This window comes from Pseudarthrobacter sp. NPDC055928 (assembly GCF_042270935.1).
Taxonomy (GTDB): Bacteria; Actinomycetota; Actinomycetes; order Actinomycetales; family Micrococcaceae; genus Arthrobacter.
Window position 1 is genome coordinate 56192 of record NZ_JBHJZH010000015.1, and the last position, 56123, is coordinate 112314.

Genomic DNA, 56123 nt, shown 5'->3' on the forward strand with positions numbered 1-56123 from the left:
CCACACCCTTTGCGGTGTCCCAAATCGCCGAGCAGGCAGCAATTGTCTCGCTGCAGAACTACCCCCAGGTTGTAGAAAGGGTACAAAGCATCGTGGATGAGCGGGACCGGGTTACGGCTAAACTGCGCGAACTGGGCTGGTTCGTCCCCGAGGCACAGGGCAATTTCGTCTGGCTTGACCTGGGTGCCAACAGTACGGAATTTGCCGAACTGGCGGGGGCTCAGGCCCTCTCGGTCCGGGCTTTCGGCACCGAGGGTGTCCGGGTGAGTATCGGCGAGGTGGAAGCCAACACCCGTTTCCTGCGGTTGTGTGCAGACTATACAAAGCCGCCACGCCGTTCCTAGCGCTTAACATGTAGCCCGCGCGCTACCTACTGAAGATAAAGTTAGGATCAGTAAGCCAATATATATGCCCGCTGCGGAATGCATTCCTCCAGCGGCATATATCCCAGCGACATTGCAACGCATCCGCATGCGGCAAGCAAGGAGACGGTATGGGCGCCACACATTTGCCCTCCACCGAGTTCGACGGAACAGCGGTAGACGACCAGCTTGAGGCTGATGCCGAGGCTGCCATGGGCGAGCCCCCGGCGCCGATGGTCCAGTTGCTGGGACCAGACGGAAAGCTTGGCACTGATCCCGTCTATGGCCAGTACGCCGAGAAGCTCGATCCCGAGAAGCTGCGCGGGCTGTACGCCGACATGGCCGCAATCCGCCGCTTTGACGTGGAGGCCACGGCCCTGCAGCGCCAAGGTCAGCTTGCCCTCTGGGTTCCGTTGACCGGCCAGGAAGCTGCGCAGATTGGCTCCGGCCGTGCCAGCCAGCCCCAGGACTACATCTTCCCCACTTACCGCGAGCACGGCGTTGCCCTCACCCGCGACGTCGACCTCGCCGAACTGCTGCGCCAGTTCCGGGGGGTGTCCAACGGCGGGTGGGACCCCAAGGACACCAACTTCCACCTCTACACTCTGGTCCTGGCCGCCCAGACGCTCCACGCCGTGGGTTACGCCATGGGCATCCAGCGGGACCAGAAGTCCGCTGCCGCTTCGGACCCCGTGGGTACGGAACCGCAGGCCGCGGTCATGGCCTACTTCGGCGACGGCGCCAGCTCCGAGGGCGACGTCCACGAATCCATGGTGTTCGCCGCGTCCTACAACGCTCCGGTGGTCTTCTTCTGCCAAAACAATCACTGGGCCATTTCCGTGCCCAGCACTGTGCAGACCCGCATTCCGCTCTCCCACCGGGCCAAGGGCTACGGGTTCCCCGGCATCCGCGTGGATGGCAACGACGTCATTGCCGTGCACGCGGTCACCGAGTGGGCCCTTGACCATGCGCGCCAAGGCAAGGGGCCGGTGCTGATCGAGGCTTTCACCTACCGCGTCGGTGCCCACACCACTGCTGATGACCCCACCAAGTACCGGCTGTCGGCGGAGGAAGATGCGTGGCGGGCCAAGGATCCCCTGCTCCGGCTGGAAAAGTACCTGCGGGCTGAGGGCATGGCAGACGACGCCTTCTTTGCCAAGGTGAAGGCTGACGGCGACGACCTTGCGGCCTACGTCCGGCGAACTACCCACGACCTTGAGACCCCTGACATCCGTACGGCCTTCGCGAACACCTACGTCGAAGCCCACCCCCTGGTTGCGGAGGAGCTTGCCTGGTTCGAGGAGTACAGCGCAGGGTTTGCCGGCGAGGAACCCGCCGGACAGGCAGAAACAGAGGCAGGCCACTGATGACCACCATGACAATCGCCAAGGCCATCAACGAAGGCCTGCGCTCAGCCCTGACCAACAACCCCAAGTCCCTGCTGATGGGTGAGGACATCGGTCCCCTCGGCGGCGTCTACCGCGTTACCGACGGGCTGATCGCGGAGTTCGGCCCCGACCGCGTGGTGGATACACCGCTGGCGGAATCCGGCATCATCGGTACGGCAATTGGCCTTGCCCTGCGGGGCTACAGCCCCATCTGCGAGATCCAGTTCGACGGGTTTGTGTTCCCAGGCTTTAACCAGATCACCACCCAGCTGGCCAAGATGCATGCCCGCAGCAACGGCAACCTTACGGTGCCCGTAGTCATCCGCATCCCGTACGGCGGCGGTATCGGTTCGGTAGAGCACCACTCCGAGTCCCCCGAGGCCTTGTTCGCGCACACCGCCGGGCTGCGCATCATCACCCCGTCCAACCCGCATGACGCGTACTGGATGATCCAGCAGGCGGTCGAATGCCAGGATCCCGTCATCGTCTTTGAGCCCAAGCGCCGCTACTGGCTCAAGGGCGAGGTGGACACTGAGGCCGCCGGCGAAGCGGAGGATCCCTTCAAGGCACACGTACTCCGGGAGGGGACGGATGCCACCATCGTGGCGTACGGCCCCTTGGTGCCCGTCGCACTGGCCGCTGCGAACGCTGCGGCCGAGGACGGGCGCAGCGTGGAAGTTATCGACCTCCGCTCCATCTCACCGATCGATTTCGACACGGTGGAGGCGTCGGTGAAGAAGACCGGACGCCTGGTGGTTGCCCACGAGGCACCCACCTTCGGCGGCATCGGCGGCGAAATCGCGGCCAGGATCAGCGAACGCGCCTTCCTGTCCCTCGAAGCCCCCGTCATCCGTGTTGGCGGGTTCCACATGCCGTACCCGGTCGCCAAGGTCGAGGAAGACTACCTTCCGGACATCGACAGGATCCTTGAGGCGCTGGACCGGGCCCTGGCCTACTAGCCCGGTCCGCCTATCCCCACTCAGACTTGCCGCCCCGTCTACTGGCCCGGAGCGCGGACTTGAGCTTTTCGAAACCGAGGACATCATGACTGTGAACAAGTTCAACCTTCCCGACGTGGGCGAAGGCCTCACCGAGGCGGAAATCGTCTCCTGGAAGGTCAAGCCGGGCGACACCGTCGCCATCAATGACGTCCTGTGCGAGATTGAAACGGCCAAGTCCTTGGTGGAGTTGCCGTCACCTTTCGCCGGGACAGTCACCGAGCTGCTGGTCCCTGAGGGGATCACCATCGATGTCGGAACCGCCATCATCAGTGTCACTGACGCTGTATCCGGCGACCCCACTCCGGCCGATGTCCCAGCTCCGGCCACTCCGGTCCAGCCCCTTTACGGTAAGCTCCCAGCGTCCGACGCCGGCACAACGGACAGTGCCCTGGCCGGCGGTCCGCTGGTGGGATCCGGTCCCAAGGCCGACGCCGTCAAGCGCCGCGCGCGCAAAACCGCGCCTGCCGTGGCTGCCGGGTCAGCCCCGGTCCCGGAGGTTGCGCCTGTTGCCGCCCGGGTCCCGGCGGCCAAGCCTGTCGAGACCCCGGCTGTGGATGACCGGCCCACTCTGGGTGACACGATCACCGGCCTGGTGAACCGGGTCCTGGCCAAGCCTCCCGTGCGCAAGATTGCCCGCGACCTGGGAATCGACCTGGCGGACGTTGTGGCGACGGGCTCCCGCGGCGAGGTCACCCGCGAGGACCTGGTGAGCTACCAGGCCCAGCGCGACGCCGAATTGGACAAGGCCGACGGATTCTGGGGCAAGGCCAATAAGCCGCAGGACCAGCGGATTGAGCGTGTTCCCGTCAAGGGCGTCCGGAAGGCGACGGCGAAGGCCATGGTGGAGTCCGCCTTTGCCGCACCCCACGTCAGCATCTTCGTGGACGTGGATGCCAGCCGCACCATGGAGTTCGTGAAGCGGCTGAAGGCCTCGCGTGACTTCGAAGGAATCAAGGTCTCGCCGCTGCTGATCCTGGCCAAGGCCGTCATCTGGGCGGCAGCCCGGAACCCGAGCGTCAACGCCACGTGGGTGGACAATGCCGATGGCACCGACTCCGCCGAGATCCACGTTAAGCACTACATGAACCTGGGCATTGCAGCAGCCACGCCCCGGGGCCTGATGGTGCCCAACATCAAGGATGCCCAGGATCTCTCACTGAAGGAACTTGCCCTGGCGCTGAACAACCTGGCCACGACGGCCCGCGCTGGCAAGACCCGACCCGCCGAAATGCAGGGCGGCACGCTCACCATCACTAATATCGGCGCGCTGGGAATCGATACCGGGACGCCCATCATTAACCCCGGAGAGGTGGCGATCGTCGCCTTCGGAACCATCAAGCAGAAGCCTTGGGTCCTGGACGGGGAAGTGATCCCGCGCTGGATCACCACCCTGGGCGGTTCGTTCGACCACCGCGTGGTGGACGGTGACCTGTCTGCCCGCTTTATGGCTGACGTCGCAGCCATCCTTGAGGAGCCGGCACTCCTGCTGGACTAGGTTCACCCCACAGACACAGGCCCCGTAGGCGAACAAGCCCGGAAGATCGGAAGACGAGGCACTTTGACTGATTCAGCCCTCCGCGCCCAAAACCGGTCAGCACGATGGCTGACGGAGGTTTTCCAGCCGCCGGTGGTAGTCACGCTTCAGCTGCTGATCAGCCCCCTCACCGAGCCTGGATTCCCGGGAACCATTGGCTACGGGGCCCTTGCCGCGCTGTTCGTCTGCGTCCTGCCAGTGTTGCTGCTGTTGGGCCTCGTGCGGCTGGGCAAGGTCACGGACCACCATGTCAGCAACCGCGAGCAGAGGGCGCCGGTGTTGCTGATGGCCTTGGCGTCGGTGGTGGCAGGGCTGCTGGTGCTCATTGCTGTCGGCGCGCCGCCAAATGTTGTGGTGATGGTTTTGACCATTGTGGGCGGCATTGTGGTGACTGGAGCGGTGAGTCCCTTCTGGAAGATCAGCGGACACGCCGCGGCCATATCGTCGTCGGCCGTTATCACTGTGATGATGCTGGGTCCGGCCTGGCTGCCGCTGCTGGTGCTGATTCCCGCAGTGGGCTGGTCCCGTGTGGTGCTGCGCGCCCATACGGCGGGCCAGGTGGTGGCCGGGTCGCTCGTTGGCGGGCTGGCGATGTCGGGCTTCTGGTGGCTGCTCCAGGGCTGGCTGGCCTAGCCGACGTTCGGCTGGCATCCTGTCGGCCGAACCGGCAGCACGCCGCCTAGAAGGATGCGTACGTGGACATGATCTGGGTGGCCTCAGCGCCCATTGCCGTGCCTCCAAGTGTCCAGGCAGCTGCCATCATGAGGCCTCCGACGCCGGTTGCAATGGCTAAGAGTCCTGCGAAGAACTTCCAGTCCTCGCGCAGGACACTTTCAAAGGTGTCCGGCAGCTGCAGTCCTGGGGAGATGAGGTTGGGGGCGCTGTCCACGGAACCGTCGTCCAGCAGGGCCACTACCCGGCCGTTGCCGCGGTCCACCCGCATGGAGCAGATGTGGTTGCCATGCCTGGCGAGGAGGATGTCGTGGCCAACGAGCTGACGGCGCTGGAGAGTGATCAAGGGGGCCCCTTATGTGGTGCGGCTGGTTGTTGTCCGCTCCTTCGGGGGCACTCCAATTTTATCGTTGGTCACGTAACGAAAATGGCGTTCTGGGGGTGAGAAGCGACACCACGCACCGCCCCGTACAGGCGGTGCGCAGTGCCGCGATTCAGTGATTGCTGGTCAGTCGGCGTCGTAGGTGTTGGCGATGTAGACATCGCACGTGGCGTTGTGGGCCACGCTGTTGGCCACGCTGCCCAGAACCCGGCCAATGCCGCGCATCCGTCTGTTGCCCACCACGATCATCCGGGCACTGAGACGTTCGGCTTCCTTGATGAGTGCCTCCGCAGGCTTGCCGCGGGCGGCGGAATATGTCACCTTGACCTCGCCGGTGAGGGAATCCGCCACCGTCTTGGCCACGTGCTCCGCCCCATCAGCATCAGAGACGATCCACTGATCGCTGCCGCTGCCGAATACCTCGGTGCGGTCACTGTCGAACGCTGAGACGACATGGAGTGACGCGCCCACGGCGGCCGCCAGGTCCCTCGCGGCCTCGGCGGCCTTCTTGGCCGTTCCGCTGCCGTCTACCCCAACAACAATAATTCCGCTCATCTTTGCTCCTTCGCTTTGGTAAGTGGCCTGATCCAGTGTGGCAAGGCTACAGCCCGGTGATGGCTTCCCGCAGTACAGGGGCCAAACGCCGGACACCTTCGGTGATGGACTCGGGAGGCACGGCGCTAAACGCCAGCCGCAGCTTGTTGGACGGTTCGTCCGACGGGGAGAAGGCAGCGCCGGGGATAAAAACCACACCGGCATCGATGGCCTTCTTCAAGAGGGGATAGGTGTCCACCCCTTCAGGTAGGGTCACCCAGACGAAGAAGCCGCCCTCAGGGCTGGTCCAGCTTGCGCCGACGGGCATGTACTCCTCAAGCGCGGCCAGCATCGCGTGGCACCGCTCAGCGTAGAGTCCGCGGTAGATCTCGATCTGGCCCTTCCAGTCGTAGTCGCGAAGGTAGGCGGACACCAGCATCTGGTTGAGCGTCGGCGGGCACAGGGTGACCGCTTCCGACGCGAGGTAGTAGCGGCGCTGCAAGTGCTCCGGAACAAGGGCCCACCCAATGCGAAGGCCCGGCGCGAAGATCTTGGAGAAGGAGCCCATGTAGATGACGTCGGCCGGGTTAGCCGCGCGCAGGGGGGCCAGGGGTTCCCCATCGAACCGCAGGAGGCCGTATGGATTGTCTTCCAACACCAGAATATTCGCGTTACGGCATATATCGACGATCTGTTGCCTGCGGTCCTGCGCGAGCGTGATACCGGAGGGGTTGTTGAAGTTCGGGATGGTGTAGAGGAACTTGACGTTCTTCCCCGCGGTCTGGAGTGCTGCAATCTTGGCCTCCAGCAGTTCGGGGACCAGCCCGTCGTCGTCCATCTCAACGGTTTCCACCTGGACCTGGTAGGCCTCGAAGGTGTTCAGTGCGCCGACGTACGTGGGATTCTCCACCAACACCACGTCGCCTGGATTGCAGAACACCTTGGTGGCCACGTCCTGGGCAGACTGCGAGCCCGCCGTGATCACCACGTTCTCGGGCACGGCATCGAGAATGCCTTCGGCCGCCATCACCTCACAAATCTGCGCACGCAGCTCTTCCGTTCCTTGGCCGCCGCCATATTGCAGGGCGGTCAGGCCGTCGTCAGCGATGATGGTGGCAGCTGTCTGGGCCAGCCGCTCCAGCGGGAGGGACTGCAGGTAGGGACTTCCTCCGGCGAGCGAGACCAGTCCGGGCCTCATGGAGATGTCAAAAACGTCGCGTACGGCGGATTGCCTGATATTGGCGGCGCGCTCCGAGAACAGGTCCTCGTGGCGGTGTGCGGACGTGGCCGCGCGTTCGATAGCGTCAATGGCTTCTGCTGGCAGCAGCCCTGCTGCGGCATCAAGTGTTTCGTGGGTCACACCCTCAGGATACAACCGACAGTTGCTGATAAGGCAACACTTGTTTATCAGTGAAGCACGTCGGCGTGCCGGCAGCTTTACGTGAAGGGGCGGACGGGCTGGAATAGACCCATGATGACGCCCCCGCAGTCCACGCGGCTAGCCGCAGCATTCAGCTCCCTCCACCGTTCCGGGGCGCCGCTGCTCCTGGTCAATGTCTGGGACGCGGCCTCCGCCCGGCTCGTGGAAGAAGCCGGTGCCACGGCGATTGCCACCTCCAGCTCCGCCATTTCCTGGAGCATGGGTTTCCCGGACGGCAACAGGCTTCCGGCCGGGTTGGCCATGTCCACACTGGCGAGGATCGTTGCGGCCACTTCGCTTCCAGTCACGGCTGACATTGAAACGGGCTATGCCGGCAGTGGCGACGGCTTCGACGATAAGAAGCTGCGCAACACCGTCCTGGCAGTGCTGGAGGCAGGGGCCGTTGGCATCAACTTCGAGGACTCCGGAGACGGCCCCCTCACGGGCACCAGCGAGCAGTGCCGCCGCCTGGACCTGGTCCGGGAGACCGCGTCCGCCGCCGGCGTCGACCTCTTCATCAATGCCCGCACTGACACATACCTGTCCGGGGATTATCCGGAGCTGGCCTTCGAAGAGACCTTGACGAGGGCCGAAGCCTATCTTGCGGCCGGCGCAAGCGGGATTTTTGTGCCGGGGGTAACCGACCTGCACGTGCTCCATGAGCTGTCCCGCCGGATCGACGCGCCGCTGAACGCACTAGCAGGCGTCGGTGCGCCGTCCGTGGGTGAACTGCACGACGCCGGTGTGCAGCGGATCAGCATCGGCGGCAATACCGCCAAGGCGGCGTATGCAACGGTCTCCCGGGTGGCCGAGGAGGTGCTGGGCGACGGCAACTGGTCCGAGCTTGCCGGGGCACGCAGCCACGCCGCCATGGACGCCCTGTTCGGGGATAAGCGGGGCTCTACTTAACGCTCAGGGCCTCGGCGAGTCCTGCGCCATTGACGTAGATCTCGGCCCGGATGGCGCCCACCGCCGATACCGCGGTCTGGGTCAGCTGGGCCTCAATCCGGGGAATGTCGCATACTCCGCCCGTACGTATGGTGCCTGCCAGGTAAACCGTGACGGTGGTGCCGTCAAAGGTGCCGGACAGGAAGTCCAGGGTAGAGCCGGAGAGCGAGTTATAGACATCGGCTATCGGCGGCTCGGATCCGTCCAGCAGGGCGGTGATGGCCGCCGGCAGGGGTTCGGTGGACTCCGTGTGGGAGCGCTTGACGCCCACCAGGCTGTCGTTGCAGCCGAAGCGCACACCGCTGCTGCCGCCGTCGTCCAGGAGGACGTAGTACGCCGTGACGGACTGCGCTCCGGCGGCATTGCCGATAGGCGGCTCGTCGGGACTGCGGGTCTGGGCGGGCTGCGGTTCCGCAGCAGGTGCCGTTCCCGCTACCCCGGTCTGGGCCTGCCCCGGGTTACCGGCGCTGCCAGCTCCTGTGCCGGAGCCGGGAGCTGCGGCTGCTGGTGGTTCGCCTGTCTGGATCGCAGTCCCATCCGCCGGGGCGCTGTCGGGTGTGTCCCCGGAAGGTACCGGACTCGCCACCGGGCTGTCAGCGCCCAAGGACCCGGCGGGTGGTGCGGCCTGGGGCTGGGGAATGGGGGTCAGGGGTTCCGCAGGCGGGAGAGCCTGTTCGCTGGCAGCCGTGCCGGCGGGTATTTCGGCCACGGCAGCGCAGGACCCCAGCCACAGCGGAAGCACCAGGGCCACAGCTGCTGCCGCCGCCCGTTTCGTGGCACTACGCCTGCTCGCCATCCCGCACCGCAATTCCGTCCGGTACATTTCCGTGCATTTAACGTTACGGCCGCCACTCAGGCCAGGGAATGCCGCTCCGGTACCGGTTGGGACAAGAGTTGGTCACGCCCGAGGCCCCTTTGGCCCGGCGACTCACGGAGCCATAACGAATGCCCCGGATACCTTGCGGTAGACGGGGCATTCGGTATCTGTGGGGCTTAGGCTGCGGGGCGTGCAGCGGCGAGGGCATCAAAAACGCCCTTGATCTGCTCGACAACCTCGGCGTCATCCTTCGGGTGCAGTTCTGCGAAGCGGACCATGGAACCGGGGACTGCCAGCTTGACGTCCTCAAGCACCTGTGCGCCGGCGATGCCGACAGCCTTGCGTGCCTCATCCTGGGCCCATACCCCGCCGAACTGGCCAAAGGCGGTACCGACGACGGCGGTGGGCTTGCCTGCCAGGGCACCGGCACCGAACGGGCGGGACAGCCAGTCGATGGCATTCTTGAGCGACGCCGGCACGGTTCCGTTGTGCTCGGGCGTGACCAGCAGGAGGGTGTCGGCTTCGTTGGCGGCGGCGCGCAGGGCTGCAGCTGCGGCGGGAACCTGGCCTTCGACGTCGATGTCCTCGTTGTAGAACGGAATGTTGCCGAGGCTGTCGTGGATGACCACGTCAACCTGCTCGGGCGCGTTCAGCCGGATGGCCTCGGCGAGCTTCTGGTTGGTGGATTCGGCGCGGAGGCTGCCGACGAGGGTAAGGACGGTGCTCTTTGACATGGGGACTCCTGGGTCGGGGCTGCGGCGGGTCCGCAGGCTGGCTGGAAAACTCAGGCTGTTGGGGCCTTCACGATCTAAACGGACTACGGTCCGGATAATATTCCCGGGGTCTAGAATGTGGGATGTGAGCTTCATCCCATTGCGTCCCGGATCGTTGTCCGGACCGGTCACCGAGCGCAGCGATGCTGCCCGGAACCGTGAGCGCCTGCTGGGAGCCGCCCGCGAACTTATCGATGAATGCGGTGCGGACGGACTCACCATGGACAGGCTGGCCGAGCGCGCCGGCGTGGGCAAGGGAACCGTGTTCCGCCGGTTCGGCAGCAGGGCCGGCCTGATGATGACACTTCTCAGTGACGCCGAAGCTGAATTCCAGGCCCGCTTTATGTTCGGGCCGCCGCCCCTGGGTCCCGGCGCTCCCGGCCTGGAGCGGCTCATAGCCTTCGGTTCGGCCCGCATCGCCTATGTGCTGGAATACGGGGAGCTTGCCCGCGCTGCCGATGAATCCGCCTACAACCGCTTCGACGTCCCGGCCGCCGTCCTCTGGCACAGGCACATCGAACTGCTCCTCCGTGAGGAGGGCATGGACGCGGACCCCCGCCTGATGGCCATGGCCCTCAGTGCCACGCTGGACCCGGAGCGGCTGTTGCACGCGGTCCGGGTGCATGGCATTGAGCCCGAGCGGCTCGCCGAGTCCTGGCGTGAGCTCGTCACCCGTGTAGTGCGTGGGGCGTAACCCGCCCGGCCGGCCCGATTGATGCGTCTGTCAAATCAGTTCCACTGAATTATTCATAACGATTCGATACGGCGTGGGGCATTCCCGTCCGTTTGGTCGCTTTTTGACAGGATCTGTGTGGTAATTTCCTGTGGAATGTGACCCGCAACATAGTCCACCAGGACCAAGCCGGCAACGGCTGCGGGAAGCCAGCTACCCGCTGGTGAGGAACCCGGAAGTGGCGGCGCATCCCCTGCCTGGCCGGGGACGACGGAAGGATCAAGCTCGTGATAGCAGTTACGGCCAACGCCCCGGAGCCAGCGCGCTGGAGTTCCCTGATACAACAGGTCGAGCAACCGGTAGCGGCGATACAGAAGTAGCTGGCACATGCTCCGGTACCTCGCCAAGCGCGGAATCACCTATGTTTTTATGATCTTCCTGACCACTTCGGCCGGGTATTTCCTTGCGGTCAGCTCCCTCAAACCTGCGCTGCTGGAGCAGGAAAGAATCCCGCGCCCCACTCCAGAGCAGGTCGCCAACTCCATGCGCCTCAAGGGACTGGACCCGGACCTTAGCCCCTGGGAGCGTTACGTAGAGTGGCTGACGGGTATCGTGACCCGCTGGGACTGGGGCCGCAGTCCCAACGGCGCGTACATCAACGCCGAGTTCGGCGATCGCGTGTGGATCTCCACACGGCTCTTCCTCGCCTCCATCGTCCTGACGCTCGTGATCGGCGTCGCCCTCGGTGTGTACTCGGCGGCCCGCCAATACAAGTTCCAAGATCGCGTCATCACCTCGTACAGCTACCTTGCCTACATCGTGCCGGCGCCCATTGCCTACTTCCTCGTGCAGCTCGGTGCGATCAACATCAATGAAACCGTCGGCGAGCGGATCTTCTTCGTCACCGGCATCTCGACGCCTGGCATGGAACAGGGCTGGGCTCAGTTCGTGGACATGGTGGCCCATTATGCGGTGCCCACCGTCGCCATCACGCTGGTGGGGTGGGGCTCTTACCAGATCGCCCAGCGGCAATACCTGCTGGATAACGTCAACGCCGACTTCGTCCGCACGGCCCGCGCCAAGGGCCTGACCCGCAACCAGGCCATCTCACGGCACGCCCTCCGGGTCTCCTTCATCCCGGTTGCGCAGAGCATTGCCTTCACCATCCCGGCCATCTTCGCGGGCGGCTTCTTCGCCGAGAAAATCTTCGCTTGGCCGGGCGTTGGCTCCTGGAGCATCGACGCCATCTCCCTCCAGGATGTAAACGCCGCCACGGCAACGCTTGCTTATGGCTCAGTCATTTTCGCCCTCGGCGCCATCCTGGCGGACTTCGCCACCACGCTTGTTGACCCGAGAGTGAGGGTGCAGTAGCCGTGACCAACCTCAATGCCGTCGACCCGGCAGCAGTAGCGCAGGACGCTCACCTGGAAAGCGCCGACGCGGTCATCGGCAAATCCACCATTATCTTCCGGCGCTTCATGCGGAACCGGACCGCCGTGGCGGGCCTCATCATTTTCCTTGGCCTCACGCTCTTCTCCTTCGTCGGCGGGTACTTCACACCCTGGGACAAGGAGACCATCGACCCCTTCAACATTGGCATGCCACCCTCCGGGGACCACTTCCTGGGCACTTCCCAGGCCGGAATCGACCTCTACGCCATGACTGTGGAGGGCACCCGGATCTCCATCATGATTGGCTTGATTGTTGGGCTGGTGTCCGTCCTGGTCGCCGCCGTCTACGGCTGCACCATGGCCTACTTCGGCGGAAAAGTGGACAAGGTGATGCTCTTTGTCCTTGAGGCGCTCATCATGATGCCTGCCCTGCTGGTGGTGGCTGTGGCCACGAGCGGCGGAGGGGACGGGTTGAAAAAGAACCTGCCCAGCTGGCTCCTCCTGATCATCGTGCTCCTGGTCTTCAGCTGGATGGGCACCGCCCGGCTTATCCGGTCCCTGTCCATGTCTCTGATGCAGCGGGACTTCGTCAAGGCCGCCCAATACATGGGCGTCCCGCCCCGCAGGATCGTGTGGCGCCACCTGGTTCCCAACATCGGATCCTTGCTGGTCCTGGACATCACCCGCGGTGTCACAGGTGCCATCCTGGCCGAAGTTGCGTTTTCCTTCATCGGCATCGGCATCAAGGTCCCCGATGTAAGCCTGGGAGTATTGATCGGCGGCGCCACGTCCCAAGTCCAGACCTTCCCCTGGATGTTCTGGGTCCCGCTGACGGTGATGTTCCTGCTGACAGGCTCCCTTGCCATGATGAACGACGGCCTGCGGGACGCCTTCGACCCCAGCTCCAGTTCCGTCGGCAAGGCCACGAAGAACAGGACCCCCAAGGACAGCGCGAAGAACAGCGTCAAGGAGCCGGCGAAATGAGCAGCGAAACGTACCTCGAACCGGCCGATCCCACACAATCCGCCGCCGAACGCCTCCAAGTCGCCGGCCTGTATTCGCCGTCGGATGCTGTCCTGTCGGTTCGGGACCTGAGCGTTCGGTTCAACTCCGAGAACGGGGTGGTGCACGCGGTCCGCGGCGTCGACTTCGACCTGATGCCGGGCAAGACCCTGGGGATCGTGGGTGAATCCGGTTCCGGTAAATCCGTCACATCGCTGGCCATCATGGGCCTCCTGCCTCCCACGGCTCAAATCGCTGGGTCCGTGCGGCTGATGGGCAAGGAACTGCTGGGCCTCAGCGACAAGGCGATGTGCGCCTACCGCGGCAATGACATCGCCATGGTGTTCCAGGATCCGCTCTCCTCCCTGACTCCGGTCTTTACGGTGGGCACCCAGATCATCGAGGCCCTCACCATCCACAACCCCACGATGAGCAAACAGGCCAAAGAAGCCCGCGCCGTCGAACTTTTGGCCATGGTGGGGATCCCGAGCCCCAAGGACAGGCTCAAAGCCTTCCCGCACGAGTTCTCCGGCGGCATGCGCCAGCGCGTGATGATCGCCATCGCGATCGCCAACAACCCCCGGGTGCTGATCGCGGATGAGCCGACGACGGCGCTGGACGTCACCATCCAAGCCCAGGTGCTGGAGGTGCTTCATACGGCGCAGGAGGAGACGGGTGCCGCCGTCGTGATGATCACCCACGATCTGGGTGTGGTGGCGGGCATCGCCGACGACATCATGGTGATGTATGCCGGCCGGCCCGTCGAGACCGGACAGGTGGATGATATCTACTACGACCCGAGGATGCCTTACACCATGGGCCTCCTCGGGGCCGTGCCGCGCGTGGACGTGGCCGAGAAGACGTCGCTGGTCCCCATCGAGGGCATCCCGCCCAACCTCATCCACACGCCCACCGGCTGCTCGTTCGCCCCGCGGTGTCCGCTGGTCACAGATGCCTGCAGGGCCGGGGAACCGGAACTACTCCCTGCTGCGGGCCACGCCGGACACAAAGCTGCCTGCATCAAGTCCGATGCCTTGGGTGGGGACACCGACGTCCTGGAAATCTTCTCGGCACCACCGGTGCCCGTGTCCCGCTTCGATGCCATTCCCCGTGCGGAACGGGCAACGGTGCTGGAACTCAAGGACGTGCGCAAGCACTTCCCGCTCACCAAGGGTGCCCTGCTGAAGCGGCGCATCGGCACCGTCAAGGCCGTGGATGGCCTGAGCTTTGATATCCGCGAGGGCGAGTGTTTCTCCATCGTCGGGGAGTCCGGCTCCGGAAAAACCACCACGCTCCTGGAAATCATGGAGTTCCACAAGGACCAGGACGGCGAGGTGGTGATCGGCGGCCTCAGCAATAAGGAAGCCACCACCGGCAAGGCCAAGAGCGCCATGCGCCGCGAACTGCAGATGGTGTTCCAGGATCCAACCGGGGCCCTGGATCCGCGGTTCACGGTCTATGAGGTCCTGGCCGAACCGCTGCAGAACGCGGGCTTGGACAAGCGGGCCATCAAGAAGCGGATCATGGAGCTGATGAAGCTGGTGGGGCTGCAGCCCGACCACGTCAACCGGTTCCCCAACCAGTTTTCCGGCGGCCAGCGGCAGCGTGTGGGCATCGCCCGCGCCCTGGCCGTGAACCCGAAACTTGTGGTCCTCGATGAGCCCGTATCCGCTCTGGACGTGTCCGTCCAGGCCGGCGTCATCAACCTGCTGGACCAGCTGCGCGCCGAGTTGGGCCTCAGCTACCTGATGGTTGCCCACGACCTCTCCGTGGTCCGGCACATCTCCAACCGGGTGGCCGTGATGTACCTGGGCAAGATCGTGGAGATCGGCGAGGTGGACCGCGTCTTTGACAACCCCCGCCATCCGTACACGCGGGCGCTGCTGTCCGCCATACCGGTCCCGGATCCCCAGCTGGAGCGCACCCGGGAGCGCATCATCCTCCAGGGCGACCTCCCCTCGCCCCTCGATGCGCCCAAGGGCTGCAACTTCGCAACCCGTTGCCCCGTCTTCGCGGCGCTTCCTGCGGCGAAGCAGGAGAAATGCCTCACGCTCGAACCGCCGCTTGAAGCTGTTCCGGCTTCGGCCGCAGCACAGGCGCTGGAGGCTGGCTGGCTGCCTCCAGCGGACCAGCAGTTCGCCTGCTTCTTCCCGGACGGTGAGCTGGACGAGGACATGCTGGTGGTCCACGAAACGGCGGAACCCCATGCACCCTAGATTTTTTCGACCCATCACAAGCACCACCACTCGCACCAATGAAGGGAACACCATGAAGAATCTGACCAGGATTGGGGGAGCGGCGGCTGTAGCTGCCGCTCTGGCGCTCACGGCCTGCGGGGGCGGTGGCACACCCACGGGACCGGAAACGGCAAAGGGGCAGGAGGCTGGCAGCGACCTCTCCAAGCTCATCAGCATCAACGAGAAGCCTGCCGCGGATCTTGAGCCGGGCGGTAAGGTCACCTTGCCGCTGGGCAGCATCGGGCCGGACTTCAACGGGTTCTCCAACAACGGCAACAGCTCTGACAATTCCGCCCTGCAGATCCCCATCAACCCGGTGGCCGTGAACAGCGGCGGCATCGGCGGCTGCTGGAAACTGAACTTTGTGGGCAAGGCAACCCCGAACAAGGACTTCTGCGAGTCGGTGGAGAGCGAAGTTGTTGATGGCAAGCAGACTGTCACCATCAAGGTCAACGACAAAGCCACGTACAACGACGGCACGCCGATCGACATCAAGGCCTTCAAGAACACCTGGAACATCCTCAAGAGCCCGGATGCCGGTTACGACATCGTCAGCTCCGGGGCCTACGAATTCATTGAATCCGTCGAAGCCGGCAGCAGCGACAAGGAAATCATCGTCAAGACCAGCCGGCCGGTCTATCCGCTGGACTCGCTGTTCTTCGGCCTGATCCACCCGGCCGTCAACACCCCTGAAATCTTCAACGAAGGCTTCGTTGGCGAAATGCACCCGGAATGGATGGCTGGCCCCTTCAAGCTGGACCAGTACGACGCCGCGGCCAAGACCGTGACTCTCGTTCCGAACGAGAAATGGTGGGGCAACAAGCCGGTCCTGGACAGCGTGGTCTTCCGCCAGCTTGAAACCAGCGCGCAGATCGCCGCCTTCAAGAACGGTGAAATCGACGCCATGTCGGCCAACACGATCGCCCTGTACAAGCAGCTCGAGGGCACCAATAACTCTGAGGTCCGCCGCGGCCAGCGCCTTTTCGCCGGCGGCATGAACATCAACGCCCAGAAGATCACCGACGTCGCCGTCCGCGAAGCCATCTTCGCCGCCGTCGATCGCGAAGCGCTCCGCAAGGTCCGCTTCAACGGCCTGAACTGGGAAGAGCCCAGCTCCGGCTCCATGATGCTCCTGCCGTTCTCCGAGTACTACCAGGACAACTACCCTGTGAAGGAAACCGGCCCGGACGCTGCCAAGAAGGTTCTGACCGACGCCGGCTACGCCCCGAACGCTGCCGGAATCATGGAGAAGGACGGCAAGCCGGCTGCCTTCAAGATCAGCAACTTCGGTGACGATCCCACCACTCTGGCCTTCACGCAGACCCTGCAGAAGCAGCTCCAGGCCGGCGGCATGGATGTTGGCATCGACCAGCGCGCCTCGGCCGACTTCGGCAAGGTCATTGGTGGCCGAGACTTCGATATGAGCGTCTCCGGCTACACGGTTGGCCCGGACGCCACGGACGCCGTCAAGCAGTACTACGACTCCAAGGTCAACGAGAACGGCCTGGGCGACGCTGAACTGGACAAGAAGATCGCCGACCTCGCCTCCATCGAAGACAACGCCGAGCGCAACAAGGCGGCAATGGAGGTTGAGAAGGAGCACATGGCGAAGTACTTCTCCATGGGTGTCGTGATGAACGGCCCGCAGATCTCCTTCGTCCGTAAGGGCTTGGCCAACTACGGCCCGTCCCTGTTCCAGAGCCTGTCGCAGGTCCCGGACTGGACCACGCTGGGCTGGGAAAAGAAGTAACATCCCCTCCAACGCTCTCTCACTTCCGGTCGGTCGCCCGGCTGGAAGTGAGGGAGCGCTTGGGTTTAACACACGGGAAGTGAGAGAGCGTGCGGGTAGCGTAGCCCTATGACCGGAACTGTTGATGAACGCACCATCCGCACCGCCGTCATCGGCTTTGGACTGTCAGGGAGCGTCTTCCACGCGCCGCTGATCGCGGCGGACCGCCGCTACTCGCTGGACATCGCTGCAACATCCGACGCCGGGCGGCAGGCTGCCGCAGCCGAGCGGTATCCAGGCGTCAAAACAGTGCCCGACGGCGACGCTGTGCTTGCGCTGGCCGGGAACCTTGACCTGGTGGTGCTGGGGACGCCTCCCGCCACGCACTTTCCGCTTGCGAAGGCCGCCCTGGAAGCCGGACTCGACGTGGTGGTGGACAAGCCTTTCGCTGTCCGATCGTCCGAAGGGCAGGAACTGATCGCCTTGGCGGAGCGGCTGGGACGGGTTCTCACGGTCTTCCAGAACCGGCGCTGGGACGGGGATTTCCTTACAGTCCGTAAGTTGTTGGCCGGGGAGGCACTTGGAAGCGTGACCCGCTTCGAGTCCAGCTTTGAACGCTGGTCCCCGGACATCTCAAAAGCGTGGAAGGCCAACGCCACAGCAGCCGACGGCGGCGGTGTGCTCTTTGACCTCGGGACGCATCTCATCGACCAGGCCCTCCTGCTGTTGGGGCCGGCCACGGTGGCCCACGCGGAGCTGCATGCGCGGCGGCCCCACGAGAAAGTGGACGATGACGTCTTCCTTGTCCTCAATCACGGATCCGGGGTGACCAGCCACCTGAGGATGAACATGCTTTGCGCGCAGCAGGGCCCACGGTTCCGCATCCTCGGATCCTCGGGAGCGTTCACCAAGCACGGGGTCGACCCGCAGGAACCGTATATCGTGGCCGGCGGCAGCCCGCTGGACGAGGAGTTCGGGCTGGAGGCGCCGGAATGGGCCGGCGTCCTGGGCCGCGACGGACACCTGGAAGCGCTGCCCACCGAACGCGGCGCCTACCCCGAGTTCTACAGGATCCTCGCGGACAAGATCCTCGACGGCGGCACAGCCTCAGCCCGCCCCCTCCCAGTAGACCCCACCGGCCCGGTAGAGGTCCTCAAACTAATAGAAAAGGCACGCGAACTGGCCGCTGCGCAGGCTTAACCACGAACGCTGGACGACAGGCATCCGGCAGCGTGCGTCAGAGCGACGAAGGAGCAGCACGCCGAGGATGTGTGTCGTCCAGCGCAGCGGGACGAACTACAGACTTACGCGGAGACCAGTTCGTGCCAGTCCGCCACGAGGGGCAGGTTGTGGGCTTCTGACACGGAGTGGTGCGCCACGTGGCCGGCGGCGATGTTGAGGCCGGCGGCGAGGGCGGGGTCGCGGTCGAAGGCGGCCTTGACGCCCAGGTTGGCCAGTGCCACGGCGTACCGGAGGGTGACGTTGGTCAGGGCGTAGGTGGACGTGTTCGGGACGGCGCCGGGCATGTTGGCCACGCAGTAGAAGATCGTGTTGTGGACCTTGTACGTGGGTTCCTGGTGCGTGGTGGGGTGGGTGTCCTCGAAGCATCCGCCCTGGTCCACGGCGATGTCCACAAGTACGGAGCCGGGCTTCATCCTGGCGACGAGTTCGTTGCTGACCAGCTTGGGTGCCTTGGCACCGGGGATCAGGACGGATCCGATGACGAGGTCGGCGTCGACCACGGACTTTTCGATCTCGTACTTGTTGGACGCCACGGTCTTCAGGCGGCCCTGGTACTGGGCGTCAAGCTCGCGGAGCCGGTTGATGTTGATGTCCAGGATGGTGACGTCAGCGCCCAGGCCCAAGGCCATGGCTGCTGCGTTGGTGCCAGCAACGCCGGCGCCGAGCACAACCACCTTGGCGGGACGGACACCGGGGACACCGCCCAGGAGCACGCCTTTGCCGCCTGCCGGTGCCATCAGCGACGTGGCGCCCACCTGCACGGAGAGCCGGCCGGCGACCTCGGACATCGGGGCCAGCAGCGGCAGGGTCCGGCCTTCCTGGACGGTTTCGTAGGCGATGGCGGTGACGCCGGAGTTAATCAGCTCCCGGGTCAGTTCGGGCTCTGCGGCGAGGTGGAGGTACGTAAAGAGGATCAGGCCCTTGCGGAAGCGGTGGTATTCCGCGGCGATGGGTTCCTTGACCTTCATGACCATGTCGGCGCGGGCCCAGACGTCGTCGGCGGAGGCTACGATTTCGGCCCCGGCGATGGCGTATTCCTCATCGGTGATGCCGGAGCCAACGCCTGCACCGCGCTCCACCAGCACCGTGTGCCCGTGCGTACGGAATTCGTTGACGCCGGCCGCTGTGATGGCCACGCGGAATTCGTTGTTCTTGATCTCTTTGGGGACACCGATGATCATTGTGGGCTCCATTTTCAGGGCCCGAAGGCCCTTGCATTGCGGGGGAAGTTGTTGATTCCAGAATAAATCCGGTTGTGAGGCAGGTGACACGAATCCGGCGAGACGGCACTGTGGCAGCCGCGCCATCCCGCGGATTTTTGAAAACACCGCTCGACATTTGTCCAGCGTGCAAGCGTCAGGTGTCGCCTCGTGTCCGTTCGCGGCAACACCCGTCCCGGCAGTACTGTTGGCCCATGCAGCAGCAGGATGTCGAACAGCTCGTGGAGCGCATCGCGCAGAAGCTCGGGCGGGGGCTTTCGTTGGAGGACCTGGACGGGCTGCTGCTCGCGTACAGCTCCAACCAGTCCCACGCCGACCGCGTCCGGGTCAACTTCCTGCTGAGCAAACGCGTCCCCGTGGACGTCAGTGCCTGGCAGCTTTCGCACGGTATTTCGACGGCGGTCCGCCCCGTTGTGATCCCCGCCAACCCAGAGCTGGGCATGCTGGGCCGGGTCTGCGTGCCGTTGATGGTGCGCGGTTTCCGGGTGGGCTACTTGTGGGTCCAGCAGGACTCGGAGGATGAAAACCCGACGGCGATCCTCACCCAGCTGCCGGAAGTGAACCACGAAATCGAGATGCTCTCCGGCCTGTTGCTGGATTCGAACACGGCTGAATCCGAGTTCCGCCGCGGCCGCGAACGAGAATTCCTGGCTGCCTGTTCCGGCGAGGCGAACGCTGTGGCGGCTGTTGCGGGATGGAAGGAGATTCAGGGCAAGGGGCCGTGGCAGATGGTCACGGTCCTTGACTCCGACGGCTGGGCCGGAGGGCCGGACCCCATCGCGTCCACCCTGATCCACCGGTCGGCGGCACTTCAGGCCACCATCGGGGTGGACGTGGCCCTGTTCAGCGCGGGCACCGAAACGCATTCCGTGGTGCTGTTCAAGGAGTCCACGGGCCGCGCCAACCATGCCCAGGTACTGGTCCACTATCAGCTGGAACTGGCCAAGCGGTCCGGCCGCCCCGTGCACCGCATCATCCTTGGAATCAGCGAGGGATTCGCCCGGCCGAGGGATTTCGCAGAGGCGTACCGGCAATCCAAGCTGGCCGCGCAGGCAGCAGCGGTGGATCCGCAGCTGGGTGAGCTGGTGGACTGCCGGGCCACCGGGGTCTACCAGCTGCTGGCATCGGCCGGCGGCGGGGCGGGCGCCTGGACGGATTCCGGGTCGGTCTACTTTCGAATGCTGGAGGACCACGACCGAAACGGTGAACTGATCCCTGTCCTGGAGCTGCTGTACGACAACGACGGAGCAGTGCAGGACGTGGCCGATAAACTCCATTTGCACCGCAGCAGCATCTACAACCGGCTGGGCCGTATCCGCGCCCTGCTCGGGGTGGACCCGCTCAAGGGCCTGCCCAGGCTGGAATTGCATGCTGCCCTGAAGATGCGCCGGTGGGCGGCCCGGCCCAGGATTTAGGCGGCGTTACCTTCGTGTTTGGAGGGTTCGTCAGGTGCCATCGATTGGTCCTGGACGGCGCGCTGCGGAATGTCCTGGCGGGTGGCAGGAGCAGCTTCACGGCCGGACTCCAGGGACGTTGCCTGGTCCAGGGAAGCTGCCTGCTGCAGGGTCAGGGTTTCTTGAATTCCCATTGCTGCGCGGCGGCGCTTGGAGATTGCGCTGTCAGCCCACATGGCCACGGCGACGAAAACTACGCAACTGGACATCACCACCGCAGTGTTGTTCAGCCTCATGGCGGATCCCAGCATGGCAGCAACCAGCATGGCGGCAATGCCCGCCACCACGTGCAACCCTCTGAAATTCGCCACAAATCAAGCCTAACCCCGGCAGTCAGCCTCTTTTAAGGCCTCGCCAAGATCGTTGCTTGATCCTTATCACTCCGTCATTCTGGGGCGCGCGGGCCGTCATTTTCGGTGGCCTGCCGCTTCGCCTGGTCCGTCTTCTTCTGTTCTTCCAGCCAGGCTACGATGGCCGCCCGCCGGATCCTGCGGTGCGTGCCCCGGTATTCCACAGGTATTTCGCCGCGATCGGTCATATTGCGCAAATACGTGTGGGAGATGCCGGCCAGTTCCGCCGCCTGGGAGGTGGTAAGCATTTCCTCCACGCTGCTGACGGCCACTGCCTCACCCCGGCTAAAGCGGCTGAGAAGGTCAACGACGGCGTCCCGCGCCTGGGGCGGAAGTCGGTGGACCGTGCCGTCCACAAAGACTGTGATGTCGTGGCTTCCCGCCAGTGCCCGTTGCAGATTCTCAGCGTCCTCGACCGGGAGGCCGGCGGTCATCCGGGGAGCTATCAATGCCATGGGCAACAGCCTAACCCGCTGCTGCGGACCCGGTGGCGGTATGCTCGCCTGATGAAACTAGGTGATGGCCGGGAGGTCACGTCGGGCGGCCTCACCGGACGGCTGTACGCTTCGGCAACGCGACACGCCAGCGGACCCGCCGCCGAAAATGGAAGCGGGAACAGGCCCACCTACGTGCTGCTGCACGGCATCGGTGTTTCCCACCGCTACTTTGCACGTCTACACCATGAGCTGGCCCTGGTGGCTGATGTCTACACCTTGGACCTCCCCGGCTTCGGCGCCGCGCCCAGGCCCGGCCGCCAGGTGCCCGTAGGGGAATACGCTGCGTTTGTCAGCAGTGTGCTGGCTGGAGCCGGGGTCCGGTCCTGCGTGCTGGTAGGGCATTCCATGGGCACGCAATACGCGGTGGAGCTTGCCCTCCAGGACCCCGGACTGGTCGCTGGCCTGGTGCTGATGGGCCCGGTGGTGGACAGCACCAGGAAATCGGTGCCGCTCCAGGCGTTGGCCCTCACACGTGATGCGGTGTTCGGCGAATCCGTGTCCTCGAATGTCATTGTCTTTGGGGACTACTTCCGGACCGGCCTGCGCTGGTACCTCACACAGCTGCCTGTGATGATGGACTATCCGCTCGAATCCAGGATCCAGGGTGTCAGCCAGCCTGTGCTGGTGATGCGCGGAGCGAAAGACCCCGTGGCCCGGCGCGGGTGGTGCGAACGGCTCGCCGCCCAGGCGCCACAAGGCAGCCTGGCGGAGATACCCGGGGTGGGGCACGTCCTTCAGCACACGGCTCCGGGAGCCACGGCCGCCGCGATCAGCAGCTGGGTCCGGGCAGTCGACGGATTCGGTGTTACCGCCTGAGCACTACTCGGCGTCGAGATCCGTTTCCAGGAGCTTGACCAAGGAATCGAGTGCGGCATCCGCCCCGTCACCTTCGGCCCGGAGCACCACGACGTCGCCCTTGGCCGCACCGAGCGTCATCAGCGACAGGATGCTGGAAGCGTCCAGCGCCTCATCCGCCGGCTCACCCTGCATGGCGATGGTGACCTCCACTCCGACGTCGCCGGCGGCCTCGGCAAAGAGAGCGGCCGGACGGGCGTGCAGGCCTGAGCGGCTGGCAATGGTGGCGATGCGTTCGGGCATTTTCATTCCTCCTGGTAGTTGAAAGTTCGCGCGGGCACCGGCGTTAGAGCCCAAGTTCGTCGAGGACGGGCAGCTTTTCGCGGACCCAGGCCCGGGCTTCGGTGGCACTGGGTGCGGACAGCGCGAGCTTGGCGAGCTCCTGGGCCTCGGCGAGGGTCACGGTCTTCAGGACCGCTGCGACGGCGGCCAGGGAGCGCGCAGTCATGGACAGCGTGGCCACACCCAGGCCGGTAAGAACGACGGCGAGGGCGGGGTCGGCTGCGGCCTCACCGCAGACACCCACAGGTTTGTTATTGCCTTCGGCGCGGGAGCCTTCCACCGTCAGCCCCACCAGGCGGAGGACTGCGGGCTGCCAGGGCGTATTCAGGTTGGCGAGCGGGCCCAGCTGGCGGTCCGCGGCCATGGCGTACTGGGTGAGGTCGTTCGTGCCCAGGCTCGCGAAGCCCACCTCGCGCAGGATCGCTTCGGCAGTGAGGGCGGCGGAAGGAACTTCCACCATGACCCCGGGCGTCCGGATGCCGGCGTCGGCGCACATTGAAGCGAAGCGGGCCGCTTCTTCCGCCGTCGAAATCATTGGAGCCATGACCCACACGTCCGCTTCGGACTGCTTCTCAGCCAGGGCAATGGCTTCCAGCTGGCGGTCGAGGACACCGGGCGTGGTGAAGTCCGTGCGATAGCCGCGGACCCCCAGGGCCGGGTTGGGTTCCGTGGAGTCGGTCAGGAACGGGAGGGGCTTGTCAGCGCCGGCGTCGAGCGTACGAAGCACCACCTTCTTCCCCGGGAAGGCATCAAAGACGCTCTTGTAGGCTGCGGCCTGTTCCTCGACGGTGGGCTCGGAGTCGCGTTCCAGGAAGCAGAATTCGGTGCGGAACAGGCCCACGCCCTGGGCGCCGAGCTTGGCGGCCGCCTCGGCGTCCTTGCCGCCGCCCACGTTGGCGAGCAGCGGCACCAGGTGGCCATCCGCCGTCGTGCCCGTGCCGCTGAACTCAGCCAGCAGGGAAGCCGTGGCCGCCCACGCATCCGCCGCGGCACGCAGCGAGTCGTCGGGATCGGCGGTGATGCTGCCTGCGGCGCCGTCAACATAGACTTCCGTGCCATCCGCGAGCTCGTCTACTCCCACAGCAGCCACCACGGCCGGCAGGCCAAGCGAACGGGCAATGATGGCGGTGTGGGACTGCGGTCCGCCGCCTGCTGTCACGAGTGCCAGGACCTTGTTCGGGTCAAGGGTCGCGGTGTCGGCCGGTGCCAGGTCCTCCGCCACGAGCACAAACGGCGTGCTGGAGGTGGGGATGCCGGGCGCAGGAACGCCGCGAAGTTCGGCAACGATCCGGGCGCGGACGTCCAGGACGTCCGTGGCGCGTTCGGCCATGTACCCGCCCAGGTTGTGGAGCATTTCCGAGACCGAGGAACCGGATTCCCAGATGGCGCGTTCGCTCGAGAGGCCGCGGGTAACAAGCTTGGCCGCGCCCTTGATCAGCATGGTGTCCTTGGCCATCAGTGCCGTGGCCTCCAGGACAGCCTTGCCGTCCCCGGTGGCGTGGGCGGCACGGGCCTTGAGTTCGTCGTGGACGGCCTGCGAGGCTGCCTTGAGTGCTGCGGTTGCATCCTCAGGCGTGACACCGGCGGCCAGCTGCTCGCCCGCAGGCGGTTCGCTGATCGGTTTGGGCATCTGCCGGACGATGCCGATGATGCGGCCTGGGCTGACGCCAACTCCTGGGAAGTTCTGCACTGAAGGTCCTCATTCTCTGCCGGTAGCCAGGCCCGCCAAGGTTCCCGGCGCCATGCCGGGGCGCCGTGACTGCTACGTCAGGTGGCGCGAAACGTGCCTGAAAAAATTGTATGTGATTCAGTTCATATAGCAATGCTATAGGTGATAGGGTAGCGGTTATGAGTTTGGATGGCCAGCTTCCCCCCAAAATGCGGCTGCTGCGTGCAGCGGCCGAATTGCTGGCAAAATCCGCGGGGGCACCCGTCTCCACCCGCCAGATCACGCAGCTGGCAGGGGTTACGGCACCTACTCTGTATCACCACTTCGGTGACAAGGAAGGTCTGTTTGACGCCGTCGTCGCCGCGGGATTTGAGGAATATGTCGCGGGGGAAAGGGATTTCGCCCCGTCCGGACACCCGCTGGAGGACATCCGGCGGATGTGGGACAACCACGTCCAGTTCGGGCTCAACCAGCCGGAACTGTACTTGGTGATGTTCGGCAATATCCGTCCTGAAAGCCGTCCCGCCATCGTTGCCGATGCCGAGGCCCTGATGGAGGAGATGCTGAACAAAGCAGCGGTGGCAGGCCAGCTGAACGTCCAGCCGCGGGAAGCAGCCAGATCCATCCTGGCCGCCAACGTAGGGGTGACCCTCATGCTGATTGCGGAGCCTGCCGCTGAACGGAACCTTGAATTGTCCACCATGACGCGGGACGCCATGATTTTTGCGGTGTCCGCGGACCAGTCTGCCGGTGGCAGCCCGGATGACTCCGGGAAGTCCTCGGTAGTGGTGGCAGCGATTGCCCTGAATGCCGCACTTCAGGCCTCGCACTCAGACCAGCTCTCCAGCTCGGAACTCAAACTCTTCCTAGAGTGGCTTCACCGGATCTCGACCAGCAGCTAGCCGGTCCCAAGCCGCACAACAGCACTTTTGCACAGGCAGTACCGTCGTCGAAATATCGGACCATCCTGCGGAGCAGCAGGAATCACGGTTAGGAAATCACATGGCAACAGAGACAGTTGCAAAACCCCGTACCAGCGTGCGCGTTGGCGTCCAAAAGTTCGGGACGTTCCTGTCCGGAATGATCATGCCCAACATCGGGGCGTTCATCGCCTGGGGCCTCATCACCGCCCTCTTTATCGAAAAGGGCTGGATCCCCGTTCCCCAACTGGGCGGCTTTGGTACCAATGCCGAAGGTGTGGCGAATGTTGGCCTGGTCGGCCCCATGATCACCTACCTCCTGCCGCTCCTGATTGCCTACACCGGCGGCCGCATGGTCTACGACGTCCGCGGCGGCGTGGTGGGTGCTATCGGCACCATGGGCGTCATCGTCGGCGCCGGCATCCCGATGTTCATTGGCGCCATGATCATGGGGCCCCTGGGCGGCTGGACCATGAAGAAGATCGACTCGCTCTGGGACGGCAAGATCCGGCCTGGCTTCGAGATGCTGGTGAACAATTTCTCCGCCGGCATCTGGGGCGGCCTGTTGGCCATGCTGGGCTTCTACGGGATCTCCCCACTGGTCACGGCCTTCAGCACGGCCGCCGGCAATGTGGTCCAGTTCCTGGTCAGCAACGGCCTGCTTCCCCTGACCAGCATCTTCATCGAGCCCGCCAAGGTGCTGTTCCTGAATAACGCCATCAACCACGGCGTACTCACCCCGCTGGGCATCCAGCAGTCTCTGGAGCAGGGCAAGTCCATCCTGTTCCTGCTTGAGGCCAACCCGGGTCCCGGCTTCGGCATCCTGCTCGCCTACATGTTCTTCGGCCGCGGTGCAGCGAAGGCCTCCGCCCCGGGCGCTGCCATCATCCACTTCTTCGGCGGCATCCACGAAATCTACTTCCCGTACGTCCTGATGCGCCCGCTGCTGATCCTGGCCGCGATCGCTGGCGGCATGACGGGTATTGCCACCTTGTCCATCACCAACTCGGGCCTCGTGGCGCCGTCCGCTCCCGGCTCCATCCTCGCGGTGCTGGCCCAGACCGCCCGGGACAGCTACCTGGGCGTGATCCTTGCAGTCCTGCTCGCCACGGCTGTTTCCTTCGTCGTCGCCTCGGTGATCCTGAAGACCACCAAGCACAGCGACGAAACGGACCTGACCGAGGCCACCAGCCGCATGGAAGCCATGAAGGGCAAGAAGAGTTCCGTCGCTTCCACGCTGACCGGCGCGGGTGCCGGCGGCGGGGTAGGGACGGCGGTCCTGGCCGGACCGGTCAGGAACATCGTCTTCGCGTGCGACGCCGGCATGGGCTCCAGTGCCATGGGCGCGTCGGTGCTGCGGAACAAGATCAAGGCCGCCGGCTTCCCGGAGGTCAAGGTCACCAACGCGGCCATCGCCAACCTGAGCGACACCTACGATGTGGTGATCACCCACCAGGACCTGACGGAACGGGCCAAGCCTGCAACCTCCAGTGCCGTCCATTACTCCGTGGACAACTTCATGAGCAGCCCGCGCTACGACGAAATTGTTGAGCTGGTCAAGAAGAGCAACGCTCCGGAAACGTCCGACGCCGGTGCTGCCGCCGGCCATGGCGCCCACGCTGCGGATACTCCGGTGGACTCAGCCCCGGGTGGCACGGCTCCCGGTGACGCGGGGACAACCGCACCAGCCGCCGTCGCACCTTCCGAGATTTTAGTAGCGGACAGCGTCATCCTGAACGGCACCGCCACTACCCGCGATGCCGCGATCGACGAAGCTGGCCGGCTCCTGCTGGCCCGCGGTGCCGTGGACGAGGGCTACATCGCTGCGATGCACGAGCGTGAAGAGTCGGTGTCCACGTACATGGGCAGCTACCTGGCCATCCCGCACGGCACCAACGCGGCGAAGGACCACATCAGGAAGTCCGCTGTGTCCGTGATCCGGTATCCGGAGGGCATCGACTGGAACGGCAAGGAGGTCAAGTTCGTCGTGGGCGTGGCCGGCATCAATAACGAACACCTCCACATCCTGTCCTCCATCGCGAAGGTCTTCACCAACAAGGCCCAGGTTGCCCAGCTGGAGGCCGCCACATCGGTGGACGAAGTGCTGGAGCTGTTCGGAAAGGTCAACGCATAGTGAAGGCAGTACATTTCGGGGCGGGAAACATCGGCCGTGGCTTTGTCGGGCTGCTGCTGCACCAGGCCGGGTATGAGGTGGTGTTCGCGGACGTCGCCGAGGACCTCATCGACCAGCTGGCGGCAGCTGACAGCTACAACGTCCACGAGGTGGGGGAGAACCCCACCGTCCGGACGGTCGACAACTTCCGGGCGCTGAACTCCGGCACGCACGATGCGGAGCTGGTGCGGGAAATCGCGACGGCGGACATCGTCACCACCGCCGTCGGTCCGCACATCCTGAAGTTCGTGGCGCCCGCCATCACCCGGGGCATCGCAGCGCGGGAGGCCGGACTGGCGCCCCTGCAGGTCATGGCCTGCGAGAACGCCATCAACGCCACGGACATCCTGCGAGGCGAAGTCGCCGGGCTCTGGGACGAAGCCGCCGGTTCACTTGACTCCGCGGCAGTGTTCGCAAACACAGCAGTGGACCGGATCGTGCCCAACCAGGAGCCCGGGCAGGGGCTGGATGTCACGGTGGAGACGTTCTACGAATGGGTCATCGACCGGACGCCGTTTGGCGGCGTACCGCCGGTGATTCCTGGGGCCACTTTTGTGGACGAGCTCGCACCGTACATCGAACGGAAGCTCTTCACCGTGAACACGGGGCACGCTTCCGCGGCGTACTTCGGTTTTGAGGCCGGGCTGGAGAAGATTTCCGAAGCCATGGCCGACCAGGACGTTGCCGAGGATGTCCGCGCGGTCCTGGAGGAAACCAAGCAGCTCCTGGTTGCCAAGCATGGGTTCAGCAACGACGAGCAGGAGGCCTACGTCCAGAAGATCCTGGTCAGGTTCTCCAACCCGCACCTGCCGGACACCGTGAACCGGGTGGGCCGCGCCCCGCTGCGGAAACTCAGCCGGCACGAGCGGTTCATCGGCCCGGCCGCGGAGCTCGCGGAACGCGGGATCGTGCCCGAAGCGCTCCTGGGTGCGATCGCCGCAGCCCTGCGCTTCAACGACCCCGCCGACGCCGAGGCCACCGAGCTCGCGGAGATCCTGGCTTCCTCATCACCGGCCGACGCCACTGCCCGGATCACCGGGCTGGCGCCGGAGCATCCTTTGTTCGAGGCCGTGTCCACCCTGGTGGAGGAACGCCAGGCGGAAGGTGCCAAGGCTCCGGCCTAGACCCTCTCTCAACACACACGACGCCGGCACCCACCTCGAGTGCCGGCGTCGTTCCTTGTTGTCTCCCGGCCCTGACGCTCTGATCAGGCATGGGCAAAATCCTTCGAGTGGTCCGCCGCATGGGTGATGGCGGTTACAAAATCGGTTTTTCGACCGTACACGCACGCCCGCAGGGCTGTGGAATGCTGGTGAGGTGACCCGGAACCCAGCCGCCCTGCCCCCTTTGTTGACTGCCGACGTCGACGGCGGGACCTTCCGCCTCCGCCATGCCTTGCCCGCCGACCTGCCCGCCATTGTGGCGCTGCTTGCCGATGATTCCCTCGGTGCCGGCCGCGAACGGGCCGAGGACATGGCCCCTTACGAGCAGGCCTTTGAAGCGATCGACGCCGACCGGTCCCACCTTCTGGCTGTTGGTGACCTGTTGCCGCCCGGGTCCGAGGAGGGGCCCGTGGTTGCCACCTTCCAGCTGAGCTTCCTCCCTGGTATTTCGCGGCAGGGGTCCTGGCGCTCACAGATCGAGGGTGTGCGCGTTGCGGGCAGCCTCAGGGGGCAGGGCATCGGCAACCTCATGGTGCAGTGGGCGATCGAGGAGTCCCGGCGCCGTGGCTGTTCGATGATGCAGCTAACTACTCACAAGTCCCGTACGGCCGCCCACCGGTTCTACGAGCGGCTGGGGTTCGACGCCAGCCATGAGGGCATGAAGCTGACCCTCTGAATTCCCCAACTAGGTAGCAGCAGATGCTCTTTTGAGGGCTCAAAACGACATGTGCTGCTACTTAGTTGGGCCACGCGAGGGGTGCTAAGCGGCGGCGCCCTTGCGTACAAACAGTGTCTCGGCCTGTTCCAGGGACATGCCGTTGGTCTCCGGGACCTTGAACATCACAAAGAAGAAGGACGCCGCAGCGAAGAGCGCGTACATGGCATACGTCAGCGGCAGCGAGCCGGCGGCCATGACGGGAAAGCTGAGCGTGATGGCGAAATTGGCCACCCACTGTGCGGCGGCGGCCAGGCCCAGGGCGCGGGCGCGGATCCGGGATGGGAAGATCTCGCCGAGGAGCACCCAGACCAGCGGGCCCCAGGACGCGCCAAAGCTGACCACAAAGATGTTGGCGGCCACCAGGGCTACCGGGCCCCAGGCGCCCGGCAGGGAGATGTCCGAACCTGAGCCCACGGCGGTGGAGAATGCCACGGCCATCGTGCCCAGCGAGACCGCCATGCCGATGGATCCGGCCAGCAGGATGGGGCGTCGGCCGATCCGGTCCACCAGGGCGATGGCGATGAGGGTCACCAGGATATTGGTGACCGAGGTGGCAACGGAGATGGTGAGCGAGTCCTTCTCCTGGAATCCGACAGCCTTCCACAGGGTGGTGGAGTAGTAGAAGATCACGTTGATGCCCACGAACTGCTGCAGGACGGAGAGGATGATGCCAATCCAGGCGACGGCCTGCAGCCCGAAGGTTTTGCCTCGGAGGGAGCCTTTCTGGCCGGCCAGTTTGTCCTCTTCGATCGCGTCCTGGATCTCGCGGATGTGCCGGTCAGTGTCCTCGTCCGGGGCGATGGAGTCGAACACCTTACGGGCTTCGCCTTCCTTGCCCTGGAACACCAGGAACCGCGGGGATTCCGGCAGGGTGTATGCGATCCAGCCGTAGACTACCGCCGGAACGGCTGCGGCAAGGAACATCCAGCGCCACGCCTCGATGCCCAGCCAGTACGCCTGGTCCGCGCCTCCGGCGCTGGTGGCGAAGAGGGCATCCGAAAGGAGTGCGGCGAAGATACCGGTGGTGATGGCCAGCTGCTGCAGCGATGCCAGCCGCCCGCGGACCTGCCGTGGCGAAATCTCCGAAATGTAGGCCGGCGCGATGACCGAGGCCAGGCCGATTCCCAGGCCGCCCACGAGGCGCCAGAAGATCAGGTCCCAGACACCGAACGCAAAGCCGGTGCCGACGGCACTGACCAGGAACAGCAGGGCGCCGAGCTTCATGGCCGGAATGCGGCCGTAGCGGTCGGCCACCTTGCCGGCGAGGAAGGCGCCGGCGGCGCAGCCCAGCAGGGCGATGGCAACGGCGAAGCCGGTGACGGCCTCCGAGAGCGCGAACTCGTCCTTGATGGCATCGACTGCGCCGTTCACCACGGAGGAGTCGAAACCAAACAGGAAGCCACCTACCGCGCCCGCGAGTGCCAGCCAGATCACCCGCTGGGGGATTTTGGCGGTTGTCTGCTCCTTGGCGGTGGGCATGGTGCTCCCTGGGTTTGGGGGTTGGATGGATGCGGTGCGGACGTCGTCGGCTGCGGTACCGGCCCAGACGGCCGGCGCACACGCGCTAAACAGTGTGGCACGTCACCGCCCGCGGTTCCACTTGGGACTATCACCCTCCCAGACAGACAGACGACGACGGCGGGCCCGCGGCGCCGTCGTCGTCATCAGTTTTGCGGCCCGAGGCCGCCTTAGTGAGCCGCCACCGCAACTGCGTCTTCCCGAGGGGCGGCCTTCGGGTCGGTCAGCTTCTTGTTCGGCAGTGCGAAGCTGATGAGGAACGCGATGCCCGTGAGCACCGCGGCGGTGAGCATCACGGTGTCGATCGCGTAGGCGAAGCCCTCCGTGATGGGCCGGGTGAGCACACTGTTGGCGGAATGCAGCCAGCTGGTGTCGTTGAGGGACTCGTTGGACGCGCCGTTCTGGAAGAACTCGTAGAGCTTGGCGTTAGCCGGATCCGCCGCAACGGCCGGGTCCTTGAGAACGGCCTGGAAGTCGGCGCTTTCCATCGCGGATTTCATGCCGTCCGCGATCCGGCCCGCCGCGACGCTGAACAGCATGGAGATGAACACGGCCGTGCCCACCGCGCCGCCCATGGACCGGAAGAAGGCGGCGGAGGACGTGCCCACACCCATGTCCTTCGGCGGCACGGACACCTGCATGGCCAAGGTGAGCGGCTGCATGCAAAAACCCAGCCCCATGCCGAAGAACACGGCAATCACGCCGGGAACCCAGAGGCCTGTGTCCACACCGAGGGACAGTCCCATGACCAGTGCAGCGGCGGTAAGGATGGCGGTGCCCGTAATAGGGAAGATCCGGTACGTGCCAGAGGCCGAGATGGTGCGGCCGGCGGTGATGGAACCGGTCAGGATGCCAAGGGTAAAGGTGATCATCATCAGGCCGGCTTCAGTGGGGGTGAGGCCCTTCACCAGTTGCAGGTACATCGGCAGCATGGCGATGGCACCGAACATGCCAATGCCGATGATGAAGTTCAGCAACGAGGACAAGCCAAACGTGGCGTTCCGGAAGAGCCGCAACGGGATCAGTGCGTAGTCGCCGGCCCGTTTTTCGGCGAGCAGGAACCAAGCGATGCCTACAACACCCAGCCCGTAGCAGAGGAAGGAGTTCATGGACGCCCAGCCCCAGCTGCGGCCCTGTTCCGCTACCAGCAGCAGCGGGACGATTGCCAGGGTGATGGCGGCAGCGCCGAAGTAGTCGATCTTCTGTTTCACGTGCTTGGCCGGCAGGTGCAGGAACAGGAACACCACGGTCAGCGCGGCCAGGCCGATGGGCAGGTTGATGAAGAACACCCAGCGCCAGCCGTCAAAGCCCAGGATGTTGGCTGATCCGGCGAACGCGCCGCCCACCACGGGTCCCAGGACCGAGGAGATGCCGAACACCGACATAAAGTAGCCCTGGTATTTGGCCCGGTCCTTCAGGGACACGATGTCGCCGATGATGGTCAGCGCGAGGGCCAGCAGGCCGCCCGCACCCAGGCCTTGGACACCGCGGGCGATGGCCAATTCTGTCATCGAGTGCACTGAACCGGCATACAACGAGCCGGCCAGGAAGATCACGATGGCGATCAGGTACAGCGGGCGACGGCCAAAGATGTCGCTCAGCTTTCCGTAGAGCGGCGTGCTCACGGTGGAGGTGATGAGGTACGCGGTGGTGGCCCACGCCTGCAGGGAGAGCCCGTCCAGGTCGTTGGCGATGGTGTAGATGGAGGTGGACACAATGGTCTGGTCCAGGGATGCCAGGAACATGCCCAGCATGAGTCCCACCATCACGGTGACGATCTGACGCTGCGTCAGGGTTTCGCCGGCGGCGCGCACAGCGGTTGTTTTGGACATAACTGCTCCAGGGAAGAAAAGGGATCACGCTCGATAGTTGCTTTCGGTAACTATGTTACGTCCCGTTTCATTCCCTGAGCCATGGATTTCTTTTGCGGCCCCCCCGCCGGGCGGGGTCAGCGTTCCACGAGGATGCCGTCCGGATCACACCAGATCATGGCCCCGGTCCGGATGCTCACGCCATCGAGCACAATGTCCACATCAACCTCGCCGGCTCCGTCCTTGGCACTCTTGCGCGGGTTGCTGCCCAGCGCCTTGACGCCCAGGTCCAGCCGGGCGATAGCCTCCCGGTCGCGGATGGCACCGTTAATCACGACGCCGGCCCAACCGTTCGCCACGGCGCTTTCGGCGATCATGTCCCCCATCAGGGCGGTGGCCAGCGAGCCGCCGCCGTCTACCACCAATACATGGCCGTGTCCGGGGGTGGCCAGTGTGGCCTTCACCAGGGCGTTGTCCTGGAAGCAGCGGATGGTCCGCGCCTGGCCGCTGAAATGTGACCGGCCCCCGAGCGACTGGAACTGGAGAGACACCGAGGCAAGCTCCTCCCCTCGTTCATCATAGAGATCGGCCGTGTTGATGGCCTGGATGGAGGGGTTTCCTGCAGCTGATGTCATGTGTTCTCCTGGGGTTTCCGGCAGTCCCTGAAAGGCAGTTGTGCCGTATGACAAGCGGGACGATGATGCCCACGATAGTCTGATTTTCAGAATCACCAACCGTTCCAGGGGGAACCAGCCATGAGCCTGTCCAACACACCCGCACCGCCGGATCCCGGCGCTGCAGCGGACGGCACGACGGCGGCCCTCGCCGAGCCGACTACGAAAGTCACCGCCCGCTGGGTCACCGGGTTGGTGCTGGTCAACGTTGGTATTAATGCCGCCTTCTTTGGGCCGATCAACGTCTTTATCGGACAGCAGGCCATCGGCATCGATGAGGCCAACAAAGAAGCGATTTTGTCGCTCGTGACCGGTTGTGGTGCTGCCGTATCCCTGGTGGCCAATCCTTTGTTTGGGGCGTTGTCAGACCGCACCACCTCGCGCTTCGGCCGCCGGTCGCCCTGGGTCCTGTCGGGCGCGATCCTGGCCACCGCGGCGCTCCTTGCCCTGTCGGGCGCCGTCACAGTGGCCCTGATGGTGCTGTTCTGGTGCCTGGTGCAGTTGGGAGCCAATGCGGCTTACGCTGCCATCACCGCTGCTGTCCCGGACCGGGTTCCCGTGCTTCAGCGTGGCGGCGTGGGCGGGCTGGCTGCCATGGGCCAGACGGTGGGAATCCTGATCGGCGCGGTTTTCGGCGCCGTCGTCAGCGGCAACTACATGCTGGGGTACGCCCTATGCGCCGCAGCGCTGATCGTGTCCATCCTGCCGTACCTGTTCCACCGCAACGACCCGCCCTTGCCAAAAGCGGAGCGCGTTCCGTTCCGGCTCGGTGAGTTCGTCCGAAGCTTCTGGATCAGCCCTGTCCGCCACCCGGACTTCGCCTGGGCATGGCTCACGCGCTTCCTGGTCAACGTCTGCAACCAGATGACCATTGTGTACCTGCTCTTTTTCCTCCGGGACGTCCTCAAGCATGAGGACCCGGCCCTGGGGGTCCTGACCCTGACTGGCATTTACGCGGTAATGGTCATGATCACTGCGGTGGTGGCAGGCCCGTGGAGCGACCGGCTTGGCCGGCGGAAGCCCTTCGTGATCGGCTCCTCCGCCATCATTGCCGCCGCGGGACTAACAATGGCATTCTTCCCGGTCTGGAACGGCGCCCTCGTTGGGGCCGGCATCCTGGGTGTCGGGTTCGGCGCATACCTTGCCGTCGACTTTGCCCTGCTGACGCAGGTCCTTCCCCTTGCCGCGGACAGGGGCAAGGACATGGGCATCATCAATGTCGCGAACTCACTTCCGCAGGTGTTCGCGCCAGCCCTCGCATTCCTCGCCGTGACCTATTTTGGCGGGTACCTTACGTTGTTCATCACGGCCGCCGTGATCGGCCTGCTCGGTGCGGTTTTCGTGGTCAAAATTAAGAGCGTGGACTGATAGGGCCATAAACACGTGCCGTATAGTTGAACCGGACTGCAGGCAGCACGGAATGGGGACGCTCCCTGCTGCTGCACCATAAGAACACAACCCCGGAATCCTGATGCCCCAGACCATTTCAGACCATCCGCCCATGGCCGCGAGGCCTACTGCCCCACGCCAGAAACTGCGTTACGCCAGGATCCTGGAAGCAGCCGGAGGGTTCGCCCGCAAAGGGCTGGACTCGGTGGAACTGTCCGAGGTTGCGGCAAAGGCAGACGTTCCCCTCGGCACGCTCTACCGGTATTTTCCGTCACCCACCCACCTGATGCTCGCCCTGTACCGCCACCAGCTGGATGAACTGCAAACAGGGACCCGCGGCGCTTCGGCCCGCTTCCGCGGGCGTGCCCTGTCCGGAGTGGTGATGGAGATCTTCCACATGCGGGTGATGCAGCCGGCGGTGGAACAGTGCCTCGCCCGTGGCGTGTACCTCAAGGATCGGGACACCACGGTGCTGCTGCGGGAAATCGACACCCTGAGCCAGGACGCCGTCGCTGCCGCCAGTAACGACATCACAGCCAGGGTTGTGTTGCTAACGGTCACTGGTCTGGTCCAGTCTGTCCGGAACCGGCGTTTGTCCCTCTTTGAGGCGGAGGAAGACCTCAAAAAGGCGTGCTCATTGCTGGTTCCGGCCTCCTCTGAGGACTACCCAGTGCATAAATCGGCGTAACCGGTCTAGACCATTAGGCCCTTAAATCAGCCTTATTCGCGTGATCCGGCTCACAAAACGTTCCGAATAATCGATTTTTCAGCCCAAGACGGGCGCCCGGCGGCCTTTTTCACCCATTAAGCCTGTTTACCATTGCAGAACCGGAGTGGCTGGAAACCCGCACCTGCAAGGACTTCACCCCGGGCCCGCCACCCCTGGGCCCGCGAAGCGCCGAATCCACCATCTTGAGCCTCCATGTGCTTGAGCCTTTCTGCGCCGTGCGCCCACGGCTAGCCCCAGGAGACAAAGACGTGTCCATTGACGCAATCGCACCCACTGACAATTCCGCAGCAACGGCCCTGACCGAAGCGGAGATCTTTGACGCCCACCAGGGCGGCAAGCTCTCGATCACCAGCACCGTTCCGCTGTCCAATAAGCGCGACCTCTCGATCGCCTATACGCCCGGCGTGGCGGAAGTAAGCCGCGCCATCCACAACAATCCGGAACTCGCCAAGACCCTGACCTGGGCCCAGCGCCTGGTGGTTGTGGTCAGCGACGGCACCGCGGTGCTGGGCCTTGGCAACATCGGCGCCAGCGCTTCCCTGCCGGTCATGGAGGGCAAGTCCGCGCTGTTCAAGACGTTCGGCGACCTCGATTCCATCCCCCTGGTCCTGAACACCACCGACGTGGACGAGATCGTGGAGACCCTGGTCCGGCTGCGCCCCAGCTTCGGCGCCGTCAACCTCGAGGACATCTCCGCACCCCGCTGCTTCGAGCTGGAGGAAAAGCTCATCGAGGCGCTGGACTGCCCGGTGATGCACGATGACCAGCACGGCACCGCGGTGGTGGCCCTCGCCGCGTTGACCAACGCAGCCAAGGTGACCGGCCGCAAACTCGAAAGCCTCCGCGTGGTGGTCTCCGGCGCAGGTGCGGCCGGCATCGCCGTCGCAGAAATCTTCCTTACCGCCGGTATCCAGGACGTGGTCCTGCTCGACTCCAAGGGTGTCCTCAACAAGGACCGCGCAGACATCGCCGCCGATCCTGCCAGCAAGAAGGCCCAGATGGCCCAGCGCAGCAACCCCCGCGCCGTCACCGGTGGCCCAGGCGACGCGCTGCTCAACGCCGACGTGTTCGTTGGTGTCTCATCCTCGAAGCTGGACGAGGAACACCTGAAGCTGATGAACACCAACTCCATCGTGTTCGCCCTTTCCAACCCGGACCCCGAAGTCCTGCCCGAGGTAGCTGCCAAGTATGCCGCAGTGGTGGCCACCGGTCGCAGCGATTTCCCCAACCAGATCAACAACGTGCTCGCATTCCCGGGGATCTTCCGCGGCGCGCTCGACGCCCGCGCCCGCCGGATCACGCCCGCCATGAAGCTCGCCGCCGCGCGCGCCATCGCGGAACTGGCGGAAGCCGAGCTGTCCGCTGACTACATCGTGCCCAGCCCGCTGGATCCGCGCGTAGCACCGGCAGTGACGGCCGCCGTCGCTGCGGCCGTGGAAGCGGAGTAGTCTCCGCAGCCGGAAGCTGCATCAACGCCCGACGGCGGTACCTCCCATACCTGGGGAGTACCGCCGTTTCGCGTTAAGTTAAGTGCAAAGACAAGTAAGCGACTCAAGTTGACGCGTAACGGAACAAGTATTCGTGTACTCACAAGTCGAGTACTAATTACTCGGGCGTGCGAGGTGTGATTTTGTCTAGCCTTGGACCAGCAAACAGGCTTTCGCCCACCGCTTTTGGGGGTGCGGTTTGTTGCTGCTGGGCAGTGGACGAAATGGAGTAGAAATTCACAACCCATGATCCGGATCCCTCGGATCGCGACTGTGAAGAGCCCGTAGCCCGGCTTAACCGGACCCTGACTATAGCGCTGGGGCAAGGTACGGGGCCGTTCTCATAGATAACGCGAGAAGGAGAATGGACATGAAGAAACTACTAGCTGCGGGTTCGGTGGCAGCATTGGTGTTGCTCGGCGGGGCCATGCCCGCCCAGGCCGTCCCAAATCTGTGTCCTGCAGGGGACTCCGGCAAGATCGATGTCAATTCGGAGGGCGCGAGCATCACGCTTGAGGCTCCCGAGGGCCAACTGATCACCCAGGTTTGCCTCAAGTCGGGCACCACAGTGGAGTACTTCACGTTTGACCCGGGCCGGGAAACAGTGACGGTGACCACCACATCGGGCAAGGGTGTTTCGCACTACTCTGTCTGGTACGGCGACGGCGGCTACGAAAGCTAGCCTGTAACCAAAAGGGGCACACGCCGGCGGCGTGTGCCCCTTTTGCCGCCCTAAACTGAGGAACATGAACTCCGAAACCGTGGTGACCATCCTGTGCGGCCTGGCGATCCTGGTGGGCGTGGCCGGCACCATCATCCCGGTCCTCCCTGGCAGCATCCTGATCGGACTGAGCCTCCTGGCGTGGGCAATCTGGGGCGGGGCCGGAGCCGCGGGCTGGGTGGTTTTCGGCGTGGGGGTGGTCTTTGTGCTGGCTGGGATGGCGGCAAGCGCCGTGCTGACCGGCCGGAAGCTCAGGGAACACCGGATCCCCAGCAGGAGTGTGGTCATCGGGCTCGTGGCCGGCGTCGCGGGCATGTTTGTCATTCCTGTAGTGGGTTTGTTTGTGGGCTTCGCCGCCGGCCTGTTGCTCAGCGAACTGCTCCGCACCCGGGATCTTGGCACGGCAACAACCACCAGCTGGGCGGCGTTGAAGGCTACCGGGCTGGGGATGCTGGTGGAGTTTGGGCTGGCCTGCCTGGCGGCGAGCACCTGGGTGATTGGGCTTTGGGTGTCCGCGGCCACCTCCTAAGCACTTCCGGCTGCCTCCCTGTTTCCCGGCGCGCGGTGCCGCGCGGCTAGCATGGAGAAATGACCGCGGGGGATGCTCTAACACCGATCTACCGGGACACCCGGGACCTCACGCCGTTTGGTCCGGTCCAGTTGCGCACGGCTGTCCGTGAACTGGCCGATGGAGTGGGCGGAATTTTGCACAGCGTCCTCGGCGGCCGGAACCAGGCGTTCCTCTCCGTGGATGGCAATATTCCGAGGCTCAAGATGCTGTCCGGAAAAACGGTCAAGGCCGTCCACGAGGCAATTTTCAGTGCACGGCAACCTGACCGGCTCATCGCTTTGGCCCGCGCCTATCCTGGCTGGGCCGGGCTCTGCTACATCATGGCCGGACTGCTGGCGTATAAGCACGGCGGGTATTTGCGGGCGGCAGAGCTCCTGCAGCGGGGGCTCGCCATCAGGAACCACGACGACGCCAACCAGTATGCCTCCGTCTACCTCACGCGCGTGGTTACCCGGGTAGAGGTGGCCGAACGCGTCGAGGTCCCCGTGTTGTTCAGCGAAGAGGCAGTGTTCCTGGCACTCGCGCACTGCCTGCGGGAAATGGGTCAGCTGGAAGCCGCACTTCACACCGCTGCGCAACTGCCGCCCTCGCTGCCTGCGGCCCTGGCGCGCTGTTCGGCGGCGTTTGCGTTGGGCCGGGACAAGCAGGTGGTGATCTGGACGGAGGGATTGCTGAACTCTGATGATCTGTCCGCTGCGTTGTTGCTGCTACGCGCCCGCTCGCTGCGGCGGCTTGGCGCCCGGGCAAAGTCCGAGGAAACCCTTCGGGAGGTCCTTCGCCGCCGGAAGACGGACATGATGCTGCGTAACGACGCCCTGACGGACCGTGCCTTCCTGCTGCTGGACAACGGCCGGAAGTCGCTCAACCCTCGGGATTGGCTGCGCGGCAGGCCTGCGGAGCTCGAAACCTTCGAAGTCATACGTAAGGACGTCGAGGAGCGGCGGCTGTGGGAACAGGAGTGGGAGAAGCTCGACGGCGAGTAAGCCGTTCGCTGTGGCAGCCTTGTGGGGCCGTCCGCTCGGGAGTACAACGGAGAAATGAGTGACGTAGTCCGGTCCTGGATGGAAAAGTACATCAGCGCGTGGACCACCAACGAGCCAGAGGACATCCGTGCGCTGTTCACTGAAGAGGCGGTGTACGCCACCCGCCCGCACGACAAGGATCCTTGGCGCGGGCGTGAGCAGATCGTGGACCGTTGGCTGGCCGCCCGCGACGAACCGGAGGAGTGGACGTTCGAGTGGTCATTATTGGGTACAGACGGCGATCTCGCTTTTGTGCAGGGCTTTACCCACTACCTGGGTGACCGGCCCAGCTATGACAACCTGTGGGTCATCCGGCTGGCTCCCGACGGGCGGGCTTCAGAATTTACGGAGTGGTTCATGGAGCGGCGGCCGTAGCCGTCAGGAGATGAACAGTGGAACCAACTGCTCGGACAGGAGCACCACGCCCAGGGCAACCATGATCACACCGCTGGCAAGGGTCACTTTCCGTGCTGCACCAGGGCGGGACTGCAGGAGTTTCCGGGCCAGGAGCGCCACGCAGGTGTAGACAATGCCGGCGAGCACCACAAACGTCAGGCCCAGCAGCCCGGACTGCACGGGCACCGGCAAGGACGCTTCGGGGCTGACGAACTGTGGCACCAGGGCCACGTAAAAGAGCAGGCCTTTGGGGTTGATGCCGCTGGTACCCATGCCCTGGAGGAACGTTCGCAGCTGGTTGGCAGTGGGAAGTCCGACGGCGTCTGCCGCGCCAAAGGATGCCCCGCGCCAGGACCGGAGCGTGCTGATGCCGAGCCACAGAAGGTAGCCTGCTCCGGCCACTGTGATCCAGGTGAGAACTCCTGGCATTCCGGCCAGCAGGGCCGCCAGGCCAGCCACCATCAGGATGGTGTGCAGGACGTAGCCGCCGCAGAGCCCTGCCACCGCCGGCACGAAGCTCCGCTGCCGCAGGCCCGCGGTGATGGAGTACGCCCAGTCCACGCCAGGGGTACAGGCGAGGGCGGCGGCCACCACAATAAAGGCGAAAAACAGCTGGGCGTTCACGGTTTGCTCCTGTCAGATGGCTACAGGACAAACCCTACGAACTTTGGTGCCATAAGTGCTCCCTGTTTTCTCACAAGGAACCACTGTTTCGGTAAGATTGTTGCGTGATAGACCATATTGACAGGAATATTTTGCGCCACCTCAAAGAGGACGGCCGCATGACTGCAACAGCCCTCGCCGCAAAGGTGGGACTGACTGTTGCGCCCTGCCACCGGCGGCTGCGCGATCTGGAGTCCTCCGGAGTCATTCGTGGCTACAAAGCGGACATTGATCCGGCCGCCGTGGGGCTGGGGTTCGAAGCGATTGTGTTTGTGACGCTGCGCCAGGTGGACCGTCCCACCATGGAGATCTTCGAGAACCGGGTGGCGGATAACCCCAATATTGTGGAAGCGCAACGGCTCTTCGGTTCCCCGGACTACCTGCTGAAAGTCATCGCCGAGGACCTGCCGGCGTACCAGCGCTTTTACGACGCCGAGCTCACATCGTTGCCGGGTGTTGAGCGGCTGACGTCCACGCTGGTGATGAAGAACCTGAAGTCCAACGCAGGCCCGCCCGTTTAGGCTGCCGGCCTGACGTGGACGATGATCACCTGCGTGTCCTTCGTTCCGTCATACCGGAGGTCATAGTTGACGTCCAGGCCCGTGGAGGTGCCGGATGTGATGGAAAAATCGCTTTTCCGTTCCGGTTCCCGCTGGGCGCCGGCTATCCAGCGTTCTGCGGAGTCGGCGTCGATCCCGTACCGTTCCACTCCGTCCCGGATGAGCTCAAAGTACTCGTCGGGGGAGTCCGCGGTCAGGAAGTAGGTGAGCTCGCTGAAGTCCGGCCGCTTCTCGGTGGTGTTCAAGCGGATCCGGTCTGTTTCCCCGCTGATCTCGCCGCTTGGGGCAACGATGGTGAGCTTGATTTTTCCCGAGTCCCGGGTGTTGATCTCGGGCCCATAGCTGTCTTCGGTGACCCGTACGGCAGCCTTTTCCAGCCGTCCCGAGCTCATGTCCAGCCTCGCTGTCCTGGATTCGCGGATGGCGGCCACTCCAGCCGCATCGAGGGTGGAGAATTCGGAGGTGCTCATGGTGCTCCCTTGAGAGGTCGGTTCGGTGGGGGTGCCGTTCATCTGGCAGCCGGCCAGACCGAGGCAAGCGGAAAGTGCAAGAAGTACGACGGCGGCCTGCCGCCTCAGGGGCGGGCGTCCGGATATGCGCGGGAGACTCACTGGTGCACCTCGGCGTCGAAACCATCCACAAAGCGGTCCATGATGCCGGGGATGTTGTTGATTGGCCTGTACTGGTCCACACGGTCGTTGAAGTCGGAGGCGATGATCTGCCCGGCACGCGCGGGGTCACTCGCCAGGAGGTCCTGGTATGCCGGAAGGGTGTCCTGCCGGATGAGTTCCCAGCGCTGGTCGGCGTTGGAAATGTTCCCGTCGGGGAAGCCGGTGGTGAAGTCAGTGCGGAACTGCGTGGGGTTGTCCCAGTTGGTGAAGGGCACGTTTTCCGGGCCGGGGCTCTCCACACTGAAGGTGTAAGGGAAGACCTCCGGGTAGCTCTTCGCGCCGGGAATGGAGGGCTCGCCGGCCAGGGTCACCAGGTAAGTCACGGCCTCTCCGCCGGGGTGGTTGCGCATGTTGTCGTAGTCGTCCGCAATGATCTCGTTCTGTTCGCGGTAAAGGAGGGCTGTGTTGCCCTCCTGGACAAGGTCCGGATCGCCGGAATCGATCTTGGCCCACTCCTCGGCGGTACCGGCGTCAATGGCACCCGAGTCCCGTAGCCTGTTGATTTCCTCGATGCCGCCGTCCATGTAGGCCTGGTGCTGCCGCGCCTGGTCGAGAAAGATCTCCTTGTTCATGTCCAGCATGCTGGTCTCGTAGTAACGGATCTCCTCATCGGTCATCCCGGCGAGCTGTTCGATCTGGTCCAGGATGGGGAGCGGAACGTCCGAGGCCGGATTGTCCGCGATCTGCTGGGCGAGGTCGCGCAGCATCGCCATGTCCTTGAAGCCGCCCGCGAAGGACGGGCCGATCATGTTGGCCATCCCGGCCCACTGCAGGTCCGGGTTGGATAAATAGGCCTGGCCGTAGAAGTCGTAGACCTTCTTGATGGTCTCCCAGTTATGTTCCGTGCCCTTGGACGTGTCCCAGCTGGAGGGGTCTATGCCCATGTCCAGCATGGCCTGGTTGTTCCAGTAGGAGCTGAGGAAATCCGCGTATTCCTCGGAGTTCTTCTCGATCAGGCCCGAGTCGGCGGCGGCGTCCATGGCGGCTTTGGCGCCCTCAGGGTTGTTCAGGGCCCACTGCCTGAATTCGTCACTGCCGAGATATTCGGCGCGTTCCTCGGGAGTCAAGCCGGTTAGGCGGTCCGTGAGATCCTGGGCGGCGCCTTCCGCTGAACCGCTGCCCCCTGGGCCGTTGCCACCGGAACCAGTACCCCCGCTGTTACTGGCCTTCTCCTGCTCGTCGGCGTTGGCGAGCAGGATCTTTGATGCCTGCTCCAGGCCCGCCGTTGCGGACTTCAGCAGCTTCATGTGCGACGACGTCCAGTCACTCCGGAAGCGTTCGCCGTCATGCCCTTTCCAGGCGCCGGTGCTGATGACGCTGCTGAGCTGCGAACCGAGCAGGCTTAACCTGTTCGCGCCGCCTGCCAGGTCCTTGGCGAGCTGCCGCAACTGGGCCACGTCACCGCCGTAAAAGTTCCCCGCCATGTTTCCCCCTGAATGGATTCCCGTGCCAGCCTAGCTGCGATGGGGCTGGCAGGGCGATGGGGAGAGGTCCCCGTTGGGCTGCGCGCAGGCCAAACGGAATCGAAACTCAGTCCTTGAGCAATCCGGTGGTCCGGTAAGGGATGACCTCACGCAGGAACATGCTCGTGGATGTGCGCACAATTCCGGGGCACAGCCGGATTTCCTCTGAGACCCGGTAGAGATCGTCCGGGCTGGTGGCCACCACACGGATCAGCAGGTCGGTGTCGCCGGCCGGTGCGTGGCACTCCAGGACTTCGGGGATTTCCCGGAGCGCCGCGATGGCTTCATTGAGGTGGCTCTGATCCAGTTCCGCGCTGACTGCTGCTGCCACTCCACGGCCTAATGCGGAGGGGAGTACGCGGCTGCTGTTGGGACGGAGCGCGCCCGACGCCGACATCCGCTCCAGGCGCGACTGCACCGTGCCGCGCGCCAGCCGAAGCCGTTGGGCCAGCACCATGATGGGAACGCGTGGGTCCTCGTCAAGGGCGCTGAGAATGCGCTTGTCGGTGGCGTCCAGTTCCTGCAATCTGATCACTTCCTGTCGATCGTGGCGGCACGTGTTAGTCAGACTGATCAATAAACCCAGTGCCGGTTGTGCCAACTGTATGGCTTCTGTTCAAATTGTGGCAACAAGGACAAAGGCTACCGCCGAACCCCGCAGGCTACAGGCTCCCCGGCACACCACCCGGACACTGGACACGCTTCCCGCAAGGAGGCCGCCGCTGATTGACACTTGTTCACACCACGGTCATTGAAGCAAACACGGCAAGAGCCCCTGAGCTCCCGACGTCGGATCTCCGAAGTCATCGGTAGCTGAGGGGCTCTTGTGTGTGCCGGACTAGGGTTGAACCATGACCCCTGCCGGCCGCTTTGCCCCCAGTCCTTCCGGTGAATTGCACGTGGGCAACCTCCGAACCGCCATGCTCGCATGGCTTTTTGCCCGATCCACGGGGCGGGATTTCCTGCTCCGGGTGGAGGACCTTGACCGCGCCCGGGCCGGAGCGGAGGCGGAGCAACTCAGGGACCTTGCGGCGATCGGCGTTACCTGGGACGGCGCGGTGGTACACCAGACGGACCGTGGTGAGGTCTACAACGACGCCATACGCCGGCTGACGGAGCTCGGCCGGACCTATGAGTGTTTCTGCACGCGCCGGGAGATCCAAGAGGCGCCGTCCGCTCCCCACGCGCCGCAGGGCGCCTATCCGGGAACATGCCGCAACCTCGATCCCGCAGAACTGGAGTTCAAGAGGTCCATGCGGCCGGCTGCACTTCGCCTGCGTTCCGCGGTGACGGAGTACACCGTCAACGATGTCCTGCATGGAGAATTCACGGGCGTGGTGGACGATTTTGTCCTGCGCCGCAACGACGGCGTGACGGCATACAACCTGGCTGTCGTGGTGGATGACGCAGCGCAGGGCGTCGACCAGGTGGTCCGGGGCGATGATCTGCTGCCGTCCACGCCTCGCCAGGCATACCTTGGGTCCCTCTTGCATATTCCGATTCCGGAATATGCCCATGTTCCGTTGGTGGTGAATTCCGACGGCGCGCGGCTGGCCAAGCGCGATGGCGCAGTCACCTTGGGCGACCTCGCACGCGCGGGCGTGCCCGTTGAAGACGTCCGGGACAACCTGCTGCAGTCGCTCGGCCTGCCAGCGGGAACGTTGGACCAGGCGCTGGCAGCGTTCCGGCCGGACAGCCTCCCGCGGGATGCTTGGGTCTGGCCGGACCCAGGACCAGGCAGCTTGTCCTGAGGGGAACCTTCATTTGCAGGCCACGCGTAGGCTTGGGGGATGTCAGACCAGCACTCCACGGAGCACAGCCCCGCGCCTAGATTCACTGTTGAGACCGCCAAAGTCCTGGCCGAGGTGGCCCACAACCGCCAAAAGGACAAGCTGAAGCGGCCGTACCGCGACCACGTGATCGCCGTGGGGGATGCGCTGGAAGACTTCGACGATGACATCCGGATCGCCGGGTACCTGCACGACATTGCAGAGGACACGCCCATCACCAGGCAGGCCCTGCTGGACATGGGCGTCTCCGAACGTGCCGTGGGAATCATTGAACGGGTCACCAACCGGCTCCATGACAATCCGGACGACTACGCCTCCGGAATCCGGGAAATCGCCGAAGACCACGACGCCGCCTTGGTCAAGATCGCTGACAACGCCCACAACTCATTGCCTGAGCGCGTCAAGGCGCTTGCGGAGAAGTGGCCGGACAAGCCGCCTGTCACTAAGTACCGGGATGCCCGTCCGGTACTTTATGCCGCCGTCGAGGTGGAGGAAGTCCGGAAGATCCTTGCGAGGGTAAATCCCTGGCTGCTCGAGGAACTGGACGAGAGGCTGGACGACGAAGACGACACCGACTACGAGAACCTGGCCTACGACGACGCCCCGGGGGCCGAGTCTGCGCAGACGGCTGAGCCTGTCCACGCCCCTGAAACGGCGGACAGCCGGACAGACGGGGCCTCTTAGGCTCCTGCTTTCATCCGCTCCAGCGCTGCGTTCATTCGTTCGGTGCCGTGCTTCTCGTCAATGACAATCGACACGCCCAAAGCCAGCACAATCACCAGCAGGCAAACGGGCACCGAGACCCCTGCGGCGGCGAGTCCCACGCTGCCGGCCAGCGCCACCACGACGCCAACCGCCACGGCAATGACGGTGCGGTCTGCGCAGATCATGACGCTGAAGAGCCAAGTCAAGGAGAGTTTGAACAGCGCCACAGGTATGGCGATGCTGGCTACGGCCACTGCCGCGCTGATGTGGGCCTCGTGGTCGACGTAGTACGCCGCCACATGCAGCCCGGCGCCAGTTGCGGCGATGGCCGCGAAAAGGGGCATGTGCCCGTAGCCGAAGAAGAATGAGCGGTGCCGCTGGTGGTGCAGGGCCGGACCAGCGGGCAGGATGAAATAGATCCACCACATGCTGAAGGCCAGGGCCGTGCCGCCGAAGCCCACAAGGGCCGCATCGACGCTCCAGCCGTGGTTGGCAACGATGGCGCGGAGGGTTTCGATCGCCCCGATCAGGCATTCGCCAAGGGCAATGATGGCGAGGAGCCCGTAGCGTTCGGCGATGTGGTGTGCGTGCCACGGGGTCCGCATGCTGCGCTCCGCTGCGTAGGGAGCGAGCATTTCCAAGATAAACAGCGGCGCAGCCACGAGGAACGTCGTCAGAATGTCCGCTTCAATGATGAGTACCGCGATCCAGCCCAGCTGCACCACGCCAAGATACGTGGCGTAGCGCTGGCAGGTCTGCCGGCGTGCGGGATCCTGCCGTGCTGCACGTAGCCACTGGAAGACCAGGGCCAGGCGCATGATCACGTAGCCGCCCACCATCACTGCGTTGTCCACATGCTTGCCCTCGACGAGCGAATGGAACATGGGCTCGATGCCCATGGCCAGAATCAGCACGCCGAGAAGCTGGACCATGGTGACCACCCGGAACACCCAGTCGTCGGTGTCGTAGGCGCTCGCGAACCACGTGAAGTTGATCCACGCCCAGATCACCGCGAACATCGCAAAGGAGAATCCCAGCAGCCCGGCGCCGAAATGCGCTTCCGCGATCTCATGCGCGAACTGGCTGCCGGCCACTCCGAAGGCAATGACGAACGTCAGGTCGAAGAAGAGTTCCAGCGGGGTGGCCGAACGATGCTTTTCATGGGGATCCCGGCCGCCCATGCGGGAGAAGGCGTGCCGAAGCGGGTTCGAGGAGGACATGGGTCAAAGATTACCGCCAGCGCAGTAGCTGGCTCCACTGGCGGTGCAGCCACGGGCCTTGCGCGGGCTACACCCGGCCCAGGGCGTCGATGTCCTCCAGGAAGTCCTGGTGGACCTCCGCGCTGACGGTGGTCCTCGTCTCGCCGATGGCGTCCAGGTAGTCCTGCGTGGAAGGGCCCTTCCGGACCGCCTCGCGAACTGAACCACTGCCGCCGGAAGCCGCGCCGCCGTCGTCGTACACTGCTTTTTCCAGCGCCCGCTGGGAGGCGCTACGGGCGGCATACTCAATGTCCGCAGGAGAGAAACCCTCGGTCCGCTCCACCAGGAGTTCCACATCCACGTCGTCAACAACGGTGGCGGGAATGAAACGCTGCCACATCGCTTCGCGGGCCTGGCGGTCCGGCAGGCCGATCGGGATGACGTAGTCGAACCGGCCATGGCGCAGGAATGCCGTGTCCAACGCCCGGATGAAGTTCGTGGCGCACACCAGCAGTCGGCCGGGCTGTTCGCGGAACGCGGGAATGATTTTCAGGAGCTCGTTCGTGACACCCTGCAGCGGCGACGGCGGCTCACCGGAGCGCTGGGACGCGATCTCTTCCACCTCGTCGATGAACACCACGCAATGCTCCAGCTCGGCGATCTCAAGGAACGTCTCGCGAAGGGCGCCGGCGAGTCCCTTGGGATCGGAGGCCAGCCGGGAGGGGAATACCTCCACGAACGGCCATTCCAGCCGCGACGCGATCGCCTTCGCAAACGTGGTCTTGCCGGTCCCGGGAGGACCAAAGAGCACCACGGCGCGCGGCGGCACCACGCCGTATTCGTCGGCGAGGTCGGCCTCAGCCAGGGGAAGGACAAGGCGCCGTTCGAGGAGCTCCTTCTCGTTCCGCATGCCGGCAACGTTCTCCCAGAGGTCCCGGGCGAGGATGCGGCCGCCCAGCTGGCCCAGCGCTCCCAGTTCCTGGCGCTGGACGGGGATGGTCCGCTCGAAGTAGCGGAGGTTCTTCTTCAAGGCGAAGCCGCGGCTGAGGAACGCCTCCACTCGGGTCTCGGATTCCGGCATCAATGCCGACAGTTTGTTGAGGCCGTGTGGGGCCATCCGGTTTTCGACGGCGGCGAGCAGCGAAGTGCCGATCCCGCGGCCCCGGTATTCCGGCAGGGTGGCCAGGAAAACGATCCATCCTTGGTCGTGTGCGGCACGTCCGACGGCGGCGCCCACCACCATGTCTCCCAGGACAGCCACTACCGCGTGGTCCTTTTCGCACGAGGCCAATACCTCAGAGAGCGCGTAGACCGGTTCCACGTTGTTGGCCTTGAGGGTTTCCCAAAGGTGAAGGATCCCGTCCAGGTCCGCCGAGTGGAAATCCCTGATCCGCCAGTTGGTCATGCCGTGTCTCCCGGGTGGTTCGTCGTTGAACTGCTCGTTGAAGCCTTATAGAGCCGCGTTTTGACGCGCTCTGCTGAGCATAGGCGATCCGCCCCTTCGGCGGGGTTGCGGGAGCGTTGCATGACGGGAGTACGACGGCGGCACCCGGGTTCCGTGTGTGTACAGAGCCCAGGTGCCGCCGTCGAACGTTACTGCCAGCTGGCTGGCGGAGCGCTACTTTTTGAAGGTGGCCGCCGGAGGGTTGGCGATGACGGGGGCGGTGCCGGTGAAGCCGTCGCGGGTTTCGGCGATTTCGCGGATGCGGTTGCGGCAGGCGTACCAGCCGGCGACCATGAGGGCGGAGGCGATGGCGGTGACGAGCATGGTCAGGGGTGAGTCGATGAAGACCATGATCAGGACGCTGATGAGGAAGAGCAGGGAGAGGTAGCCGGTGTAGGGGGCGCCGAACATCCGGAAGGAGGGGCGGGTCAGCCAGCCTTTGTCGGCCCAGCGTTTGAGCTGGATCTGGCACAGGACGATGGTGGCCCAGGTCATGATGATGCCTACGGAGGCGACGTTGAGGACGATTTCGAAGGCCTGGGCCGGGACGAGGTAGTTCAGCGGGACTCCGAGGAGGGACACCCCGGCGGTGATGGCGATCCCGCCGTAGGGGACGCCTGCTTTGTTCATGCGGGAGGCGAACTTGGGGGCGGAGCCGTTCACGGACATGGAGCGCAGGATCCGGCCGGTGGAGTACAGGCCGGCGTTTAGGGAGGACAGGGCGGCGGTGAGGACGACGAGGTTCATGATGACGTCCACGCCCTGGATGCCGATGGAGCCGAAGAACGTCACGAACGGGCTGACGCCCTTTTCGTAGGAGGTGTAGGGCAGCAGCAGGGCCAGCAGGATCACGGAGCCGACGTAGAACACGGCGATGCGGAAGACCACGGAGTTGATGGCCTTGGGCATGATCTTTTCCGGGTTTTCGGTCTCGCCGGCGGCGGTGCCGACCAGTTCGATCGAGGCGTAGGCGAACAGGACGCCCTGCATCAGGATGATCATGGGCAGCAGGCCGTTGGGGAAGATCCCGCCGTTATCGGAGAGCAGGCTCAGGCCCACCTGCTGGCCGTCCACGGGGGTGCCGAAGATGACGAAGTAGGTGCCCACGACCAGGAAGATGACCAGGGCCGCGACCTTGATCAGGGCGAACCAGAATTCCATCTCGCCGAAGACCTTGACCGAGACCAGGTTCAGGGCCAGGACCACGACCAGGGCGATCAGCGCCCAGGCCCACTGCGGGACGGCCGCCATCCAGGGGATGTAGTTGCCGAAGAAGTTCATGTACAGGGCCGCGGCGGTGATATCCACGATGGTGGTCGTGGCCCAGTTGATCCAGTAGAACCAGCCCGAAACGAACGCGGCCTTCTCACCGAAGAACTCCCTCGCGTAGGACACGAACGAGCCCGAGGACGGCCGGTGCAGGACCAGTTCGCCCAACGCCCGCAGGATCAGGAACGCGAAGAACCCGCACACCGCGTAAGCAATGACCAGCGACGGGCCCGCGGCATTCAACCGGCCGCCCGCACCAAGGAACAACCCGGTCCCGATCGCACCGCCAATCGCGATCATCTGGATCTGCCGGGGCTTGAGGTTCTTGTGATAACCCTTATCCTCCGCATGCAACGCCGACTCACTGGCATGCGCATGCCCGCCGTCGATGAGGTGGTCAGGGATGGGGGAATTTGTCATGGGGTGTCCTTCGGGAGAGCGGTTGGTGGGCCCACGACCGCAGGGATCCCTGGCTGAGCTTGCGGGACCAGGGGCGGTGGGGGGTTACTTGCTGAGGTTGGCACTGCCCGGATGGGTGTTCAGGGCGATGGCCAGGCCGATGGATGTGTGCCACCGTGATCCGGAGATGTTCGGGGTAGGTGGTGGCAGGTCGTGCTCGGACCGGGTCAGCGGTACGGGCATCAAGGGCGGTCAGGCCGGTGGTCACCGACTTCCCGCAGGGCTTCGTTGGGCGGGGACAGGAAGTCTGTGGGCTGCAGCAGGCCAACTTTGTGACCGCCGCCCAGTATTGGGGAAGTGCCGATTCCGGCCAGCGGCGTTACGTCCACTCCCAGGTAATCGAGCAGGCGGACGGTGGCGGGCATCCGGGCGCGGTCGCCGCCGTCGGAAATCTTGACACCCACGGCACGGCCATCGGGCAGGCCTACGAGCTGAATACCTTCAAAACCGTCTTTCGCCACGGATCCGGGAAGCAGCCGCATCAGATCGGTGACGTCGCGGCGTTCGCCGGCCACCATGTCCGGGTGCTGGCGCATGGCCAGTCCGACGGCGGCTTCCGCCGCAGGTGCGGCGGTTGCGGCGTCGTCGGAGGTCCTTCCGGCGGCGTTCCCGGCGGCGAGAGCTATGCGGCCGAAGGCGCGGGCCATCCCTCGAAGGGTGAGGGCGAAGAGCGGGGTGCCGCAGCCGTCCGTGCTGCGGGCAAAGGGTACCTCGCCCGTCAGCTCAGTGATGGTGGCGGCAACGAGCTGCTGGAGTGGGTGGGACGGGTCCAGGTAGCCCTTGACCGGCCAGCCGTTGATGACGCAGGTGGCAGCCATGGCGGCATGCTTGCCGGAGCAGTTTTGGGTCAGCTGGGTGGCGTGGAAACCGGATCGCAGCCAGTCCTCGCGCTCTGTGCTGCCATAGGGGAGGTCTGTGCTGTTCTCCAGGTCGCGGGTAGTGAGCCCGTGCATAGCGAGGATGCGCTGGGTGCCGCCGCGGTGAATGGCAGCGCCGGAGTGGCTCGCTGCGGACAGGGCCAGCAGGTCGGCGGGGAGGTTAAGGCCGGCGCGGACCATGGCCACGGCCTGCAGGGGCTTAAGGGAAGAGCGCGGGTAGAACGGTGCCAAGGGATTGCCCGCCGTTGCCACGGTTGAGCCGTCCGGTGCCGTGGCAATAGCCGAGCCGTAATGGACGCTCTCCACCAGGCCGCCGCGGGTGGCGACCACCAGGGGAGCGTGCTGCGGAAGTGTGCCGGATGCTGCTTCGGCGGTGCCGGGGGCAGCGGTGTGGGCAGCGGGCATGGCGGGGGCTGGCATGAAGTCCTTGGGGTGGCTGGTACTTGTTGACGCGGTTATTTATTGAGGATGGAATCGAGGGCAACGCCGACGGCGCGCAGGTGTTCGGCCATTGCTGTGCTCGCGGCGTCAGCGGAGCCCGCCTCGATCGCGGCGAGGATGTGCTGGTGTTCGATGTCCGACGCGTGCTGGCGGTCGGCCACCATGTTCAGCGTTTCTGACTGGAACGCCAGGGCGCCCCGGATATCGGCGACGACGCTGGCGAACACTTTGTTGCCGCTGGCGCGGGCGATGGCTTCGTGGAAGCTGGAGTCCAGGGCAACCCATGATTCCGGGTCCGTTTCAGCGGTCATTGCTTCGACAATGTGCCGCAGGGTCTCCAGTTCTTCCTCACTCCGACGCTCGGCGGCCAATCCTGCTGCAGGGACCTCGATATGCGGACGGGCCTCGGTGAGGTCCCGGGCGGAGTACTGGCCCAGCGTGAGGTCGTTGGCTACCTTGTCGGCCACTACAAAGGTGCCCTTGCCCGTCTTGGTAACGGTCAGCCCCAGCGCGGTGCAGGAGCGCAGGGCTTCCCGGATGACTGAGCGGCTGACGCCGTACTGCTGCGAGAGCATGGCCTCCGAGCTCAGTTTGCCGCCGACCGGAACCTGCCCTGATTCGATGTCGCTCCGAATGGCGTTGAACACTGCTTCGGCAGCGCTGAGCCGGGCGAGAGGCTGGGGCAGGCGCGGGATGGCGCTGGTGCCCGGGGCCATTGGCTCCGCGGCGGACTCGGCAGGCTGTCCTGCTGTCCGGCTGTCTGACAGGTTCACGCTTAAAATATGGCACGGGTCACAAGGGGGTGTCAAGATCCGAGCGTGGCTCACCTGCGGATGTATAAACCAGCGGCACGTTCGTGCCGGTTGCGCCCTTTCCCCTGGGAAAGTATCGGCGTAGGCTCTTTGCAGGACATTGAATCGGCACGATCGTACCTATGGGAGGGTTATGGCGGCATCGATCAGCGATCACTTGGCCAGAGAGGTCCGCTCGCGCCGTATAGGCATGCGCCTCACCCAGCAGGATCTCGCGGACATGGCAGGTGTATCAGAGCGTTTTGTCCGGTTTGTTGAACAGGGCAAGCCGAGTATTCAGCTGGATTCCCTGACCGCCCTGCTCGAAACCCTGGGGCTGGAGCTGCAACTGGCCACCAGAACCAGCCAGGCCGCCCGCGCGCTCAGCGGCACCGCCAGGGAACAAGAACCAGCGCCATGAAACACCGCATTGCCGATATCTATAAGGCCGGTGTGCTTGCCGCGCGGCTGGAACGGCACGACGGCGGCACGCGGTTCAGCTATCTGCCGGCGTACCTCGCGTCCGGGGGACCCGCCGTCGCCAGTTCCCTGCCGCTCACCAGCGTCCCCGTCCTATCGGCGGCAGGAGCGGCGCCGCCCTATTTCACCGGGCTGCTGCCGGAGGGCCGCCGGCTCAACGCGCTCCGGCGCTCCATCAAGACAAGCGCCGACGACGACCTCTCGCTGCTCATCGCTGCCGGCGGCAATCCGGTGGGCGACGTCCAGATTGTTGGCCACGGCGAACCGCTGGACCCGGACGAGCACGCCGTCCAGCTGGATCCGAAGCTGCCGGTGGACTTCGACCAGCTGCTGGGCGACCCGGACCTGATCGACCCTGTCGCGTTGGCAGGCGTGCAGGACAAGCTCTCGGCCGGCATGATCTCGCTCCCCGTGGCCAGCGCCGGGAGGCGGTTTATCCTCAAGCTCAATGCCCCGGAGTTTCCGCACGTGGTGGAAAACGAGCTGGTGATGTTCCGGTACGCCGCCAAACTGCGGGTCCCGCTCAGCCGGGTGCAACTGATCCGGGACGTAGCGGGCCGGCCGGGCCTGCTGGTGGAGCGTTTCGACCGGGTGCCCATCGCGGGCGGCGGTCCGGACGAGGTGCGGCGACTGGCTGTGGAGGACGGGGCGCAGGTGCTCAAGCTCTATCCGGCGGACAAGTACAACGTGGGCTATGGCCATGTGTGCCAGGCGCTTGCGGACTACTGTTCGGCGCCCCTGCCCGCCCTGAGGAACCTGGCCATCCAGGGCGCGTTTGCGTGGCTCAGCGGCAACGGCGACCTCCACGCCAAGAATGTCTCGATGGTTCAGCAGCCGCACGGCGAGTGGACCATCGCCCCGGTCTACGACATCCCCTCCACCGTGGTGTACGGCGATAAAACCCTGGCGCTGACGTTGGCGGGAAAGCGGAGCGGGATTTCGCGACGGCACTTCCTGGGCTGGGCCACGGCACTGGGGCTCTCGGACCGCACAGCGGTCCAGGTGGTGGAACTGGCCCTGAAAGCGTCAGGCCCGTTGATCGCAGACCTGGAGGCGGGCACCGCCTTCGCCGGTGTAGGGGGCCCGGGAAACAACGACGACGGCGGCTCGCCATTCCCCGACATGGTCACCCGGGCGTGGGTCAAGGAGTTGAAGCACCGCCGAAGGTTGCTCGAGGGCTAAGCGGGTCAGGGTGGCGCATCGTCACGGCCCGTCGTACCACCTGAGTGTCCGCAGGGCGCGGAGGGTGTTCCAACGGCTGGGATTCCCGTCGCCGTCCTCCAGCTGGAAGTGGACCTTGCCCGCGTGGGTGTTCTCCAGCAGCCACCGGCCGTTTGGTTGCCGCTTGGAGCGGACTACCTCCACGGCTTCTTCCAGCCGTTTGTCGGGAGCGCCGCCAGCAGCCCGGAAGTAGTCCAACCCGCGGAGCACGTCGTAGAACCAGCGGGTGGGGTAGGAGAACTGGAGCCAGTGACCGTTGATTAGCTCACCATTGCTCTTTCGCCTCAGCAGGCTTCGGGCCAGGAGGTATTCTTCGCCCCGCTGCCGTGCTTGCCGCGATAGGGAGGTCCCGCCGGTGGAACGTTCGTGCTCAAGAAGCCCCTCAAGCACGCAGATGGTGGTGTGGAAGGACGAGCGTGTGGAACCTCTCTCGGCCTCGCAGTTCCAGCCGCCGTCCGAGAGCTGTTCCCGAACCAGCCGCTCCACCACCGGGTCCACGTTCTCACCGAAGTAGGCGCCGAGGGCTACGACCATGCCGTTGATGCAGGGCTCCACCTCGCCATCGAAGAAAGGCTGGTTGCCTTCCTCCCAGCGGCTGTTGTCGCGGACCAGGCTGATTGCCTGCCGGGCTTCAGGGCTGGCAGGGTCCAGGCCGAACCCGCGCAGCAGCAGGAGGCTGTAGGTGGTTGCGGTCCACGGCTGGCTGTCCGGGTCATCGTCCTGCGCCGGCCAGTATGTGCCGCCGTCCCATTGTCCGTCGGTGCCCTGCAGTGCAAGGAGCCGGGCGCCCCAACCGGATGTGGCAACACGGTCCCGTTCGGCGGCAACCTCCCGGGCGGGGGCATCAACGAGGTCACGCAGGACCTGCCAGCGGATGGAGGGATCGGAGTCGAGCAACCAGTCGAGCACTTCCATTGGTCCAACCTACACCGCAGTGGCTCGCACCACAGGGGATCACGCCGTCGTGCGTTCCCGGCTGGCTAGAGGTGCTGGATGCCTGCGCGCTGCATGGCGTCCTTGTAGACCTCGACGCTCTTCGTGAGCAGCTCTTCCTGCTTGGCTTCAGAAACAGCAAAGGCCCGCCCGCCGAGCGCGCTGGCCTTGTAGATCTTGATGCCGCTGTTCTTCAGGGATGAGTGGTAGGTCTTCTCGAAGAGGGTCAGGAACGTGGAGGCATCGGTGCCGTGGGCGATGATGGCCGAAACACGGGAGTTGATTTTGAGGAACTGGCGGAAGGGACGCAGACCGTCGGTCTTTTCCTGGACGTTGAGCGCGGTGGGGAGATCGGGGTCGCGCACCCACGGGTAGGCGTTCCAGGGCATCACATAGCGGGGGTCAAGTTCAGCGAGTTCGTAGATCTGGGTAGCGCGGCGGGCGGCTTCGTCGTCGTTGTAATGGGAGACGAACCCGGATTCCGTGCCTTTGCCCGGGCTGACCTGGAGGCTCACGATCCGGCATTCGTCCTCGTCGTGGACGGGGTCGATGTACGGGACGATGGACCCTGGCTTCTTTTCCATCAGTTCGTCACAAAGCTGCGTCACGGCCGCGATGTTCGGTTCCTGTAGCAGGGCCTTTTTTTCGTCCCAGTCAATCGTCACGGTTTCTCCCTCAGCAGCACGGCGTCCAGAATCAGGCGTCTTAGGCCACTCTACGCTTTTGGACGTGGGGCTGCGCGGGCGGGAATTATTCTATTCCCTTGAGTTCAAGGATGGTGCCGCGTTGGGGAACAATGGAAAGGCATCCCCACACCGCGGGCCTCCCCGACTTAAGGAACCGTCGCCATGGTCAGCAGGGCATCCCTTAGGGCCGAGGGGTTCGCAGGATTCAGGGCGGTCGGCAGCCTCGAGATCATGCGGATCCCGCAGGGCACGGGAGTCTTCGCCGTGCTCCGACCGGACGGCTTCGAGCCGAGGTTCCTGAAAAAGAGCACGGCCGGCATCTTCAAAAAGAAGGACCCCTCGCTACCGGAACCTGCATTGGCTGCGGAGTGGGTTCCGGACGCCGACGTCCTCTATCTCGGCAAGGCGGGTCCCGGCAGCAAGGGAAACCGTGGACTCCGCCGGCAGATCCAGGAGTTCCTTGACTTCGGCAAGGGTAAGCCGCCGGGCCACTGGGACGGCCGGCTGGTGTGGCAGCTCGCGGCACCCGACTCGCTGGTCATCGCCTGGAAAGAGGTCCCCACCGACCAAGTGAACAGCACCGAAGCCAGGCTCCACGCGGACTTTGTGGCGGAGTTTGGGCGGCTGCCGTTCGCGAACCTCATCCAGGCCCGGACCAGGAACTAAGCCAGGCCGCCGTCGTACGTGAAGCGGCCCGCCAGCAGCGTTGCCGCAACTGGTAGGGCGCCGAATTCCGCGTCGGAGA

57 protein-coding genes (2 of these 57 running past the window's edge) are annotated in these 56123 nt (G+C 64.6%); 31 read left to right on the forward strand and 26 right to left on the reverse strand.

What is annotated here, in order from left to right:
• The 5 genes from ACFC25_RS17560 to ACFC25_RS17580 all read left to right on the forward strand — a co-directional run.
• Window positions 1–344 carry the final stretch of a histidinol-phosphate transaminase gene (locus ACFC25_RS17560; RefSeq protein ID WP_376047484.1) on the forward strand. Its footprint begins 775 nt before the window's first position, so only the last 344 of its 1119 coding nucleotides appear in the window; the start codon falls outside the window, past its left edge; the stop codon is at window positions 342–344.
• A gap of 149 nt (window positions 345–493) precedes the next feature.
• Window positions 494–1729, forward strand: a complete 1236-nt coding sequence (gene pdhA, locus ACFC25_RS17565) for a pyruvate dehydrogenase (acetyl-transferring) E1 component subunit alpha (protein ID WP_376047486.1) — start codon at window positions 494–496, stop codon at window positions 1727–1729.
• Complete coding sequence (locus ACFC25_RS17570; RefSeq protein WP_337348679.1) at window positions 1729–2709, forward strand: alpha-ketoacid dehydrogenase subunit beta; 981 nt, start codon at window positions 1729–1731, stop codon at window positions 2707–2709. The genes pdhA and ACFC25_RS17570 overlap by 1 nt, the downstream gene beginning before the upstream one ends.
• Before the next feature lie 85 nt (window positions 2710–2794).
• On the forward strand, window positions 2795–4246 hold the full coding sequence (locus tag ACFC25_RS17575) for a dihydrolipoamide acetyltransferase family protein (protein WP_337352633.1): 1452 nt from the start codon (window positions 2795–2797) through the stop codon (window positions 4244–4246).
• A 63-nt stretch (window positions 4247–4309) separates the two neighbouring features.
• Window positions 4310–4918, forward strand: coding sequence for a phosphatase PAP2 family protein (locus tag ACFC25_RS17580; RefSeq protein WP_376047491.1), 609 nt, complete (start codon window positions 4310–4312; stop codon window positions 4916–4918).
• A 46-nt stretch (window positions 4919–4964) separates the two neighbouring features.
• Here ACFC25_RS17580 and ACFC25_RS17585 read toward each other — a convergent pair whose 3' ends face one another.
• The 3 genes from ACFC25_RS17585 to ACFC25_RS17595 form a co-directional block, all read right to left on the reverse strand.
• Window positions 4965–5303, reverse strand: a complete 339-nt coding sequence (locus tag ACFC25_RS17585; RefSeq protein WP_376047494.1) for a hypothetical protein — start codon at window positions 5301–5303, stop codon at window positions 4965–4967.
• A 162-nt stretch (window positions 5304–5465) separates the two neighbouring features.
• Window positions 5466–5894, reverse strand: coding sequence for a universal stress protein (locus tag ACFC25_RS17590; protein ID WP_337348683.1), 429 nt, complete (start codon window positions 5892–5894; stop codon window positions 5466–5468).
• 46 nt (window positions 5895–5940) lie between these two features.
• Window positions 5941–7233, reverse strand: a complete 1293-nt coding sequence (locus tag ACFC25_RS17595) for a PLP-dependent aminotransferase family protein (protein WP_376047498.1) — start codon at window positions 7231–7233, stop codon at window positions 5941–5943.
• A 114-nt stretch (window positions 7234–7347) separates the two neighbouring features.
• Here ACFC25_RS17595 and ACFC25_RS17600 point away from each other — a divergent pair, with 114 nt between their 5' ends.
• A complete protein-coding gene (locus tag ACFC25_RS17600; protein ID WP_376047500.1) occupies window positions 7348–8202 on the forward strand; it encodes an isocitrate lyase/phosphoenolpyruvate mutase family protein in 855 nt (284 codons plus the stop codon).
• Here ACFC25_RS17600 and ACFC25_RS17605 read toward each other — a convergent pair.
• Window positions 8195–9037, reverse strand: coding sequence for a hypothetical protein (locus tag ACFC25_RS17605; protein WP_376047503.1), 843 nt, complete (start codon window positions 9035–9037; stop codon window positions 8195–8197). The two genes, ACFC25_RS17600 and ACFC25_RS17605, sit on opposite strands and share 8 nt — an antisense overlap.
• Window positions 9038–9234: 197 nt before the next feature.
• Entirely contained in the window at window positions 9235–9792 is a 558-nt protein-coding gene (locus ACFC25_RS17610) for an NADPH-dependent FMN reductase (protein WP_337348687.1), read from the reverse strand.
• Window positions 9793–9916: 124 nt separating this feature from the next.
• On the opposite strand from ACFC25_RS17610, the gene ACFC25_RS17615 reads away from it, so the two are divergent.
• The 6 genes from ACFC25_RS17615 to ACFC25_RS17640 all read left to right on the forward strand — a co-directional run bounded on the left by ACFC25_RS17615 (window position 9917) and on the right by ACFC25_RS17640 (window position 18063).
• Complete coding sequence (locus ACFC25_RS17615; protein ID WP_337348688.1) at window positions 9917–10525, forward strand: helix-turn-helix domain-containing protein; 609 nt, start codon at window positions 9917–9919, stop codon at window positions 10523–10525.
• Between the two features lie 366 nt (window positions 10526–10891).
• Window positions 10892–11875, forward strand: coding sequence for an ABC transporter permease (locus tag ACFC25_RS17620; RefSeq protein ID WP_337348689.1), 984 nt, complete (start codon window positions 10892–10894; stop codon window positions 11873–11875).
• A 2-nt stretch (window positions 11876–11877) separates the two neighbouring features.
• Window positions 11878–12879, forward strand: coding sequence for an ABC transporter permease (locus ACFC25_RS17625; protein WP_337348690.1), 1002 nt, complete (start codon window positions 11878–11880; stop codon window positions 12877–12879).
• The gene (locus ACFC25_RS17630; RefSeq protein WP_376047507.1) at window positions 12876–15113 is read left to right on the forward strand and encodes a dipeptide ABC transporter ATP-binding protein; all 2238 of its coding nucleotides are present in this window, start codon (window positions 12876–12878) and stop codon (window positions 15111–15113) included. Before ACFC25_RS17625 ends, ACFC25_RS17630 begins: the two co-directional genes overlap by 4 nt.
• A gap of 52 nt (window positions 15114–15165) precedes the next feature.
• Complete coding sequence (locus ACFC25_RS17635) at window positions 15166–16884, forward strand: ABC transporter family substrate-binding protein (protein ID WP_376047510.1); 1719 nt, start codon at window positions 15166–15168, stop codon at window positions 16882–16884.
• Window positions 16885–16992: 108 nt separating this feature from the next.
• Window positions 16993–18063, forward strand: a complete 1071-nt coding sequence (locus ACFC25_RS17640) for a Gfo/Idh/MocA family oxidoreductase (RefSeq protein ID WP_376047512.1) — start codon at window positions 16993–16995, stop codon at window positions 18061–18063.
• Between the two features lie 104 nt (window positions 18064–18167).
• On the opposite strand, the gene ald is transcribed toward ACFC25_RS17640, so the two are convergent.
• Entirely contained in the window at window positions 18168–19286 is a 1119-nt protein-coding gene (gene ald / locus ACFC25_RS17645) for an alanine dehydrogenase (protein WP_337348694.1), read from the reverse strand.
• A 233-nt stretch (window positions 19287–19519) separates the two neighbouring features.
• Here ald and ACFC25_RS17650 point away from each other — a divergent pair, with 233 nt between their 5' ends.
• Window positions 19520–20740: a PucR family transcriptional regulator gene (locus ACFC25_RS17650; protein ID WP_376047515.1), complete on the forward strand. Its 1221-nt coding sequence runs from the start codon at window positions 19520–19522 to the stop codon at window positions 20738–20740.
• Here ACFC25_RS17650 and ACFC25_RS17655 read toward each other — a convergent pair.
• Window positions 20737–21090, reverse strand: coding sequence for a hypothetical protein (locus tag ACFC25_RS17655; RefSeq protein WP_337348695.1), 354 nt, complete (start codon window positions 21088–21090; stop codon window positions 20737–20739). The two genes, ACFC25_RS17650 and ACFC25_RS17655, sit on opposite strands and share 4 nt — an antisense overlap.
• Before the next feature lie 74 nt (window positions 21091–21164).
• Window positions 21165–21584 (reverse strand): helix-turn-helix domain-containing protein, encoded by a 420-nt coding sequence (locus ACFC25_RS17660; RefSeq protein WP_337348696.1) that lies wholly within the window; start codon window positions 21582–21584, stop codon window positions 21165–21167.
• A gap of 51 nt (window positions 21585–21635) precedes the next feature.
• Between ACFC25_RS17660 and ACFC25_RS17665 the strand changes: the two genes are divergently transcribed.
• Window positions 21636–22442 (forward strand): alpha/beta fold hydrolase, encoded by an 807-nt coding sequence (locus ACFC25_RS17665; RefSeq protein ID WP_376047521.1) that lies wholly within the window; start codon window positions 21636–21638, stop codon window positions 22440–22442.
• 3 nt (window positions 22443–22445) lie between these two features.
• Here ACFC25_RS17665 and ACFC25_RS17670 read toward each other — a convergent pair whose 3' ends face one another.
• Entirely contained in the window at window positions 22446–22724 is a 279-nt protein-coding gene (locus tag ACFC25_RS17670; RefSeq protein ID WP_131135386.1) for an HPr family phosphocarrier protein, read from the reverse strand.
• 43 nt (window positions 22725–22767) lie between these two features.
• Window positions 22768–24453, reverse strand: coding sequence for a phosphoenolpyruvate--protein phosphotransferase (gene ptsP, locus ACFC25_RS17675; RefSeq protein ID WP_376047524.1), 1686 nt, complete (start codon window positions 24451–24453; stop codon window positions 22768–22770).
• A gap of 158 nt (window positions 24454–24611) precedes the next feature.
• Between ptsP and ACFC25_RS17680 the strand changes: the two genes are divergently transcribed.
• From ACFC25_RS17680 to ACFC25_RS17695, 4 genes are all read left to right on the forward strand, one after another.
• Window positions 24612–25334 carry a TetR/AcrR family transcriptional regulator gene (locus ACFC25_RS17680; protein ID WP_337348699.1) on the forward strand — a complete coding sequence of 241 codons (723 nt, stop codon included), beginning with the start codon at window positions 24612–24614 and terminating at the stop codon, window positions 25332–25334.
• A gap of 100 nt (window positions 25335–25434) precedes the next feature.
• Window positions 25435–27486: a PTS mannitol transporter subunit IICBA gene (locus tag ACFC25_RS17685; protein WP_376047527.1), complete on the forward strand. Its 2052-nt coding sequence runs from the start codon at window positions 25435–25437 to the stop codon at window positions 27484–27486.
• The gene (locus ACFC25_RS17690) at window positions 27486–28649 is read left to right on the forward strand and encodes a mannitol-1-phosphate 5-dehydrogenase (RefSeq protein ID WP_376047530.1); all 1164 of its coding nucleotides are present in this window, start codon (window positions 27486–27488) and stop codon (window positions 28647–28649) included. Before ACFC25_RS17685 ends, ACFC25_RS17690 begins: the two co-directional genes overlap by 1 nt.
• Before the next feature lie 193 nt (window positions 28650–28842).
• Entirely contained in the window at window positions 28843–29364 is a 522-nt protein-coding gene (locus ACFC25_RS17695; protein ID WP_337348702.1) for a GNAT family N-acetyltransferase, read from the forward strand.
• Between the two features lie 84 nt (window positions 29365–29448).
• On the opposite strand, the gene ACFC25_RS17700 is transcribed toward ACFC25_RS17695, so the two are convergent.
• The 3 genes from ACFC25_RS17700 to rraA all read right to left on the reverse strand — a co-directional run bounded on the left by ACFC25_RS17700 (window position 29449) and on the right by rraA (window position 33370).
• Window positions 29449–30912 (reverse strand): sugar porter family MFS transporter, encoded by a 1464-nt coding sequence (locus tag ACFC25_RS17700; protein WP_376047621.1) that lies wholly within the window; start codon window positions 30910–30912, stop codon window positions 29449–29451.
• 182 nt (window positions 30913–31094) lie between these two features.
• Window positions 31095–32756, reverse strand: coding sequence for an MDR family MFS transporter (locus ACFC25_RS17705; protein ID WP_337348704.1), 1662 nt, complete (start codon window positions 32754–32756; stop codon window positions 31095–31097).
• Window positions 32757–32872: 116 nt separating this feature from the next.
• Window positions 32873–33370: a ribonuclease E activity regulator RraA gene (gene rraA / locus ACFC25_RS17710; protein ID WP_376047535.1), complete on the reverse strand. Its 498-nt coding sequence runs from the start codon at window positions 33368–33370 to the stop codon at window positions 32873–32875.
• A gap of 120 nt (window positions 33371–33490) precedes the next feature.
• Between rraA and ACFC25_RS17715 the strand changes: the two genes are divergently transcribed.
• The 7 genes from ACFC25_RS17715 (at window position 33491) to ACFC25_RS17745 (ending at window position 39704) form a co-directional block, all read left to right on the forward strand.
• Complete coding sequence (locus tag ACFC25_RS17715) at window positions 33491–34777, forward strand: MFS transporter (protein ID WP_376047538.1); 1287 nt, start codon at window positions 33491–33493, stop codon at window positions 34775–34777.
• Window positions 34778–34880: 103 nt separating this feature from the next.
• Complete coding sequence (locus tag ACFC25_RS17720) at window positions 34881–35486, forward strand: TetR/AcrR family transcriptional regulator (RefSeq protein WP_337348707.1); 606 nt, start codon at window positions 34881–34883, stop codon at window positions 35484–35486.
• 290 nt (window positions 35487–35776) lie between these two features.
• A complete protein-coding gene (locus tag ACFC25_RS17725; protein WP_376047541.1) occupies window positions 35777–36976 on the forward strand; it encodes an NADP-dependent malic enzyme in 1200 nt (399 codons plus the stop codon).
• A 409-nt stretch (window positions 36977–37385) separates the two neighbouring features.
• Entirely contained in the window at window positions 37386–37697 is a 312-nt protein-coding gene (locus tag ACFC25_RS17730) for a hypothetical protein (RefSeq protein ID WP_337348709.1), read from the forward strand.
• A gap of 64 nt (window positions 37698–37761) precedes the next feature.
• Window positions 37762–38265, forward strand: coding sequence for a DUF456 domain-containing protein (locus ACFC25_RS17735; protein ID WP_337352647.1), 504 nt, complete (start codon window positions 37762–37764; stop codon window positions 38263–38265).
• Between the two features lie 59 nt (window positions 38266–38324).
• Window positions 38325–39290 (forward strand): hypothetical protein, encoded by a 966-nt coding sequence (locus ACFC25_RS17740; RefSeq protein ID WP_337348711.1) that lies wholly within the window; start codon window positions 38325–38327, stop codon window positions 39288–39290.
• Window positions 39291–39344: 54 nt separating this feature from the next.
• Window positions 39345–39704 (forward strand): nuclear transport factor 2 family protein, encoded by a 360-nt coding sequence (locus tag ACFC25_RS17745; RefSeq protein WP_376047545.1) that lies wholly within the window; start codon window positions 39345–39347, stop codon window positions 39702–39704.
• A gap of 3 nt (window positions 39705–39707) precedes the next feature.
• On the opposite strand, the gene ACFC25_RS17750 is transcribed toward ACFC25_RS17745, so the two are convergent.
• A complete protein-coding gene (locus tag ACFC25_RS17750; RefSeq protein WP_337348713.1) occupies window positions 39708–40349 on the reverse strand; it encodes a LysE family translocator in 642 nt (213 codons plus the stop codon).
• 104 nt (window positions 40350–40453) lie between these two features.
• Between ACFC25_RS17750 and ACFC25_RS17755 the strand changes: the two genes are divergently transcribed.
• Complete coding sequence (locus ACFC25_RS17755; protein WP_082979127.1) at window positions 40454–40909, forward strand: Lrp/AsnC family transcriptional regulator; 456 nt, start codon at window positions 40454–40456, stop codon at window positions 40907–40909.
• Here ACFC25_RS17755 and ACFC25_RS17760 read toward each other — a convergent pair.
• From ACFC25_RS17760 to ACFC25_RS17770, 3 genes are all read right to left on the reverse strand, one after another.
• Window positions 40906–41418, reverse strand: coding sequence for a hypothetical protein (locus ACFC25_RS17760; protein WP_337352650.1), 513 nt, complete (start codon window positions 41416–41418; stop codon window positions 40906–40908). The genes ACFC25_RS17755 and ACFC25_RS17760 overlap by 4 nt on opposite strands.
• Before the next feature lie 137 nt (window positions 41419–41555).
• On the reverse strand, window positions 41556–43043 hold the full coding sequence (locus ACFC25_RS17765) for a WXG100 family type VII secretion target (RefSeq protein WP_376047549.1): 1488 nt from the start codon (window positions 43041–43043) through the stop codon (window positions 41556–41558).
• A 106-nt stretch (window positions 43044–43149) separates the two neighbouring features.
• The gene (locus ACFC25_RS17770) at window positions 43150–43608 is read right to left on the reverse strand and encodes an Lrp/AsnC family transcriptional regulator (protein ID WP_337348721.1); all 459 of its coding nucleotides are present in this window, start codon (window positions 43606–43608) and stop codon (window positions 43150–43152) included.
• 325 nt (window positions 43609–43933) lie between these two features.
• Here ACFC25_RS17770 and gluQRS point away from each other — a divergent pair, with 325 nt between their 5' ends.
• Both gluQRS and ACFC25_RS17780 read left to right on the forward strand, forming a co-directional pair.
• Entirely contained in the window at window positions 43934–44833 is a 900-nt protein-coding gene (gluQRS, locus tag ACFC25_RS17775) for a tRNA glutamyl-Q(34) synthetase GluQRS (RefSeq protein ID WP_376047552.1), read from the forward strand.
• Window positions 44834–44872: 39 nt separating this feature from the next.
• The gene (locus ACFC25_RS17780; protein WP_376047555.1) at window positions 44873–45556 is read left to right on the forward strand and encodes a phosphohydrolase; all 684 of its coding nucleotides are present in this window, start codon (window positions 44873–44875) and stop codon (window positions 45554–45556) included.
• On the opposite strand, the gene ACFC25_RS17785 is transcribed toward ACFC25_RS17780, so the two are convergent.
• From ACFC25_RS17785 to ACFC25_RS17810, 6 genes are all read right to left on the reverse strand, one after another.
• Window positions 45553–46797 carry a low temperature requirement protein A gene (locus tag ACFC25_RS17785; RefSeq protein WP_376047558.1) on the reverse strand — a complete coding sequence of 415 codons (1245 nt, stop codon included), beginning with the start codon at window positions 46795–46797 and terminating at the stop codon, window positions 45553–45555. The genes ACFC25_RS17780 and ACFC25_RS17785 overlap by 4 nt on opposite strands.
• Window positions 46798–46864: 67 nt before the next feature.
• A complete protein-coding gene (locus ACFC25_RS17790; RefSeq protein WP_337348719.1) occupies window positions 46865–48181 on the reverse strand; it encodes a GNAT family N-acetyltransferase in 1317 nt (438 codons plus the stop codon).
• A 213-nt stretch (window positions 48182–48394) separates the two neighbouring features.
• Window positions 48395–49909: an amino acid permease gene (locus ACFC25_RS17795; protein ID WP_376047561.1), complete on the reverse strand. Its 1515-nt coding sequence runs from the start codon at window positions 49907–49909 to the stop codon at window positions 48395–48397.
• An 84-nt stretch (window positions 49910–49993) separates the two neighbouring features.
• Entirely contained in the window at window positions 49994–50131 is a 138-nt protein-coding gene (locus ACFC25_RS17800; RefSeq protein WP_337349972.1) for a hypothetical protein, read from the reverse strand.
• Window positions 50131–51246, reverse strand: a complete 1116-nt coding sequence (locus ACFC25_RS17805; RefSeq protein WP_376047564.1) for an asparaginase — start codon at window positions 51244–51246, stop codon at window positions 50131–50133. Before ACFC25_RS17805 ends, ACFC25_RS17800 begins: the two co-directional genes overlap by 1 nt.
• 35 nt (window positions 51247–51281) lie before the next feature.
• A complete protein-coding gene (locus tag ACFC25_RS17810) occupies window positions 51282–52040 on the reverse strand; it encodes a FadR/GntR family transcriptional regulator (RefSeq protein WP_376047567.1) in 759 nt (252 codons plus the stop codon).
• A 172-nt stretch (window positions 52041–52212) separates the two neighbouring features.
• On the opposite strand from ACFC25_RS17810, the gene ACFC25_RS17815 reads away from it, so the two are divergent.
• Both ACFC25_RS17815 and ACFC25_RS17820 read left to right on the forward strand, forming a co-directional pair.
• A complete protein-coding gene (locus ACFC25_RS17815) occupies window positions 52213–52479 on the forward strand; it encodes a helix-turn-helix transcriptional regulator (RefSeq protein ID WP_337352687.1) in 267 nt (88 codons plus the stop codon).
• A complete protein-coding gene (locus tag ACFC25_RS17820; protein WP_376047570.1) occupies window positions 52476–53720 on the forward strand; it encodes a type II toxin-antitoxin system HipA family toxin in 1245 nt (414 codons plus the stop codon). Before ACFC25_RS17815 ends, ACFC25_RS17820 begins: the two co-directional genes overlap by 4 nt.
• Window positions 53721–53741: 21 nt before the next feature.
• Here the strand turns inward: ACFC25_RS17820 and ACFC25_RS17825 are convergent, their stop codons facing one another.
• Both ACFC25_RS17825 and ACFC25_RS17830 read right to left on the reverse strand, forming a co-directional pair.
• Window positions 53742–54674, reverse strand: coding sequence for a hypothetical protein (locus ACFC25_RS17825; RefSeq protein WP_376047572.1), 933 nt, complete (start codon window positions 54672–54674; stop codon window positions 53742–53744).
• 65 nt (window positions 54675–54739) lie between these two features.
• Window positions 54740–55357, reverse strand: a complete 618-nt coding sequence (locus ACFC25_RS17830; protein ID WP_337348976.1) for a uracil-DNA glycosylase — start codon at window positions 55355–55357, stop codon at window positions 54740–54742.
• Between the two features lie 183 nt (window positions 55358–55540).
• On the opposite strand from ACFC25_RS17830, the gene ACFC25_RS17835 reads away from it, so the two are divergent.
• Entirely contained in the window at window positions 55541–56044 is a 504-nt protein-coding gene (locus ACFC25_RS17835) for a hypothetical protein (RefSeq protein WP_337352690.1), read from the forward strand.
• Here ACFC25_RS17835 and ACFC25_RS17840 read toward each other — a convergent pair.
• Window positions 56041–56123, reverse strand: partial view of an amidohydrolase gene (locus ACFC25_RS17840; protein ID WP_376047576.1) — the end only. The gene runs 1288 nt beyond the window's last position; 83 of the gene's 1371 nt are visible here — the last part of the coding sequence; the start codon falls outside the window, past its right edge; its stop codon occupies window positions 56041–56043. The two genes, ACFC25_RS17835 and ACFC25_RS17840, sit on opposite strands and share 4 nt — an antisense overlap.

What these genes read in the sequence shown, in the direction of transcription:
- pdhA (WP_376047486.1), top strand. Translation starts at nt 494, where the DNA reads ATGGGCGCCACACATTTGCCCTCCACCGAGTTCGACGGAACAGCGGTA.
- ACFC25_RS17570 (WP_337348679.1), top strand. Translation starts at nt 1,729, where the DNA reads ATGACCACCATGACAATCGCCAAGGCCATCAACGAAGGCCTGCGCTCA.
- ACFC25_RS17575 (WP_337352633.1), top strand. Translation starts at nt 2,795, where the DNA reads ATGACTGTGAACAAGTTCAACCTTCCCGACGTGGGCGAAGGCCTCACC.
- ACFC25_RS17590 (WP_337348683.1), bottom strand. Translation starts at nt 5,894, where the DNA reads ATGAGCGGAATTATTGTTGTTGGGGTAGACGGCAGCGGAACGGCCAAG.
- ACFC25_RS17600 (WP_376047500.1), top strand. Translation starts at nt 7,348, where the DNA reads ATGACGCCCCCGCAGTCCACGCGGCTAGCCGCAGCATTCAGCTCCCTC.
- ACFC25_RS17605 (WP_376047503.1), bottom strand. Translation starts at nt 9,037, where the DNA reads ATGGCGAGCAGGCGTAGTGCCACGAAACGGGCGGCGGCAGCAGCTGTG.
- ACFC25_RS17610 (WP_337348687.1), bottom strand. Translation starts at nt 9,792, where the DNA reads ATGTCAAAGAGCACCGTCCTTACCCTCGTCGGCAGCCTCCGCGCCGAA.
- ACFC25_RS17620 (WP_337348689.1), top strand. Translation starts at nt 10,892, where the DNA reads ATGCTCCGGTACCTCGCCAAGCGCGGAATCACCTATGTTTTTATGATC.
- ACFC25_RS17630 (WP_376047507.1), top strand. Translation starts at nt 12,876, where the DNA reads ATGAGCAGCGAAACGTACCTCGAACCGGCCGATCCCACACAATCCGCC.
- ACFC25_RS17635 (WP_376047510.1), top strand. Translation starts at nt 15,166, where the DNA reads ATGAAGAATCTGACCAGGATTGGGGGAGCGGCGGCTGTAGCTGCCGCT.
- ACFC25_RS17640 (WP_376047512.1), top strand. Translation starts at nt 16,993, where the DNA reads ATGACCGGAACTGTTGATGAACGCACCATCCGCACCGCCGTCATCGGC.
- ald (WP_337348694.1), bottom strand. Translation starts at nt 19,286, where the DNA reads ATGATCATCGGTGTCCCCAAAGAGATCAAGAACAACGAATTCCGCGTG.
- ACFC25_RS17650 (WP_376047515.1), top strand. Translation starts at nt 19,520, where the DNA reads ATGCAGCAGCAGGATGTCGAACAGCTCGTGGAGCGCATCGCGCAGAAG.
- ACFC25_RS17660 (WP_337348696.1), bottom strand. Translation starts at nt 21,584, where the DNA reads ATGGCATTGATAGCTCCCCGGATGACCGCCGGCCTCCCGGTCGAGGAC.
- ACFC25_RS17665 (WP_376047521.1), top strand. Translation starts at nt 21,636, where the DNA reads ATGAAACTAGGTGATGGCCGGGAGGTCACGTCGGGCGGCCTCACCGGA.
- ACFC25_RS17670 (WP_131135386.1), bottom strand. Translation starts at nt 22,724, where the DNA reads ATGCCCGAACGCATCGCCACCATTGCCAGCCGCTCAGGCCTGCACGCC.
- ACFC25_RS17680 (WP_337348699.1), top strand. Translation starts at nt 24,612, where the DNA reads ATGAGTTTGGATGGCCAGCTTCCCCCCAAAATGCGGCTGCTGCGTGCA.
- ACFC25_RS17685 (WP_376047527.1), top strand. Translation starts at nt 25,435, where the DNA reads ATGGCAACAGAGACAGTTGCAAAACCCCGTACCAGCGTGCGCGTTGGC.
- ACFC25_RS17705 (WP_337348704.1), bottom strand. Translation starts at nt 32,756, where the DNA reads ATGTCCAAAACAACCGCTGTGCGCGCCGCCGGCGAAACCCTGACGCAG.
- rraA (WP_376047535.1), bottom strand. Translation starts at nt 33,370, where the DNA reads ATGACATCAGCTGCAGGAAACCCCTCCATCCAGGCCATCAACACGGCC.
- ACFC25_RS17715 (WP_376047538.1), top strand. Translation starts at nt 33,491, where the DNA reads ATGAGCCTGTCCAACACACCCGCACCGCCGGATCCCGGCGCTGCAGCG.
- ACFC25_RS17720 (WP_337348707.1), top strand. Translation starts at nt 34,881, where the DNA reads ATGCCCCAGACCATTTCAGACCATCCGCCCATGGCCGCGAGGCCTACT.
- ACFC25_RS17730 (WP_337348709.1), top strand. Translation starts at nt 37,386, where the DNA reads ATGAAGAAACTACTAGCTGCGGGTTCGGTGGCAGCATTGGTGTTGCTC.
- ACFC25_RS17735 (WP_337352647.1), top strand. Translation starts at nt 37,762, where the DNA reads ATGAACTCCGAAACCGTGGTGACCATCCTGTGCGGCCTGGCGATCCTG.
- ACFC25_RS17740 (WP_337348711.1), top strand. Translation starts at nt 38,325, where the DNA reads ATGACCGCGGGGGATGCTCTAACACCGATCTACCGGGACACCCGGGAC.
- ACFC25_RS17745 (WP_376047545.1), top strand. Translation starts at nt 39,345, where the DNA reads ATGAGTGACGTAGTCCGGTCCTGGATGGAAAAGTACATCAGCGCGTGG.
- ACFC25_RS17760 (WP_337352650.1), bottom strand. Translation starts at nt 41,418, where the DNA reads ATGAGCACCTCCGAATTCTCCACCCTCGATGCGGCTGGAGTGGCCGCC.
- ACFC25_RS17765 (WP_376047549.1), bottom strand. Translation starts at nt 43,043, where the DNA reads ATGGCGGGGAACTTTTACGGCGGTGACGTGGCCCAGTTGCGGCAGCTC.
- gluQRS (WP_376047552.1), top strand. Translation starts at nt 43,934, where the DNA reads ATGACCCCTGCCGGCCGCTTTGCCCCCAGTCCTTCCGGTGAATTGCAC.
- ACFC25_RS17780 (WP_376047555.1), top strand. Translation starts at nt 44,873, where the DNA reads ATGTCAGACCAGCACTCCACGGAGCACAGCCCCGCGCCTAGATTCACT.
- ACFC25_RS17785 (WP_376047558.1), bottom strand. Translation starts at nt 46,797, where the DNA reads ATGTCCTCCTCGAACCCGCTTCGGCACGCCTTCTCCCGCATGGGCGGC.
- ACFC25_RS17790 (WP_337348719.1), bottom strand. Translation starts at nt 48,181, where the DNA reads ATGACCAACTGGCGGATCAGGGATTTCCACTCGGCGGACCTGGACGGG.
- ACFC25_RS17795 (WP_376047561.1), bottom strand. Translation starts at nt 49,909, where the DNA reads ATGACAAATTCCCCCATCCCTGACCACCTCATCGACGGCGGGCATGCG.
- ACFC25_RS17800 (WP_337349972.1), bottom strand. Translation starts at nt 50,131, where the DNA reads ATGCCCGTACCGCTGACCCGGTCCGAGCACGACCTGCCACCACCTACC.
- ACFC25_RS17805 (WP_376047564.1), bottom strand. Translation starts at nt 51,246, where the DNA reads ATGCCAGCCCCCGCCATGCCCGCTGCCCACACCGCTGCCCCCGGCACC.
- ACFC25_RS17815 (WP_337352687.1), top strand. Translation starts at nt 52,213, where the DNA reads ATGGCGGCATCGATCAGCGATCACTTGGCCAGAGAGGTCCGCTCGCGC.
- ACFC25_RS17820 (WP_376047570.1), top strand. Translation starts at nt 52,476, where the DNA reads ATGAAACACCGCATTGCCGATATCTATAAGGCCGGTGTGCTTGCCGCG.
- ACFC25_RS17825 (WP_376047572.1), bottom strand. Translation starts at nt 54,674, where the DNA reads ATGGAAGTGCTCGACTGGTTGCTCGACTCCGATCCCTCCATCCGCTGG.
- ACFC25_RS17835 (WP_337352690.1), top strand. Translation starts at nt 55,541, where the DNA reads ATGGTCAGCAGGGCATCCCTTAGGGCCGAGGGGTTCGCAGGATTCAGG.